Below are 57,671 nucleotides of genomic sequence, written 5' to 3' on the forward strand. Positions count from 1 at the left end.
TCTAATCCTGTTCTGTAAATTTTATTGCCAGCTTATTTACTTCTTTATTAAAAATGTTGGACTAAAATATTATGGGCGTTAAGGTCTGTTTGGCAGATTTGTCGATTATGGTAACTGGCGAAGTAATTCGGCATATTTGTTTATATGTAATACTTAAGCCGATTATAAATGAATTTTTTAAAAATGCTCTGCTCCTGAAGTATCAAGAGCAGAGCAAAGAGCGGTGCTTTTTCTACAAATTTTTATTTTTGATAGAAATACAACCCTTGGAATGGTTCAAGGGTAAGCTGGTTTACCACTTGTGGCTGGCTGGCTTGGATATGGCTGTTTTCAAGCAATGCCCATTTCTGATTTAGCAAATTCGCAGGAAGTTCAATTTGTTGTGGCTTACCCGTTAAATTGGCTAAAACTAACAATTTTTCCTCCGCACTTTCACGCAGATAAGCCCATACATCAGGTGAAGTTGGGTTGAGATCTTGATAGCTTCCCTCAATGAAAATCGGATATTGCTTACGCAAGGCGATGAGGCGTTGATAAGTGTAAAATACCGATTGTTCATCTGCCAGCGCTTGTTCCACATTAATCTCTGCACGTCCAACGCCAATCCAAGGCTCAACCTGGCTGAAACCGCAATAACGGCTGTTATCCCATTGCATTGGGGTACGGCTGTTGTCGCGCGATTTTTGTGCCAAAATTTTCATTAATAGATCTTCGTCCATTCCCTGTTCACGCAGTTCGGCGAACATATTTAGGCTTTCTACATCACGATATTGGCTGATTTCGGTGAAATTTGGATTGGTCATTCCGATTTCTTCGCCTTGATAAATATAAGGTGTGCCTTCCATTCCGTGTAGTACCATTGCGAGCATTTTAGCGGACTGCTGATGCCATTTGCCCTCATCACCAAAACGGGAAACAATGCGTGGCTGATCGTGGTTGCACCAAAAGAGCGCATTCCACGCTTTGCCGTGCATTCCTTGCTGCCAATAATTAAAAATTTGCTTTAACTCCACAAAATCTGGCTTGGCGTGCGTCCATTTTTCGCCATTTGGATAATCCACTTTTAGATGATGGAAATTAAAGGTCATTGATAATTCTGAACCTTGATTGTTGGCATATTGCTGACAATGTTCAAGGCTTGTGGAGGACATTTCGCCCACCGTCATCAGGTTACGCGGTTGGAACACTTCACGGCTTAATTCTTGCATAAATTCGTGAATGCGTGGGCCATCAGTATAGAAACGGCGGCCATCACCTTGATTATCACTAGGAAAATCTTGGTTTTTGGAAACCAGATTGATCACGTCTAAACGCAAGCCGTCCACGCCTTTGTCCGCCCAGAAATGACAAATTTTTTGTAATTCTGACCGCACTTGTGGATTTTCCCAATTCAGATCCGCCTGTTCCGTGGCGAAAAGGTGCAAATAATGTTTGCCAACACGCTCATTCCATTTCCACGCATTGCCGCCAAATTTAGAACGCCAATTATTCGGCGGCATCGTGGCATCATCACCACGCCAAATATAAAATTGATGATAAGGGCTTTGCGGATCTTGCGCTGCTTTGAACCATTGATGCTCCGTTGAAGTGTGGTTAAACACCATATCCATAATGATACGGATATTGCGCTGATGCGCTTGCTCAACCAGCTGTTCAAAATCTTGCATTGTGCCGTAAGTGGGATCAATGGCGCAATAATCGGCTACGTCATAGCCATTATCCACCTGTGGCGATACATAAATTGGCGTGATCCAAATGGCATCGATGCCCAGTTTTTGCAGATAATCTAAACGCTGAATAATGCCTTGCAAATCGCCAATGCCGTTGCCTGTGGTATCTTGGAAACTTTTCGGATAAATCTGATAAATTACCCCATTTTTCCACCATTGCGGACGAGATTGCGTAGGCGAAAGTGCGGTGTTTTTTTCTGTCATTTTTTCACCCTTATTCTGGAAGCGTGCCATTCGCTGCACGGCGTTTATACACGATCATTGTTAAAATCAATGGCACAACCACGGCCACCACCATCGCTAAAGCAAATACGCCCCAGAACGGTAATTGAATGGAAAGAATACCTGGCAAACCACCCACACCGATACTGTTTGCCAACACGCCATTTAAGCCGCAGATTAAGCCAGCAAAGGCAGAACCAATCATTGCACAAAGCATCGGGAAGCGGTATTTCAAGTTGATCCCATACATTGCCGGCTCGGTTACACCAAGATAAGCGGAAATGGTTGCAGGCACGGAAATTTCACGCTCATTGGCTTTTTTGCTCACAATCACAATGGCTAACACAGCTGAAGCTTGCGCGATGTTAGAAAGCGCGATCATCGGCCAAACAGGCGTACCGCCAATGTTTTGGATCATTTGCATATCAATCGCAAGGGTGGTTTGATGCACACCGGTGATCACCAATGGGGCATAAAGGAAGCCAAATAATGTCGCGCCAATCGGGGCGAAGCTACCGGTTAATCCTGCACGCACCACATAGGCCACGCCATTACCAATTTCACGACCAATCGGCCCGATAATAGAATGAGCAAGGAACACCGCGATGATTAATGAGGTGACAGGCACGATCACTAAATTTAATGACGCAGGCACAATGCGACGTAAGCGGGTTTCGATCCAACCTAAAGCAAGACCAGCCAAAATAGATGGAATCACCTGTGCTTGATAGCCCACTTTATCAATGCTAAACCAACCGAAATCCCACATTTCAGGAATTTTAGAGCCGAGATCATAAGAATTCATTAATTGTGGTGAAACAAGCGTAACGCCAAGGACGATCCCCAAAATTGGCGAACCACCCATTTTTTTCACTGTGGACCAACAAATTCCCACGGGTAAATAGAAGAAAATCGCCTCACCAATTAACCATAGGAAAGAATGGATTGTCGCCCACATCGGGTGGGTTTGCACCAAGGTTTTGCCGTCAAACATTGGAATATCACCAATCACATTGCGGAAACCTAAAATCAAACCACCACTAATTAAGGCAGGGAGAAGCGGAATGAAAATCTCGGCAAAATGCGAGATAAGTTGTTCATACCATTTCATATTTTGGCGTGCAGCCACTTTCGCTTGTTCTTTATTCGCTTCAGAAATTTGCGTTTGTTTCACTAATTCTTGGTAATAAAGATCCACTTCAGGCCCAATCACCACCTGAAACTGCCCCGCATTGGTAAAACAACCTTTTACCATCGGCAAGGATTCAATGCCTTTCACATCGGCAATTTCAGGCTGATTTAACACAAAACGCAAACGCGTAATACAATGCGTTGCTGTCGCAATATTCTCCTTCCCACCAATTAACTGGATTAATTGCGTGATATATTGAGGATTAATTTTCTTTGCCATAATTTTTCCTTTCTTCTGAAAAATGTTCGTGCGTATCTTACGCCTTTTTATTTTTTCCTCAATGGGAACGTTCCCAATCTGTGATCTAAATCACATATTTAGATGAAAAATAGGGCAGTGATAAGATAAAAGGAAAATCAAGCAAAAGTGCGGTGGGAAATTTGGGGATTTTTGTAGTGAATACTTGGCAAAAGTAGATAAAAGAATGATATAATACGCACCGTTTTTCGATTGATGAAGAATAAGATGATTTAGATTTTATCCGTTGTTCTGGTATAAGGGCAGGGGAGAATAAAGGAAGAAAATTGGTTAAATATTGCTCAATTCAGTACCTAGCTCTTCAACACATTGTCATTTTCTTGAAAGGTATTTCTAACCTATTGAGTCAAAAAGAAAAAATCATCATCCGCAGTCGAAAGACATTGCCCTGTACGAAAGGGATTAAGACTAGCGTCCGTAGTTTTTACCTGTGATGCTAATGCCAGTCGAAAGATATAGCCCTGTCTGAAAGGGATCGTCAAAAAAAGAATAGTCTTAGAATGGGATTTTAGGAATAGTTACCAAAAACACTAAACCAACCCACAATCAATACAACTCGCCTTAATTTCTCTGTTTTCTAACAAATCAAATAATTGTTTGACGGCTTGTTTGCCAGCGGTGGTGAAGCCGAGATCCACGCTTAGGGTTTGAGGGAAAAGGAATCGCAATAGAGGGGTGTTGCCGATGCCTGCAACGCTGATGTGAGTGATGTGATGTTCTTGCAGCCATTTTACCACGCCGATTGCTAAGGTGTCGGTGGCGCAGACAATGGCGGAAATTCGCGAAAAATCCACCGCACTTGCTAATTGGTAAGCGCTGTCGTAGCTCAGCTCACCCAGCATAGCATTTGGGGTAAGCTGATGATCTTGACAAAAGCGAAGATAGGCTTGATGACGCAAGTAACCTGTTGTCATATCGCTTTCTTGCACCCCCAGATAAGCAATTTTTTGATGACCTTGCTGTAGCAGTTTTTCTAGTAAGAGCGTTACGGCGCGTTGTTCATCATAATAGACGCAAGAAAATTGTGAATAATGGCGTGCAATAACCACTATTTTTTTTTCCCAACCTTGCAAATCTTGTTCTTCTAAGCCTGAAAAGGCAAATAAAATCACGCCATCAACACGGCGCTGTTGGAAGAACTTGAGATGTTCCTGCAAGCGGTGCATTTCCATTTGGCTTTCCACAATAATCGGCTCGCAATTTGCTGCGTAGAGTAGGGGGAGCATTGCAGAAAGGGCTTGGTTTTCCGCATTGGAACTTAAGCGCGTAACGATAATGCCAATCATTGGGTTGCCTTGTCCACGCATTGCCCGTGCAGATTGAGAAGGGGTGAAGTTATGGGCTTGAATAATGGCTTGAATTTTCTCGCGCGTTTCGGCACTCACCTTGCTATCTTGATTTAACACGCGGGAAACCGTGGATTTCCCCACGCCAGCCAAGGCAGCAATATCTTTAATCGTGAGTTTTTTTGCCATTATTCAATCCTGTGAATGGGGTAATATCCTAACTATTCAAGTGCGGTGCTTTTTTGCAAAATTTTCATTTCGTGATGATGAAACTGTTGCACTAAATCCGCCACGTTTTTGCCATCTGGCAAGGTTAAGTTAGGCGCAATATCATACAACGGCACGATCACAAATTCGCGATGTTGCATATCATAATGGGGGACGGTTAAGCGTTCAGACTGAATAATTTCATCACCGTAAAGCAGAATATCCAAATCCAAGGTGCGTTCGCCCCAACGGCGCAGCCGCACGCGTCCTTGTTCTTGCTCAATGCGTTGTAATTGATCGAGCAAATCCAATGGAGCTAATGCCGTGGTTAAGCAAGCAACTGCATTCACATAATCAGGTTGATCCTGTGGCCCAAGAGGCTTGCTTTGATAAAAATGGCTAACTGCCACCAGTTGCGAATGGGGCAGTTGTTGTAACGCTTGCAGTGCGTTTTCTAGCTGTTGCACAGGGGTAGCTAAATTGCTACCTAAAGCGATATAAACCTGTTTCATTGTGCGGTTGGCTCTTTCTGCGTTTTACGTTTTCTTGGGCGATAACGTTTTTTCTTTGGCGTAGGGTGAAGTTTTTGATGAGCTTTCACCAAGGCGTTACGCTGTTCTTCATTGCTAAATTGATATTCGTGCCACCAAGTGGCTAACTCAATGGCTTCGCCGCCTTCCACTTGTGCGCGCATTGCTAGCAAATCAAAGGCCGCGCGGAATTTCGGGTATGCCATTACACGCATTGGCGCGTTTCCATTGCGTTTTAGCAGCTGTAATTGTAAGAACCAAATATCACGAATTACCCCCGTATGGCGGCGTGGCGCAGCAAGGCTTGTGGCAAGCTGTTCAAGAATTTCATTGCTGGCTAAGGCGTAAGCATCGTGATTATTCAAGCCGCCTTCATTTTTCAGCACTTCCACTTTTTCTCTTAATGGATACCAGAAGAAGCAAGCAAACAAAAAGGCAGGATTAATGCGCAGTTTGTCCGCGATGCGTTCATCTGTTGAAGCGAGCGAAGTTAAAATCATTCGTTCAGCAAAGCTATCTTGTTTTTCCGTGAAATAAGGCATTAGCGTTGGGAAAAGCTGATCAAACAAGCCATATTGACGCAACAAATGATAGGTTTTCACGCCATTGCCTGTTTGCAATAATTTTTGTGCTTCATCATATAAGCGAGCAGGCGGAATATTGCGTAATAGATGCGCCATTTGCTTGATTGGCGCTTCCGTTGGCTTTTCCAAAAACATATCCAATTTTGCCATAAAGCGAATGGCACGCAGCATACGCACGGGATCTTCTTGATAACGAATAACAGGATCGCCAATTAAACGCAATTTACCCGCTTTAATGTCTTCAATGCCGTTATAGAAATCACGCAAGGTGTTATCTTGTGGATTGTAATAAAGGGCATTAACGCTGAAATCACGGCGTTCTGCATCTTGTTCAAGCGTGCCGTACACATTATCACGCAACAACATTCCTTCATCGCTTTGTTTCGATTGACGTTCGTTATGGTGAACGGCGTGGTTGGCACGAAACGTGGCAACTTCAATAATATCACGTCCAAACATCACGTGAGCTAAACGGAAACGGCGGCCGATCAAACGGCACTGACGTTGAAAAATAGCTTGAATTTGTTCAGGACGCGCATTGGTGGCAACATCAAAATCTTTCGGTTTTTTATCGAGTAACAAATCACGCAAACAGCCGCCCACCACATAGGCTTCGTAACCGTTACGTTGTAATTTTTGCACCACAGTTAAGGCATTTTTGCTGATCATTCTCGGTTGAATGCCATATTGTGAAGCTTGAATAAGGTGTTTTTGATAGCGATGAGAAGATTTGCCTTGTGCTTTGCTTTCTTTCGGCTCGACATATTCTACGAAAGGCGCAGCGGGTCTAGCCTTGCTACGGCTGGATTTGGTATTTTTTTTATTTGCTCGTTTAGGCGAAACCTTTTTGGTGTTGGTTTCTTGTGTTGCATTATCTGCTTTTTTCTTAAACAGATTTTTAATTAAGGTTAAAATAGCGAACCCCTTGCTTGAAAAGCGTAAATAAAATTAATGAAAAGTGCGGTCAAAAATCACCGCACTTTTTAATTTAAGCCTGTATTTTAACAGCAAGCTAATTAGCCTACCATTTGTTTTTCACGAATTTCAGATAAGGTTTTGCAATCAATGCAAAGATCAGCTGTTGGACGTGCTTCTAAGCGGCGAATACCAATTTCAATACCGCAAGAATCGCAATAGCCGAAATCACCTGTATCGATTTTTTTCAGTGTATGCTCGATTTTTTTCATTAACTTACGTTCACGATCACGGTTGCGTAACTCTAAGCTAAATTCTTCTTCCTGTGTCGCACGGTCTGCAGGATCGGGGAAGTTTGAAGCCTCATCTTGCATATAAGCCACAGTACGAGAGGTTTCTTCTTGAATTTGAGCACGCCAAGCTTCAAGGATTTTTTTGAAGTGTAGCAGTTGCTCATCATTCATATATTCTTCACCTTCTTTCGGTTGATAGGGTTCCACTCCCGCTAAGGCTAATAAACTTAAAGAGGATTGACTCATTGTTATCTCCTAATAGTAATTCATCCATTTTAACTTAGTATAACTGACCTTATTATCACCGTAGGAATAGCAAAATTCAGCTATATTTTTGACCGCACTTTTGCGTTAAGTTAAGACTTTTCGAGGCAAGCCTAATTCCATTTCAAAATTAGGCGCTTTTTAAAGAGCGGTATAAATATCAGAAGTTTGAGAAATTAGCAAATAAATTTACGCAAGATAAAAAATTTTTACACAATAAATCTCAATTTTGCGATCCAGCTAACAAAATCTGCCTCTGTAAAATGGCGTATTATGAGCAAAAATATAAAAAAGACTAGACAACCTTTGAGTTAGGCGAGTATCTTTTAAGAATCATTTTTTAAATAAAAAGAGGGGGCAAAAATGCAAAATTTTTCATTAATAAAAACAAAAGGTTATATTGATGGTGAATATGTAGAAAATGCAGATGGGAAAACTTTTTCGGTGTTGAATCCAGCAACGCAACAAGAAATTTGCCAAGTGGCAGATTTAGGCGTGGCAGAAACGGAGCAAGCCATTTTAGCGGCGGAACAAGCGCAGAAAAAATGGAAACAGGTATTACCGAAAGAGCGAGCTAATATTTTAACCCGTTGGTATGAACTGGTGTTACAACATCAAGAAGAGCTTGCGCAAATTATTAGCTTAGAACAAGGTAAGCCCATTACTGAAAGCCGTAGCGAAGTGCTTTATGGGGCGAGTTTTATTCAATGGTTTGCGGAAGAAGCGAAGCGGATACAAGGGGATATGTTGCCCTCAGATAAAAGCAATCATCGTTTAATGGCGATGAAACAGCCTGTTGGTGTGGTGGCTGCCATTACGCCTTGGAATTTCCCGAATGCGATGATTACGCGAAAATCTGCACCAGCTTTAGCGGCAGGCTGTGCGGTGGTGTTAAAACCTGCGCCAGAAACGCCATTATCCGCCTTAGCCTTGGCAGAATTGGCAAACCAAGCAGGATTGCCAAAAGGCTTGTTGAATGTGATACCTACCACACAAGCAGGGGAAGTGGGCAAAGTGCTAACAGAAAGCCCGATTATTCGTAAATTGACCTTTACTGGCTCAACTAAGGTGGGCAAATTATTAATGGCACAATCGGCGAGTACGGTGAAAAAATTATCCTTAGAACTAGGGGGCAATGCGCCAGCGTTGGTGTTTGATGATGCAGATTTAGACAGTGCCGTAGAAGGGGTGTTTGCCTCTAAATTCCGTAACGCAGGGCAGACTTGCATTTGCACCAATCGTATTTATGTGCAAGCAGGAATTTATGAAGCCTTTGTGCAAAAATTCTGTGAAAAAGTGCAACAAATTAAACTGGGCGAAGCCAATCAACCAAATGTAACAATGGGGCCTTTAATCCGCCAAAGTGCTGTGGAAAAAGTACAACGTCACATTGATGATGCGTTGCAAAAAGGCGCTAAACTGGTGCTTGGTGGTAAACCTGCAGATCTTGGCGGAACATTTTTCCAACCTACCGTTTTAAAAGATGTTAATCAAACAATGTTAGTCGCCAAAGAAGAAACTTTTGCGCCTTTAGCACCGATTTTTAAATTTGAAACGGAAGAACAAGCCATTGCAATGGCAAATGACACGGAATTCGGCTTGGCGGCTTATTTCTTCACGCAAAATATTAACCGTATTTGGCGCGTGTCAGAAGCCTTAGAATATGGCATTGTAGGAATTAACGAAGGCTTGGTGACCAACGAATTTGCCCCATTTGGCGGCGTGAAAGAATCTGGTATTGGGCGCGAAGGCTCACATTACGGCATTGATGAATTTTTAGAGCTGAAATACCTTTGTTTAGGCATAAAATAAATAGGCTAAAGATAAAATAAAAAATAAGGGGCTGTGTCGCCCCTTTTTTATACCATTAAATTTACAAATAATCGTTAAGTTTGTTATAGAACTGCATTATGTAGTTTTATTGGACATTGGTGAAAGTATATAAATAAACTGAGACGTTATCTATTTATAGTATGTTGAAATGAGTGTAATAGTTTGATTTAACATATTTTATTTATTTTTGTTGACAACCGTTTTTTTTTTTTAGAATAGGGAAGATTTTAGTTTATTTTCATCTGATAGGGATTTTATGACTCATTTCGGTTTTCCTCTCGAAACAATTCTTGTCTTTTTTGGTGTAATTGCACTGTCTGTTTATTTAGATTTATTTGCTCATCGTCATAGCAAGGAAATTAGCGTAAAAGACGCCGCACTTTGGTCCGTCTTTTGGATAGGATTAGCACTTTGCTTTTATGTTTATCTATGGTTACGCTTTGATGCAGAGTGGGCAGATTTATATCTTGCAGGTTATGTATTAGAAAAGAGTTTATCTGTTGATAATTTAATGGTCTTTGTCGCCATTTTTGCTTCTTTTGGTATTACAGGAAGACTTCAACATCGTATTCTTTATTGGGGCATTATCGGCGCATTAATTTTCCGTGCTATTTTTGTTGTAATCGGAACAGGGTTGTTTGCTGCTAGTCCTTGGGTAGGGTTTGGTTTTGCTGCTTTTGTGATTTGGAGTGGATGGAAAATGCTTAAAAGTGGCGGTGATGATGAGGAAGAGATTGAAGATTATTCAAATCACTGGAGTGTACGTTGGACAGGGAAGCTTATGCCAATTTATACCAAGCTTTTTAGCGATCGTTTTTTGCTTAATCACTCTGAAATGAGTACGGAACAGATTGCCTCAACAACCCGTAAGGGCACTAAATATTTAACTCCTGCTTTTCTCTGTTTGATTGCAATTGAAACTTCTGATGTGGCTTTTGCTTTTGACTCTGTACCAGCGGTAATTGCTGTAACGCAAGAGCCTTTATTGGTTTATGCAGCAATGATTTTTGCTATTCTTGGTTTGCGTAGCCTTTATTTTATTTTGGCAACGTTAACTAAATATCTTGTCCATCTTGAAAAAGCGATTATTGCGCTATTGTTCTTTATCGGTATCAAAATGGCTATTCAATCTTGGAATCATGCTGTGAGTGATACGGGTATTCATATTTCACCAAACGCTAGTTTATTTATCGTTCTAGGTACTTTAGCAATCGGTGTAATTGCCTCATTTATCTTCCCTGAGAAAGAAGAACAGGAGTAAAAAATGTTAGTAAAAAAACTCGTTTTAACAGTATGTAGTTTATTGGCTAGTGTTGCAATAGCAAACCAGCATTATACTGCGCCACCAATAAGTTCGACTTATGGACATGTGCCTGTTATTAGTGATGAACAAATGGAAAAATGCGTGGAAATTTATAATCAGGCTAAATGGTTAGGCGAAGAATTGCAAAATACTTATGTTAATCAGTATTCTCAAGCTTCTGTTGATAGTTATAACAATAAAGTTAGCCAACATCAGAATATGATTACTTGGTTTAATCAAAATTGCGCGGGTAAACAATCTCGTTCAGCTTGTGAAGCTGCACAAGAATTAAATCGCAAAAATGGTATTGAAACACAAAGTTGCTATTAGCTGATGAACCAGTTTTAAAAAATCAAAGTTCGATCAATCTAACTCTATTTCATTACAGAAATCTTAATTAGGAGAGAATTATGCGTCGTTTACCTGTTTATTTATTAGTAGATACCTCAGGCTCAATGATGGGAGAGGCAATTGAAGCAGTGCGCAATGGTTTGCAAATGTTGGTTTCCGCGTTGCGCCAAGATCCTTATGCATTGGAAACTGCTTATCTATCAGTGATTACTTTTGATACAAATGCGAAACAAGTTACACCGTTAACGGAATTAATGAGTTTTCAAATGCCCGATATTCAGGTTTCAGGGGTTACTGCAATGGGGGAGGCACTAAGCTTATTGGCAGATTGTATTAATAGAGAAGTTCAGAAAGGTTCAGCGGAAGTTAAGGGCGATTGGAAGCCAGTTGTATTCTTACTTTCAGATGGTTTGCCGACAGATGATTTACAAAAAGGGATCAATGCTATTCGCCAAGTTAAAACAGGAACGTTTGTGGCTTGTGCTGCTGGTGCTGGGGCTGATACTAATGTGTTAAAACAAATTACAGAAACAGTAGTTTCCCTTGATACCGCAGATGCAAATTCTATTAAAGCTTTCTTTAAATGGGTATCAGCCTCTATTTCTGTTTCAAGTCAAAAAGTGGATTTGAATAAGAAAGAGGTTAATGGCTTAAATGAATTGCCTCCACCGCCAGCAGAATTAAATATTGTACTATAAATTGAGTAGATGGAATTTCTCCGTCTAGTATCTATTACTCTAGCTTGTAAACGTTAAATTATGTCTAGACGACTTCTCACTTATATTTGTATTGACACGTCAGGTTCAATGAAAGGGGAGCCGATTGAAGCGGTAAATGTTGGTTTACAATCACTGTTATCGGCGTTGCGTCAAAATCCTTACGCACTGGATAGTGTTTATCTCTCGATTTTCACCTTTGATAGTGAAATCAAAAACGTGCTTCCTTTAACCGCGCTTGAAGATGTAACACTTCCAACTATAAGTACTCCAGACAGTGGCCCAACTTTCTTGGGGAGGATGTTAGAAGAACTTGTAAGTGCGGTGCAAAAAGAACAAATTTTAGGATCAACCGTTCAAAAAGGAGATTGGCGACCTATTTTAATTTTACTTACCGATGGTAAGCCTTCAGATGTGATGGCATACAATAATGCTATACCACAGATCAAATCCTTGAATTTCGGTAATATTGTTGCTTGTGCTGCAGGTCCCAAAGCTGATCCAAATGTACTTAAGAAACTCACCGATACAGTTGTTTCGCTAGATACGATGGATTCAAATAGCTTTGCTCAATTTTTCCAATGGGTTTCTGCTTCGGTTGCTCAAACTAGCGTGAGTGTTGGTGTATCAACAAGCAATACATTGCCACCTCCCCCAAATGAAATCAATATTGTTTTTTAAGGAATAGTTATGCGCCGTTTACCTGTTTATCTTGTGATTGATATTTCTGAAAGTATGGCGGGTGAAAATATTCGTCAAATGCAAGAGGGAATGAGTCGATTGGTTAGCCAATTAAGACGAGATCCTTATGCGTTAGAGTCTGTTTATATTTCTGTTATCGGTTTTGCTGGTGCTGCAGGTACGCTTGCACCACTCACGGAGTTGATAAATTTCTATTTGCCACGTCTACCTATTGGTTCTGGCACATCTATTGGTACAGCATTAAATCATGTAATGGATCGCATTGATAAAGAGGTTATTCCTAGTACAACTGAACAAAAAGGAGATTGGAAACCTTCGGTTTATTTTATGTCTGATGGCTCTAGCACAGATGACATAAGCAAAGCTATTCAGCGCTGGAAATCATTATTTAAACATCGTGCAAAATTAATCAATATAGGAATTGGTAAGTATTCGGATTTATCTACGCTTGATGAAGTGGCCGATCTTACATATCGTTTAGATGATGCAGATATTGAGCGTGTTTATCAAGCATTATGCGAAACTATTGCTACTTCAATTAGTAGTCAAAGCCGTTCACTTGGTATTGAAATCCCAGTGTTGCTTAGTAAAGAACTTTTGGAAAATAGTGCCATTTCATTAGCTAAAAATACTGAAGAATTAACCGCTCTTGATGAGAATTATGCCATTATTGCGGGTCTTTGCCGTAAAGTAAAATTGCCTTATTTAATGAAATGGGAGCGTTTTGGTGAAGTGATATTTGGTGATGCTGAATATCATTATATTGGTGCTTATCCTCTTGAGAAAGATTATGAAGATTGGTCAGATCCTCGTCCTAATAATCAAACAGTAAAATCTTCGCAACTGATTGGTGGAGGTGGTTGTCCTCATTGTGGCTCGCCATTTGCATTTGCAATGTGTGATTGCGGACAAGTTTTTTGTATTGATGGATTAGGTGAGGTAGTTTGTCCTAAATGTGGGCAAGAATGCTTTTTTTGTTTTGATTCTGAAGGCGATGATTTTGAAATTAATCGAGCAAGGGGATAGTGATGAGCGCATTGGAGCAAATTCAGAAAATTAAATCTTGGCTGGAGGAGATGGATGAAGAAAGCATAGATGCTTTTTCTACTCAGAATGCCACCTTAGTTAAGCTTGTTAGCGAAACCTTTATCAATTTTCGCCAAGGAATAGAAAACGTGAAAGTTATAATGCCAACAGAATCTACAGTCATACAAAAAATAATGCCAGTTATTCAACTTGTGAACGCCAAACAAGATGAGACCTATCTTTGCAAGCCAAATACAGATCTTTTAATTAAAGATGTTCATTTCTCACAAGAATGTGGTTTGCGTTGGAATGCTGAACAAAAAGTGATTGAAGGGATACCGAAAGTAAGTGGAGAAATTCAAGTTTCTTTCTTATTGGAAGATGGCTCTACCTCGTTGGGTGCACTTTGGATCAACCCAGACCCTAGAAAACTTTGGGATAACATTCCTAGTAACAAAAATGAACGTTTTTGGAAAGCGGATAGTGCAAGTGATGAGATCTCAACAAATTTTGGCAAATTATTAGCAGCAAGAATACGTGGACGTTCTCATGCACATAAAGGTATATGTTGCGATGATGATTTTACGATTGCTTTTCACGATAAAAGTGGTGTGCATTTTATTGCTGTTGCAGATGGAGCTGGCAGCGCAGAATTTTCTAGGTTAGGTTCAAAATTGGCGGTAGAAGCTGCAAAAGAAAAGGTGCTAGAGCAGCTGACGAACAATGATAAATATCAGGTAATATCCTATTCTTTTGAAATGGATAAGTTAAAAGGAATAGCAAATGGACTATTATTCCAAGCGGTGCAATCAGCTTTTCAAGCGCAACAAACTGAAGCGGAAAAAGAACAAATTCCATTAAAGTCGCTTTCTTGCACTTTGTTGCTAGCATTAACTTTACGTCTTAAAAATGGTCAATGGTTTACAGCTTGTTATTGGGTAGGTGATGGTGCTGCCGCTATTGTTGATTTAGGGACGCCAAAAGTGAAATTATTGGGGGAAGTTGATTCAGGTAACTATTCTGGGGAAACAGTCTTTTTAACGCATTCCGAGATTGAGGCGGAAAAATTGGTTTCTCGAATTCACACCGATTTGCAGGATTATCCACCGCTCTTGATGTTGATGACTGATGGTGTTTCTGATCCAAAGTTTAAAACGGATGCGAAATTGCAAACTATTGAGACATGGCAAGCATTATGGGAGGAATTAAAAATACCATTACAAGCTGAAAATCCTGCTAAAGCTTTAGAACAATGGTTAGATTTTTGGTCAAAAGGTGAACATGATGATCGAACGCTAGCAATGTTTATTTCACAAGATGAGTGGAATGGAATGATCAATCAACGTCAAAATGATCTTCCTAGCGAAGATTATCAAATTGCCTCATTCCCAAATAAGAATACACAAATAAGCGCCGAAGAAATAGCACAAAAAAATGTGGAAGATGATATTGGAGACAAAGTAGAGCGTACTATTAGTATGACCTCAAATGAGATTACAACAACTATTACGCTCATTAAAGCTAGCGATCAAAGAATGGATACTCAAGGAGTAAATCAATGAGTCAAATTATCCGTTTAACTGCGACCAATGGTCAAACGATAGAGTTTGTAGATGAAGTAAAAGCACAAGGTGGAATGAAAGATGTAATGTTTTCACCTAATCGAGATTATGTAGTGGCATTTTTTCGTGAAAAAGCGGATCAAGAAACCAAAGAACGCTTAGAAATGATCACGGAAACATACCGCAAACGTATTTTTGAACAAGAGGGCGGCGAATATTTGAAGAAATTATTTTGTTGGCCTACTGCGGTAGTGGAATATCAAGGTCGATTAGGGGTAGTGAGCCCTTTTTATCGAGATTGTTTTTTCTTTCAATATGGTAGTCGTAATAACGATATGTTGCAAATTAAAGGCAAAGATAAAGATGGTAAATGGTTTGCTTCAGCTTCTAATCGTAACAAATTTCTTGATCCTAAAGAACTGGGGGATTGGATGTTGCATCTGAAAGTCTGTTTGATGCTAGCTAGAGCAGTACGAAGAATGCATATGGCTGGATTAAGTCATAGTGATTTAGGTTATAAAAACTGTTTGATCGATCCGACAACAGGGCAGGCTTGTTTAATTGATATTGATGGCTTGGTTGTACCAGGTAAACATCCTCCAACAGTAGTGGGAACGCCAGATTTCATTGCGCCAGAGGTTGTTGCAACTCAGCATCTAGATAAGACAGATCCTAAACGTAGATTGCCAAGTCGCACAACAGATCTCCACGCATTAGCTGTATTGATTTATATGTATTTGCTTTATCGTCATCCTCTTCGTGGCGATAAGGTCTTTGATATGAATGATAGCCAACGGGATGAAGAGCTGGCAATGGGGGAAAAAGCGCTTTTTATTGAACATCCAACAGATAAAAGTAATCGTATTAAGGTGAAAAACCTTCGACCTACAGAATTGCCTTGGAAAGATACGGATAAGATTCCTTATAAAATTACTGGACCATATCTGAGTGCATTATTTGAGCGAGCCTTTATTTCTGATTTGCATAATCCAGCGGGAAGACCAACGGCTGATGAATGGGAACAAGCTTTGGTCAAGACTGTTGATTTATTGTAGCCATGTAGCAATCCGAAATGCGAGCAGAAATGGTATGCCTTTGATAATTCGACTAAACCGAAATGCCCATTTTGTGGCACATCACATCAGGGCGTATTACCTGTATTAAATCTCTATTCAGCAGCACCAAATGGCAGTTACCGTCCTGATAATCATCGTATTATGGTGTATGACGGGCAAGGACTTTACAAATGGCATGCGGATACGCGAGTTTTTCCAAATGAGAAACTTAAAGCATCAGATGCTCAAAGAATGGCTTATTTTCGTTTTTATCAGGGCGATTGGTGGTTGGTAAATGAACATTTTCCACAAATGATTAATATTAAAACTAAGCAACCTATTGCAATAGGTGAAAAAGTAAAATTGGAAGAAGGTGGGCAAATTTTATTGCAGCAAGGTGAAGGTGGACGTTTACTTGTCGTCCAAATAGCTGGAGCGTAAAGAGCGGTTATTTTTGAATAAATTTAATAAATAAAATAGGAGTAAACAATGGCAATTTCTTTAACAAAAGGACAAAACGTTTCATTAAGCAAAACCGATCCAAGTTTAAAAAATGTGTTGGTTGGTTTAGGCTGGGATGCTCGTTCTACTGATGGTCAGAATTTCGATTTAGATGCAAGTATTTTTATGACTAAAGAGAATGGTAAAGTCCCTTCAGATAGTTATTTTATTTTTTACAACCAAGTTCATTCACCTTGCGGTGGAGTTGAACACACGGGGGATAATCTAACGGGAGATGGTGATGGGGATGATGAAAGTATCATTGTGAAATTAGATCAAATTCAAAATGATATTAAATCTCTTTTTATCGCTGTGACTATTCACGAAGCAGAAGCTCGCCGACAAAATTTTGGACAAGTAAGTAATGCGTTTGTTCGCTTGGTTAATCACGATACAGATGAAGAAATCGTTCGTTTTGATTTATCAGAAGATTACAGTACAGAAACAGCGATGATTTTTGGTGAAATCTATCGCCATAACGGAGAATGGAAATTTCGTGCTATTGGTCAAGGTTATTCAGGTGGATTGTATGCGCTGTGTCAACAATATGGCGTAAATGTAGGATAAGGAAAGCAGAAATGGCAGTTTCATTGAGTAAAATTACTTTAGAAAAACGAGGCGATAGCCATAAAATTGATTTATCTAAATCTACGGATGAACAGATCACAATCAATCTAAATTGGTCACAACAGCAGAAAAAAGGCGGTTTCTTTTCTAGTTTATTTGGGGCTAATAAAGAAATTGATTTAGATCTAGGAATCTATTGGGAGCTAAAAGATGGTACAGCAGGAATGATTGATGGTTTACAATTTTCTAAAGGGCAAGGTGGTCCCCGTCATAAGCTAAGTCGGCAAGGCCGTTATACTGACTTTCCGTGGGTATGGCATTGTGGTGATGATCGTAGTGGTAGTAGTGAGAATGGTGAAACTATTTTGGTGAATCCAAAAGGCATTCAGGATTTACGACGCTTGGTTGTGTACTGTTTCATTTATGATGGCGTTGCTCAATGGGCTGAATCTGACGCTGTTGTTACAGTAAAAGTACCGAATCAGCCTGAAATTGTAGTTGAAATGGGTAAGCAAAGTGATCATCGTTCTTTTTGTGCTATCGCTAGCATTGATTTTATTGGCTCGCAAATGTCTGTCCGTAAAGAAATTAATTTCTTCAATGGACATGCAGATTGTAGCCAACATTATGATTGGGGATTCAAATTCTCTGCTGGCTCGAAATAGTTGTACGGTTCCCAAATTTTAAAGTAATAGATTAAATTACTGTTAATCTATTATTTTTATACAGGAAAATGGTTGCTAATAGATATCTATTAACAACCATTTTGTTTTGGTGGTACAGCTTTTTTGTATCAAGAATATCCTTAGGATTATCTGAGAATCCTTTATAAATCTTTGATCAAAATCTTAGATCGGCGCTGGTAATTATATTTTTCTCTTTTTTCTACGGGCAGATCTTCCACCTGAGCTAAATAAAATCCACGTTCTTGGAACCAATGTACTGTGCGTGTGGTGAGTACGAATAGCCGTCCAATGTGCTGTTCTTTGGCGCGTTTTTGAATGGCTTCTAATAAAATATCGCCGCGCGAAGAATTGCGGTAATCAGGGTGAACGGCAACGCAAGCCATTTCAGCCATATTTTCTTGTGGGTAAACATTTAAAGCTGCACAAGCAATGACCACGCCATCACGATCAATAATGGTGTAGTTGGAAATTTCCATTTCTAACTGCTCGCGAGAACGTTTGACCAAAATCCCTTGTTGTTCTAATGGGTAAATGAGTTCCAACAAGGCAGGAATGTCAGCCACATTTGCAAGACGAATGCTTTCTGAGCTTTCCATTGAAAGCTGCGTTCCCACGCCATCTCGGGTAAAGAGTTCTTGCAACAGCGATCCGTCTTCTTCATAACTTAACAAGTGGGAACGCTTCACGCCCGCACGACACACTTCAATAGCCGCCTGCAAGAAACGAGCTTGTGAGCTGTGATATTGATCTTGCGAAATAAAGCGGCTTAAATATTGCTCCGCATCTTGCGGTAGTAAATCGGCAATGGTTTCTTGCTGATCATTTAAAATCCCTTGCGTATCAGAAAAGGCAATGAGTTTTTCTGCCTTAAGTTTGATTGCCACCTGCGTTGCCACTTCTTCAAAAGGCAAATTAAAGGTTTCTCCCGTTACAGAGGGGGCGATGGGGCCGAGTAGCACTATCGACCCTTGATCTAATTGTTGCTGAATTTTCTCGCTATCAATACGGCGAATTTTGCCACTGAGCTGATAATCTACGCCGTCATCGACACCAATGGGTTGCGCCAAAATAAAATTGCTGCTCACCACATTGATTACCGCAGAATGGGGCAGACGCAAAGAAAGGCGCGCAGCAATATCATAATTTAATTTGCCCACCGCTTGTTTCACCACATCAAGGCTGTGGGGATCGGTAATGCGAATATTTTTATGATAAGTTGGCACGATGCCTTGCTGTTCAAGGAGCTGATTAATTTGCAATCTTGCGCCAAACACAATGGCTAATTTAATGCCAAGGCTATGGAGCAGGCTAATGTCATTGATAATATTAATAAAATTTGGGCTGGCAATGGTGTCGCCATCAAGCATAATCACAAAGGTTTTGCCTCTGTGCATATTCACATAGGGGGTGGATTGTCTAAACCACTGTACGAGTTCGGTGCTGCGCATAACTTCCTTTTCTTATAATTATTCACTTAAGGTGAATTTATATTCATTTTAAAAAATATGCAAGGAAAATTTTGCAGAGATAAAAAATGCGGTGAAATTTCACCGCACTTTGTATTTATGGAGATTAGTTTACTACGTTGAACTGCTCTTTCATTAACGCAGCGAAGTCGGTGTAACCGCCTACTGGTTTTTCATCAATGAAAATTTGTGGCACAGTTTCAACAGGTTTGCCTACTGAAGCAGATAAATCTGCTTTGCTGATGCCTTCTGCGATAATATCTACATAGCGGTAGTCAAAATCGCTTAAGGTTTCTTTTAATTTGTCAGCAAGCTCTTTTGCACGCACGCAATAAGGGCAACCAGGGCGACCAAAAATAACAACGAACATAATCATTTCCTTCTGTTAGGGCCAAGCTCATTGGCTAGATAAAAATGCAAATAGACAAAATGCTTAGCAAGATAAAAAATTGTGCAAATTGTACTGATTATGGCAAAAAGAATAAAGGAGTTTTTTAGCATTGTTGTAATTGGTGTAATATATCAAAATAACAGTTTGAGAGCCTTGTAGCCGAAGTAGGAAAAAATGAAATTATTAATGTTATGCCGCGAGCCGCGTCTTTATAGCTGCCAGCGTTTAAAAGAAGCCGCGGAAAGTTGCGGACACCAAATGGATATTCTCGACCCCAATCGTTTTGTGCTAAAACTCAGCGAAAAAGCACCGCACTTTGATTTGTATTATCAGCCAAATCGCGAAGCTGAGCCTTATTTATTGCCCGATTATGATGCCGTATTGCCGCGCTTTGGTTCGGCGAGTACACAAATAGGCTGTGCTGTATTGCAACATTTTCAGGCAAAAGGAGTGGCTTGTTTAAATGACGTTGAGCCTTTTCTTAAAGCGCGTGATAAATGGTGGAGCTTGCAGATTTTAGTTCAGCACGGTATTGCTGTTCCCCCTTCTTTACTGGCTGGCAGTGAAACGCGGGCGAAAGAAAGCCTTGAGTTGATTGGCTCGCCGACTATTTTGAAAACCTTGAGTGGATCGCAAGGTATTGGCGTGATCTTGGCAGAAAGCCAAAGTAGCGCCAGTAGCATTGTGGAAACCTTAAATCATTCTGGCGTGCCTGTGCTAATGCAGCAGTTTATTAGCGAAGCGCAAGGGGGCGATGTGCGCTGTTTTGTGGTGGGCGGAAAAGTGATTGCCACAATGGAGCGCAAAGGGCAAGCAGGCGAGTTTCGCGCCAATATTCACCGTGGAGGAACAGGCGAGCAAGTATGGCTCAGTGAGCAGGAAAAACAAATTGCACTTACCGCCACGCAAGCCTTAGGCTTAGATGTGGCTGGGGTAGATTTAATTCGCTCACATCAAGGCTTGTTGGTGTTAGAAGTCAATGCCAGCCCCGGTTTAGAGATGATTGAAAAAACCAGCGGTTTGGATATTGCGTTACAAATGATCTTGCATTTGGAGCGAAAAAGCCAAGCCAGATCAAAAAATAATGAATAAATAGCAAGTGCGGTAGAAAATTTGCGTATTTTTTGTTTTAATAAAGCCGTTTTCTCGCAAATCCTGCGGTTTCTAACGGCATTGCCCAATTCAAATAGGTGAGGTTTCCTATGATTATTTATTTACACGGTTTCGATTCCAACAGCCCCGGTAATCACGAAAAAATAATGCAGTTAAAATTTATTGATGACGATGTGCGATTCATCAATTACAGCACCTTGCACCCACGTTATGATATGCAATTTTTGCTCAATGAAGTGCATAAATTAGTGTCAGAAAGCAATGATAAAACGCCTCTTATTTGTGGTGTTGGACTTGGTGGCTATTGGGCGGAGCGCATTGGCTTTTTGTGCGGTATCAAGCAGGCAATTTTTAACCCGAATTTGTTCCCTTATGAAAATATGCAAGGCAGAATAGATCGCCCTGAAGAATATCAAGATATTGCCACCAAATGTGTTGAAAATTTCCGTTTAAAAAATAAGGGAAATTGCTTAGTTTTTCTTTCTACTCAAGATGAAGTGTTAGATGCTCAGCGCAGTGCAGAAACCCTTTCCCCTTTTTATGAGGTGATTTGGGACGAAAACGAAGGTCATAAATTCAAAAAAATTTCGCAACATTTACAACAAATTAAAGCCTTTAAAGCGGCATAAAAATAGGGTGGATTGAAATTATCCGCCCTTTTATTTGTTGTCTAAACCTCTTCCTGTGTTTGGCGATCAAGCTCAAATTGCGGTGGAAGTTGTGGTTTTAATTCATCTTCATCAATTTTTTCGACATCTGGCGTATCCAGTAAGCGTTCTGCTTTGCTGTGGGAGCTTTTTTCTTTGCCTAATAGCTGTGGCAAAATTTTACCGTAACTGCCTTTTGGTGATAAGGCACTGTTGATAAACGCACGGTTAAAATCATCGCCAAATTCCTTGTCTAGTACCGTGTCATTTAAAATAAAATAGCCTTTGTTTGGCAAGGCAATGTAACTCAATACATCTTTAGGCGAGAAATCGGGAAAGATGCTTTGGAGTTCATCTAGCCAATTATCCGTATCGCCTTCCACCTTAAGGGATTTCATTTCTTTGATTAAACTAATGGCGAAACTTTTGCCTTCCACGGGTTTATCAAAGTTGAATGAAAGCATTAAAGGGCATTGATTTTCTTGATAATTTCCCGTTTCTGAATAGAGGCTTAGGGTGTAAATTTGAAATGGCCCCCAGTTATAATCAGCATTGCCCACCATTTCCCAATCCGCCCAAAGTGCGGTGGAAAATAAGGCAGAAATTAAAAATGCGACAAGTTTTTTTTTCATTATTCTTCCTGATAAATTGCTTGTGGCGATTATAGCAAGTTTTTTATTTTCGACAGATTTAATTTGTACAAGTTGCTAAATTTCGCACAATTTGCTCAATTTGTTTTAAGCCATTTAAGCGCGTGCTGCTTAATCGTTGAGCAATGCCAAGTTCATCAAAATAAGCGGTTAAGTCAAAGGATTGCAGTTGCTCTGCGGTTTTACCGTTAATTTCTTGCAAAATCAGCCAAAGTAAGCCGTTAATAATGCGTGCTTCGCTAAAGGCATTAAACATAAAAGTGCGGTCGTTTTTTTCTTCAAATTTGAACCAAACCTTGGCTTCGCAACCTGAAATAGGCTGCATTTGAGCGAGCGTTTGTTCATCAGGGCGAGAGAGATTTTTTCCGCGTTGAATGATGAAGCGGTAGCGATCTTCCCAATTTTTGGCGTTTTTAATTTCTGTTCTCATTGCGTTAATCTAACAAGGCTAAGGCGTTATCCAACGCGTTAAAAAAGTGTTCAATATCTTGCTCATTATTGTAAGGGGCAAGGGAAAGGCGTAATGTACCACGTTGTCCGAGCCTTGCCAAATAAGGTTGAGCGCAATGTTCGCCAGCGCGCAGGGCAATATTTTGTTCGCTCAACAGGGTAGCAAGATCAGAAAGATCGATATGCTTAAATAAAAAGCTAATAATTGGGCTGCGATCGCCATAAGCAAAAAGCTGGCAGGCAGGGTATTGTTGCAAGCGTGCGATGATTTGTTCGCTTAATTGCGCGACATACTGATGTGCGGCATTGTTGTCCCATTTTTCCAACCATTCTAGCACCGCATTAAAACCGATTACGCCAGCAATATTCGGCGTGCCGGCTTCAAGTTTATAAGGTAATTCGGCAAATTCTGTTTGCTGTGCGCTGACTTTCTGTACCATTTTGCCACCAAATAATAAGGGCTGAAGTTGATTAAGTGCGGTCAATTTTCCAGCCAAAACACCAAGCCCTGTGGGGCCATAGATTTTGTGTGCGGAAAAGGTGAGAAAATCTACATCAAGTTGTTGTAAATCAAGGGAAAGATGATTAATGGCTTGTGCCGCATCGGCTAAGATGAATGCGTTACTTTGGTGGCGAATAATCGGGATTAAATCAGCCAACGGCTGCACCACACCCGTTACATTGGACATCATCGTCAAGGCAACAATTTTGCAGTTTTTTTGCACCGCACTTTTTAATGCACGATCATCAATAACGCCGTTAGTCTGCAATGGCAGAACGATCAATTTCGCCCCAGTTTTTTGGCTTAGCTGCTGCCAGCTGACAAAATTGGCGTGGTGTTCCGCTTCACTGATGATGATTTCATCTTGTGGCGTAAGCTGTGGCAGCAGGCCGTTCGCCACTAAATTAATGGCGTGCGTGGTGCCTGATGTCCAAATAATACTTTGTTCGCTTTGTGCGTTGAGCAGTTTTTTCACTCTTGCGCGCGCTTGTTCATAGCGTGTGGTTTGTTGTTCGTCATATTGGCTGCGATGTACCGATCCTGCGGATTGATAGAACGCAACGGTGGCATCAATCAAGGCTTGCGGTTTTAAGCTAGTAGCGGCGCTGTCTAAATAAACGGCTGCGTTAGGTTGTTGAAAATAAGGGAAGTTTTTCCGAAATTCTGTGGAGTTAAAAGCCATAGAATGATCCTTTTTCTTTTTGTTGGCGTTTTTGTTTACGCTGTTCGCTTTGCATTTTTCGCCATTGTTCAGGGTAAATCAGTTGTGGATCTTGCCATAAACCGACACGTTGTGCGCGTGCCTGTTGCTGTGCGTGAAAATAGCTTTGATCGTGCGCATAACGCTCATACACCCATGCCATTCCTAGTTTTACCATTGCAAGATTGACATTCTGCCCTTGTTGGTTATACACCGTGGCAAGCGTGCGTTGATAGCGATCATAGCCCACAATTTGCAGCTGAACCGCTTGCTTATGAATCAGGTTGGCTAAGGTTTGACGCGATTTATTACCAAAAGGCTGTTTCTTTTCTGGCGCATCAATGCTGTCTAAACGAACTTTGATTTGTTTGTTATTTTCAAGCAAACAGCTAAAGGTATCGCCATCAGAAATTGCCACAACGCGGCAAGGAATGATACGCACTGCTTCTGCTGTTTGAGGAAGCCAAAATATTGTTGTAATTGTTGTAATAAAGAACACGAAACGCTTTCGTAACATTCTGATCACATTGATTCTAAAAAAGTTTGAAATTTTTCTTATTGTAACGAAAAGCCATAACAAAACGAATAAAATAAGAGTAGAATTGTTGCGGTTTTAGTAAATTAACAAATTTATAGCGGTATGACACAGAAGATTTTTCAGTTATTACGTTCTTTTGCCATTCTTTTTTTAATGCTTTTTCTCGGTGAGCAAATCGCTCGTTTTATTCCTATTGGCATACCTGGTAGCATTTGGGGATTGCTTTTATTATTCACCTGCTTAATGTTACAAGTGATTAAAGTGCATTGGATTTTTGCAGGTGCAAGCCTATTAATGCGTTATATGGCGGTGCTGTTTGTGCCAGTAAGCGTGGGGATTATTCAATATTCTGACCTTTTGCTCAACCAAGCCAAAGTGCTGTTAATCCCTAATGTGGTGGCGACAATTTTGACATTGGTGCTCAGTGGCATTTTGGCGGATTATCTTTTTTCCCAACAGTCTTTTGCTGGATTACGCAAAAAAGTCTTGAAAAAACGGGCTAAGGAGAGCAAATGATTTACGCTTATACTTTGCTTACCCTCGCGGTTTTTATGGTTGCCTTGCAGATTAGTAAGCGGTTGAAATCAATCATTTTTAATAGCTTTATCCTTACCGTAGCAATGTTGATTGCCATTGTCGTGATGTTTAATGTGCCTTATCCCGATTATATGGCAGGGAATGCACCGTTAAATCATTTATTGGGGGTGAGTGTGGTTGCCCTCGCATTGCCGTTATACGAACAGTTTCGCCAAATTAAAGAATATTGGAAAACGATTTTATTTATCACCGCACTTTCTTCTTTATTCTCAATGGTAGTGGGGGCAGTACTCGCCTTATTGCTTGGGGCAGAACCTGAACTGGTTGCAACGATTTTACCAAAATCCGTTACCACGCCAATTGCGATGGAAATTGCTCAAAACATTGGTGGTATTCCCTCCGTTGCGGCAGCGGCGGTATTGATTGCTGGGTTGCAAGGGTCAATGTTTGGTTATTTAATTCTGAAAGCCATAAAAATAAAATATGCCGAATCCATTGGGCTTTCGGTGGGGGCTGTTTCGCACGTTTTAGGTACGGTAAGTTGTATGGAAGTTGATCCTAAAGCGGGGAATTATAGCTCAATCGCCTTGGTGCTTTGTGGTATCTTAAGTTCCATTTTTGCCCCTTTTGTATTCAAATTAATTTATTTTTGGGTGGTGTAGAATGAAAAATACAGTGAATAGCCTTTGGCACGAACGTTATATCCCTGATAATCCACGAGAAAAAGATCACCGCCCTCCATTTCGCCGTGATCGTGGGCGTATTTTGCACAGTGCGGCATTTCGCTGCCTGCAAGCTAAAACGCAAATTCACGCCGTGGGTGAAAATGATTTTTACCGCACGCGCTTAACCCATTCTTTGGAAGTGGCACAAATTGGTAGCAGCTTGGTGGCACAACTCAAATTCATCGAAGCATTTGCCCATTTAGCCGAACAATTAAAGACGGATAAAAGCCTTTTACAAAAACAGCTAAAACCCTTATTGCCCTCCAATGATCTGATTGAAAGCCTGTGCTTTGCCCACGATATTGGACACCCGCCTTTTGGGCACGGTGGGGAAGTGGCATTAAATTATATGATGCGCGATCACGGAGGCTTTGAAGGCAATGCACAAACTTTTCGCTTATTGACCAAGTTAGAGCCTTATACCGCCAATGCCGGAATGAATTTAACCCGCCGCACTTTGCTTGGCGTGGTGAAATATCCTGCCATTTTAGATTGTTCTTCACCACAATATGGCGAAATTTTACCACAAGGGAGTGAAAATCCCTTGTATGCCAAAATTGCAGATTGGAAACCGGGAAAAGGCATCTTTCGTGATGATTTGGAAATGTTTCACTGGCTATTGTTGCCATTAAGCGAAAAAGATCGTCAGCTTTTTCAGCAATTTAGCGAAGCCAGAGTTACGCCACAGCAAACGTTAAAAACTCGTTATAAATCTTTAGATTGCAGCATTATGGAGCTGGCGGACGATATTGCTTATGGCGTTCACGATTTAGAAGATGCTATTGTAGTTGGCGTGATTCATTTATATCAATGGCAAGAGGCGTTGCAGCAGCTTAAAAATAGCTCTTCTCAATGGATCAAGCTGAATATTGACAGTCTGAGCAAAAAATTGTTTTCAGCACATCATTATGAACGTAAAAATGCTATTGGTGCATTGGTAAATTATTTTATTACCAATGTGCGGTGGAAAATTAATCCTGAATTTGATGATCCTTTGCTACGCTATAATGCTGAATTGCCAGAAGATGTGATTAGCGTGCTAAACGTGTTTACTGATTTTGTGTGGCAATATGTCATTCGTGATGTTAATACGCAACGCATTGAGTATAAAGGACAACGAATGCTGACAGAAATGTTTCAAATTTTTGAGAGCGATCCTGAACGCCTGTTACCGCGTAACACAGCGGCGCGTTGGAAAAATGCAGAGCCGAATCAGAAAAAACGGATTATCTGTGACTACATTGCGGGAATGTCAGATGCTTACGCAATGAAAGTATATCAACAGCTTTGATCCAAGAATGGGGGCTAAATACAGCCTCCACAGCTTCCGCAACGCCAATCGTCTTTATTTACGGCTTGGTAAAACCAACGCATATAATTTTCTTCTAATGGAATATCGGCAGCAATAAATACATCACTTAGCCACTCAATGTTAGCGAGAATCCAATCATCTTCATCAAGCCCTTCTAAATAAAGTTCATCGGTAGGATCGATGAAATTATAAATTCCCTTTGTTCCCATATCGTGTTCACGTTTGTGTTCTGGAATATCAAGCAGATTGCCTTGATAAAAAATTTCCCAATGCCCTAAACACAGCGTGTTGCCTTGTGTACTCCAGCGAGCGGTGAATGGATTTTCCATAATGCGTATGAGTTGTTATTAATCATTGGTTAAATTATCGATCTAATTAAAATGAAGTCGAATACCCAATTCACCTTATTTTTTATAAGGGCATTATTTTAAAGTGCGGTGTAATTTTGAACGATTTTTAATTTTTAAAGTCTGAAGTTTTCCCTATAAAATTTTATAGAATAGTGTAAAATTAGTTGTTATTTCTATTTTAAGCGGTATTTTACCGTCATTTACGGTGGAAAATTTTATGGAAAAAAAATTACCTAAAGCCCTTGATGCCATTGATATAAAAATTCTGAATGAATTACAGCGTAATGGCAAAATTTCTAATATTGACCTTTCAAAGAAAGTCGGGTTATCGCCAACCCCTTGTTTGGAGCGTGTAAAACGCTTGGAAAAACAAGGAGTGATTATGGGTTACCGTGCCTTGCTTAACCCTGAATTGTTGGATTCGCCATTGCTCGTGATCGTAGAAATCACTCTTGTGCGCGGAAAACCTGATGTATTTGAAGAATTTAACGAAGCAGTGCAACAGCTTGATGAAATTCAAGAATGTCATTTGGTGTCGGGGGATTTTGACTATTTACTCAAAACCCGTGTGGCGGATATGGCGGCATACCGCAAATTGCTTGGCACAACCTTGCTACGTTTGCCTGGCGTGAACGATACTCGTACCTATGTGGTAATGGAAGAAGTGAAACAGACCAATTTTTTACAATTAAAATAAGATGATTAAACGAATTACAGCAAAACTAACACCAAAACAATATATGGCGGAATTGTGTTTAGGCACAATTTCCCTGTTTGGTTTGTATTTGATTATTGCTTGGTCAAGTTACAGCCCTTTTGATAACACTTGGGCGGTTTCGTCCTCGCAGCCTGAAACCATCAATAAAGCGGGAGCGTTGGGCGCTTGGCTTATAGGCTTATTTTTTACTTTCTTTGGACATATCGGCAATTTAATTCCTTTTATTTTATGTTTTGTGCCGATTTATTTATTCAAAACCAAAAAATTCACCCAGATCACTTGGATTAAAGCGGCTATTCGCACGCTAGGGGGGATCTTATTATTTAGCGGTTTAACCGCATTAGCTACTTTATTGCTTTCTAATACTAGCTCTTATCTTGCTGGTGGGGTGTTAGGTGGAAGCTTAGTGGTTTCCCTTTATCCTGTTTTAGGCAAAGCAGGAGTGATTTTGTGCGCATTATTGTCAGCTATTGCAGGCTTTATTTTGTGTTCAGGTAAGGCTTTAGTGCAGCTTTTTGTGAGATTTTATTACTGGCTCACAATGAATGAGGACAAAACTCTAGCAATGGCAATGCCCGCCGAGCCACGAGCAGACAGCGAGCCTGAGCCTTTAGAGGAAATTATTATCCAAAAGCCTGCGCCAATTTCGTCATTACAAAATGAAAATGCAGCGCAAAACGAAGCAAGCGAAGAGCAAAATAAAGATAACCAAACCTTTATTCAAATTAGTGGCTTACAAGAATTTGTTCAGTCAGAAACTCCACTTACACATAATGAAAGCCAAGCAGTTTCAAATAGCCAAGATCTTTTTGATCCACGCCAAATGGAATCCCTTTCCAATTATGGTGTAGGGCAAGAAGAACCATTGCCGAACGTGCGTATTCCTCAAACCAGCACGGTAACGAGCTCAGCCACGCAAATTGGCGTAACTACGGAACAGACAATGGTTAAGCCTGTTCAAGCCGTTGTTGAACAGAAGGATTTAACGGCACAGGCAGATTTACCCAATGAGGCAGACTTACCAAGTGCGGTGGATTTTTCTACAGAATTTTCTGCAATAGAACAAGCACCTGAATTAAAGGTATCCATTCCTGATTATTCGTTAGACAATTATTCTGAAACAGAAAATTTGCCAGAGCAAGATAATGAAATGGACGAATTGGTTCGTCAGTTCGCAGCGCAAGAAGCACAACGCTTGGCTGAAATGCAGCAGCGCGCAAAAGAAATCAATGCGGAAGATGCTTTAGCGGATATTCTGGCTGGGCAAAATCCAACGCAATCAACGGTAAATCAGCCAACTGAACCTCAGCCTGCGGTAAGCCAGCCAACTTACAAACCCTATGGCGATTCCTTAATTCACCCAGCCTTGCAAAAGCAGGTGAAAAAAGCGGAAAAACCTACCACACCATTGCCAAGTTTAGATTTATTGGATAAACGTGAAGTGGAAGAACAAAATATCACGCGCGAAGAAATCTTAGAAACCTCGCAACGTATTGAGCAACAATTACGTAATTTCAATGTAAAAGCGAGTGTAAAAGATGTGTTGGTAGGGCCTGTGGTAACGCGTTATGAATTGGAATTGCAACCTGGGGTGAAAGCGTCCAAAGTTACCAATATTGATACAGATTTAGCGCGCGCCTTGATGTTCCGCTCCATTCGTGTGGCAGAAGTGATCCCCGGCAAGCCTTATATTGGCATTGAAACGCCAAATTTACAGCGCCAAATGGTGCCGCTGCGTGATGTGCTAGACAGCCGAGAATTTCGTGAGTCAAAATCCTTGCTTTCAATGGCGCTAGGAAAAGACATTAGCGGCAATCCTGTGATCGTAGATCTAGCCAAAATGCCTCATTTGTTGGTGGCAGGCTCAACAGGTTCGGGGAAATCCGTTGGGGTGAATACGATGATTTTAAGTTTACTTTTCAGAGTGAAGCCTGAAGAAGTGAAATTTATTATGATCGACCCGAAAGTGGTGGAGCTTTCCATTTATAACGATATTCCGCACTTGCTCACCGAAGTGGTTACGGATATGAAAAAAGCTGCCAATGCACTGCGTTGGTGCGTGGACGAAATGGAGCGCCGCTACCAATTATTATCCGCCTTGCGTGTGCGTAATATTGAAGGCTATAACGAAAAAATTGATGAATATAACGCAATGGGAATGCCAATTCCAAACCCAATTTGGCGACCGGGCGACACAATGGACGCAATGCCACCTGCGCTGGAAAAACTCAGCTATATTGTGGTGATTGTCGATGAGTTTGCCGATTTGATGATGGTAGCAGGTAAGCAAATTGAAGAACTCATTGCGCGCCTTGCACAAAAAGCCCGTGCCATCGGTATTCACTTGATTTTGGCAACCCAGCGCCCTTCTGTGGACGTGATTACTGGCTTGATCAAGGCTAATATTCCAAGCCGTATTGCCTTTACCGTGGCGAGTAAAATTGACTCGCGCACCATTCTCGATCAAGGTGGTGCAGAAACCTTGTTAGGCCGTGGGGATATGCTTTATTCAGGGCAAGGCTCTTCCGATTTAATCCGTGTTCACGGCGCATTTATGAGTGATGACGAAGTGGCTCGTGTGGCTGATGACTGGCGTGCAAGAGGCAAACCAGATTATATTGATGGCATTTTAGACAGTGCCGATGATGAAGAGGGTGAAGTAGCACGAAGTGGTGATGACGGCGATCTTGATGATCTTTTTGATGAAGTGATGAATTTCGTGATCGAAACAGGCACAACGTCAGCCTCATCAATCCAACGCCGTTTCCGTGTCGGCTTTAACCGTGCCGCACGCATTATGGATCAGCTGGAAGAACAAGGCATTGTTTCACCGCTACAAAATGGTAAGCGTGAAATTTTAGCCCGCAGTTCGGATTATTAGTTTAATCTTTCAGCGAATTACAAAGCTAAGCATAAAGAAAATGCAACAAATGGGAAATTTTATTGTCTGACTAACACAATGGTTTCCCATTATTTTAGGATTAAAGGAAGATTTATGAAAAAAATGGCAGTAAAAATCACCGCACTTTTATGTTTAGGTTTAAGCCAAATGGCTTGGGCTGATGCGGTGAGTGAATTACAAACGCGCCTTAACAAAGTGGACGTGTTAAGCGCAGATTATGTGCAAAAAGTGAGTGATGCCAAAGGCAAAGAAATTCAACAAGGCAAAGGTAAACTTCGCATTAAACGCCCAAATTTATTCAGAATGGATAACCAATCTCCGCAAGAAAGCCAAATTGTGTCAGACGGCAAAACCCTGTGGTTTTACGATCCTTTCGTGCAGCAGGTTACGGCAAATTGGGTGTCTGAAGCGGTGAATAATACACCATTTGTGTTGCTTACCAGCAATGATCAAGCGCAATGGAAAAAATATACCGTCGCGCAATCAGCGGATACCTTTACCCTTAAACCAAAATCTGCGAAAAGCAATATTAAGCAATTCAATATTCGCATTGATTCTGATGGTGTGTTAAAAAACTTTAGCACCACAGAAAAAGACGGACAAACCAATTTATACTTATTGCGTAATATCACCAACCAACCGTTGGCAGATAATTTGTTTAAATTCAGCGTGCCGAAAGGTGCAGAGCTGGACGATCAGCGCAAGAAAAAGTAACGAAAAAATCACCGCACTTTAAGGCTAAATGGTTTACAATTTAGCCTTATTTTTTCCTGAAATTATCCACATACGAGAGAAAAAAATGCCTAATCTTGCTTTTGACTTTGCTGAAAATGATTTCCGCCCTTTAGCGGCGAGAATGCGTCCAACCCATTTAGACGAATATTATGGACAATGCCATTTGATTGGTGTAGGTAAACCATTACGCAAAGCCATTGAAGCGGGGCATATTCACTCAATGATTTTGTGGGGGCCGCCCGGCACAGGCAAAACCACCTTGGCAGAAATTATTGCGCAACGTATTAATGCGGAAGTGGAACGGATTTCAGCGGTAACAGGTGGGGTAAAGGAAATTCGTGAAGCCATTGAGCGCGCCAAACAAAATCGGCTTGCAGGGCAGCGTACCATTTTATTTGTGGACGAAGTCCATCGTTTCAACAAAAGCCAGCAAGATGCGTTTTTGCCTTATATTGAAGATGGCACGGTGATTTTTATTGGCGCAACCACTGAAAATCCTTCTTTTGAACTGAATAACGCCTTGCTTTCGCGTGCGCGCGTGTATGTGCTGAAATCCTTAACCGCACAAGAAATCGAACAAGTGTTACAGCGCGCCATTAATGACAAAGAAAAAGGGCTAGGCAACCTTGATTTAATCTTAGAAGACAATTTACTTGCAATGCTGGCGGAATATGTCAATGGCGATGCACGCCTTGCATTAAATAGCCTTGAATTAATGGCCGATATGGCGGAAGAGGGCAAAAATGGCAAATTTTTGCACCGCACTTTATTAACGGAAGTGTTGGGCGAACGGCAAGCCCGTTTTGATAAACAAGGCGATCGCTTCTATGATCTCATCTCAGCCTTGCATAAATCCGTGCGTGGCTCATCGCCAGATGCCGCTTTATATTGGTATGCGCGCATTTTAACCGCAGGCGGCGATCCCCTTTATGTGGCGCGCCGTTTATTGGCCATTGCCTCAGAAGATGTGGGCAATGCCGATCCGCGCGCAATGCAAGTGGCCATTGCCGCTTGGGATTGCTTCACGCGCGTGGGGGCAGCCGAAGGGGAGCGTGCCATTGCGCAAGCCATTGTTTATTTAGCTGTTGCACCGAAAAGCAATGCCGTGTATCAAGCTTTCAAGGCCGCGAAAAAGCACGCCTTAGAAAGCCCTGATTATGATGTGCCAGAGCATTTACGCAACGCGCCAACTCATTTGATGAAAGAACTAGGTTTCGGTGCAGAATATCGTTATGCACACAACGAAGAAAATGCTTATGCCGCAGGGGAAAATTATTTCCCAGAAGCGCTGAAAGATACCCAATATTATTTCCCTGTTGCTCGAGGAATGGAAATTCAAATTCGTGAAAAATTAGAAAAACTTCGCCAACTTGACGAGCAAAGTCCAAATATCCGTTATAAATCTGGCAAGTAGTTTAGGAGCGGTTGATCACTCAAATGCAAAATGAATGATCAACAGCCCTAGTTTATTTTTTTTATCCGATCTAAAATAGAACGGTTTTTTGAGCATATTTATTTTCTAAAGGTAACAAAATGATTGATGCAAATTTATTACGCAATAATCTTGCGGAAGTGGCAGAAAAATTAAAAGTAAGACGTGGCTTTGAGTTAGATGTAGCGCGTATCACAGAATTAGAAGAACAGCGCAAAGCCCTACAAGTTAAAACCGAAACCTTACAAGCAGAGCGTAATGCGCGCTCAAAAGCCATTGGTGCGGCAAAAGCACGCGGTGAGGACATTGAGCCATTATTGGCGGAAGTGGATAATATGGGCATTGAATTAAGTATGGCGAAAAGCCAACTTGATGATGTGCAAGCGGATCTGCAAGAAATTGCTCTTAGCATTCCAAATATTCCTGCCGATGAAGTGCCACTGGGCAACGATGAAAACGACAATGTGGAGATTTCTCGTTGGGGCGAGCCAAGAACCTTTGATTTTGAAGTGAAAGATCACGTTACCTTAGGCGAGCATTTGCAAGGGCTAGATTTTGCTGCAGGCGTGAAATTAAGCGGCGCGCGTTTTGTGGTAATGAAAGGACAAATTGCCAAAATGCACCGTGCGCTAGCGCAATTTATGCTCGATTTGCATACCGAACAACACGGTTATAGCGAAACCTATGTGCCTTATTTAGTTAATCACGCCACCCTTTATGGCACAGGGCAGCTACCAAAATTTGGCGAAGATTTATTCCATACCAAACCGCTAGAAGGAGAGCAACCTTACGCCTTAATTCCAACGGCGGAAGTGCCAGTTACCAACCTTGTGCGTGATGAAATTTTAGACCAAGCGGAACTGCCAATTAAAATGACCGCACATACCCCTTGTTTCCGTTCAGAAGCAGGATCTTACGGCCGTGATACCCGTGGTTTGATCCGCATGCACCAATTCGACAAAGTAGAAATGGTACAAATCGTAGAGCCAGAAAAATCAATGGAAGCTTTGGAAGAACTCACTGGCCACGCGGAAAAAGTGTTGCAGTTGTTAAATCTGCCTTATCGTAAAGTGTTACTATGTACTGGCGATATGGGCTTTGGCTCAGCTAAAACTTACGATTTAGAAGTTTGGGTGCCAGCACAAAATACCTACCGTGAAATTTCTTCTTGCTCAAATATGTGGGATTTCCAAGCGCGCCGTATGCAGGCTCGTTATCGTGTGAAAGGCGAGAAAAAACCACGCCTTGTTCACACCCTAAATGGCTCAGGCTTAGCCGTTGGCCGCACCCTTGTTGCCGTGCTTGAAAACTACCAAAACGCAGACGGCAGCATCACCGTGCCAGAGGTGTTGCGTCCATATATGGGCGGATTGGAAGTGATTGGGAAATAATCTCTCCCTAAAAGACGGTTGTACTAATCTGTATCTCAAATGCTGAGTTAAGCTCAAGAACTTGAGGTACAGATTTTTTTATATGTAAACAAAGCCAACGCTTAACTATTCAAATTATTAAGTGCGGTGTAAAATAAGCGAATTTTTCTTTGTGCATAAATACGCTGAACTTTGCTTACTGCTATAAATTTTTACCGAAATCGTGCTAGAATAAGCGCCGTTTTTTGTCAGTGGATTTTATAGGTCAACAAATGAAACCCTCTATTATCAGTAAATTAGATAGTTTAAATGAACGCCACGAAGAGCTAGAAGCCTTGCTTGGCGATGCCTCAGTCATTAGCGATCAAGAAAAATTTCGTGCTTATTCAAAAGAATATGCCCAACTTGAAGACGTCGTGAAATGCTTTGCACGCTGGAAACAGTTAAATAGCAATATGGAAGAAGCCGAATTATTGCTCGATGATCCAAGTATGCGTGAAATGGCACAAGAAGAAATTGAAGAATGCAAAGCCGAAATTGAGCAAGTAGAAGCGCAATTACAAATTTTATTACTGCCGAAAGATCCTAACGATGAATATAACTGCTATTTAGAAATCCGCGCAGGAACAGGCGGTGATGAAGCAGGGATCTTCGCGGGTGATTTATTCCGTATGTACAGCCGCTATGCGGAAAGTAAGCGTTGGCGTGTGGAAATGCTCAGCGCGAATGAAAGCGAGCAGGGCGGTTATAAAGAAGTGATCGTCAAAATCAGCGGCGAAAATGTATATGGTCAGTTAAAATTTGAATCAGGCGGACACCGAGTTCAACGCGTGCCAAAAACGGAATCGCAAGGACGAATTCATACTTCCGCTTGTACCGTGGCGGTAATGCCAGAATTGCCAGAAAGCGAATTGCCAGAAATTAACCCTGCAGATTTACGTATTGATACTTATCGCTCATCAGGCGCAGGCGGTCAGCACGTTAATACCACCGATTCAGCGGTACGAATCACCCATATTCCAACAGGCATTGTGGTGGAATGCCAAGAAGAGCGTTCACAACATAAAAACAAAGCCAAAGCAATGTCAGTGCTAGCTTCTCGAATTGTGCAAGCCGAACAAGAACGCCAAGCCGCGGAACAAGCAGACACGCGCCGCAATTTGCTTGGTTCGGGTGATCGTTCGGATAAAATCCGTACCTATAATTACCCACAAGGCCGTGTTACCGATCACCGCATCAACCTAACGATCTATCGCTTAGATGAAGTGATGAACGGCAAAATGGACGAACTAATCCAACCAATCATCACCGAATACCAAGCTGATCAGCTTGCGGCGTTGTCAGATCAAGGATAATTAGCCAGTTAATTCGCTAAGAAAAAAGAAAAGTGTGGTATAAAAACGAGAAAAAATACTGTAACTTAATATAATAAAAAAAGGCTTGATTTTCACATCAAGCCTTTTGTTTTACCTTAATTTTTATTGCACCAACAAATAAAAATTGGTTTTACCACGCAAAATATTTAATGCGATAGTAGAAGGTTTATCTTTGAGTGATTTACGCAGTTGGTCTAGGTTCTCAACTGGCGAGCGGTTTATGCCGATAATCACATCGCCGTCTTTTAAGCCTAGGCGTTGTGCGAGCGATTTATCCTTAATTTTGCTAATTTCAACGCCTTTTTGTCCTTTTGCATTATAGTTGCTTAACTCTGCGCCTTCTAAGGCTGGGAGAAGGTTTGTTGCGCTGGCTTTGGCTTCTTCATCTGGTTGCAAGGTAACGGAAGTGGTGTTGGATTTACCATCGCGTAAATAGGTTAATTCCACGTTTTTACCCGCACCAGTGGTGGCGATTTTGGCTCGCAATTCGGCGAAGCTGGATAGTTTTTGGCCGTTAATTGCCGTGATCACATCGCCTGCTTGTAAGCCCGCTTTTTCTGCGGCAGAATCTGGCAATACTTCACTTATGAATGCGCCTTGTTGTGCATCAATTTTGAGGGCTTTGGCTAAATCAGCATTGAGTTCAGCCCCTTTAATGCCTAATAATCCACGGCGAACTTCGCCAAATTCAAGGATTTGTTTCACAAGGCTGTTTGCCATATTGCTTGGAATAGCGAAAGCAATGCCCGCATTTCCTCCACTCGGTGAGATAATGGCGGTATTGATGCCGATTAATTCGCCATTAAGGTTAAGCAATGGGCCACCAGAATTGCCTTGGTTTACTGCGGCGTCAGTTTGAATGTAATTTTCATAGCTACCGCGTTCTGAGCCAGTTGAGCGTCCAAGAGCAGAAACAATCCCTGAGGTTACTGTTTGCCCTAGACCAAATGGGTTGCCGACTGCTACGGTGTAATCACCAACGCGTAGTTTATCGGAGTCAGCCATTTTGATTTCAGTAAGATTTTTCGGATCTTCTAGCTGAATTAAGGCAATATCAGAAAGCTCATCTGCGCCCACTAATTTAGCTTTAAATTCGCGTCCGTCTTGTAATTTCACGGTGATTTTATCTGCTTGATCAATAACGTGATTATTGGTTAGCACATAACCTTTTTCGGCATTGATAATCACACCAGAGCCGAGTCCTTTGAAGCTACGCGGAGCGTTGTTCTTAAAAATATCCGGCCCGAAGAAAAATTTGAATTCTTCAGGAATATCGTCATTTTGGAAGCGTGCTTTTTGTTTTCCTTCCACCGCAATGGAAACGACGCTAGGTAGAACTTGTTCTAGCATTGGCGCTAAAGTAGGCGTGCCAGAAAGCGTGCTTGGTGGGGGCAATGTTGCCGTTGCGTTCACCGAAGTGCCAAGCACAGTTAAGCCAAGAGCGATACTCGTTAATAAAAAATGTTTTCTTTTCACTTCATTTCTCCATTTCGTTACTAAGTGTCATTTTAAAATAAGAACAGATCTCAATTTTTAAAGGGATCTATCGCTATTTTCTTTCATTGCTGAAAGCGTGTTTGTTGTTTTGCCTAAGACAAAGAAAATAAAAAATTGTTCGTGAAAATTGTATGGTTTTTGAGAAATTACAAAAAAAGAGGTAAATGACTGGAGCTTTTTAAATTAGCCCACATTTTTATTAAATTTTAACTTTTCGTGAAAAACAAAGTGCGGTGGAAATTTTCTGTGATTTTTCTCACATTTTTAAAAATTTAGTGTTTTAGATTTTGGTTAGATCGGTTATTTTTTATTTATCGAAACGTTTCGATAAAATTTTTATAAGGTTTTGATATGGTTTTTAGGGAGGCAATATGAAGAAAACAGGAATTTTGAATGCGCCGCTGTCATTACAGATAGCGCAGCTAGGGCATACGGATTTTTTAACGATTTGTGATGCAGGCTTACCAATTCCAGTGGGAATGGAAACCGTAGATCTTGCCTTGAGTGCGGGGATTCCAAGTTTTTTATCGGTTTTTGATGCTGTAGTGGGTGAATGTTTTGTGGAGCGAGTGATTTTAGCCAAAGAAATTGAATACCAAAATCCGAGCATTCATCAAGCGTTATTGCAGAAACTTGAACAATTAGTGCGACAACAAAACAACGAAATTACAGTGGATTATGTATCCCACGAAGAATTTAAAGCCTTGAGCCAAGAGAGCAAAGCTATAGTACGTTCGGGCGAATGTACGCCTTATGCCAATATCATTCTTGTTTCAGGTGTACCATTTTAAGGGGGCGTGATGAAACCCATTTTAAGATTAGACAACATTTGTAAATCCTTCCCCGGCGTGCGTGCATTGCATAATGCAAGCTTGTCCGTTTATGCGGGGCGAGTGATGGCATTAATGGGCGAAAATGGCGCAGGCAAATCAACCTTGATGAAAATTCTCACCGGGATTTATCAGCAAGATAGCGGAGAGATTTATTTTCACGGAGAGAAAGTGCGGTATAAAAATCCGAAATTTTCTCAGTTAGCGGGAATCAGTATTATTCATCAAGAACTCAATATTATTCCTAATTTAACCATTGCCGAAAATATTTTCTTAGGGCGAGAGTTTACCCATAAATTTGGCGGTATTGATTGGGCTAAAATGACGGAAGAATCCGCAAAACTGCTGCAACGTTTGAAAGTCAAACATCACCCTTCAACACCTGTCGCAAAACTTTCCTTAGGTGAGTTGCAAATGATTGAAATCGCCAAAGCATTAAGTTTTGATGCCAAGGTGATTATTATGGACGAGCCAACCGATGCCTTAACCGATTCTGAAACTCAAGCCCTGTTTGACGTCATTCGAGAATTGAAAGCGGAAGGTTGTGGGATCGTATTTATCTCTCACCGTATGCAAGATATTTTTACCATTTGTGATGATGTAACTATTTTACGCGATGGTGAGTTTATTGCAGAAAGTGAGCTTTCCGCCATTAATGAAGAACAGCTTATTGAACTGATGGTGGGCAGAAAGCTGGAAGAACAATATCCCCATCTTGATAGCCCTATTGGTGAGCCAGTATTACGCGTGCAAAATTTGACGGGGCAGGGCGTTAATAACGTGTCTTTTCAGTTAAATCGCGGTGAAATTCTTGGCGTGTCAGGTTTAATGGGGGCAGGCAGAACGGAACTGATGAAACTCATTTATGGCGCGTTACCGAAAAAGCGCGGTGAGATTTTTCTACATAATCGTGCTTTGACGATTCGTTCCCCGCAAGATGGCTTAAATAATGGCATTGTGTATATTTCTGAAGATCGTAAAGGCGATGGTTTGGTGTTGGGAATGTCAATTAAAGAAAATATGACGCTCACCACATTAAAACAGCTCACTAAAAATTGGACGATTGATCACCGTGCTGAAAAAATGACCGTCAATGATTTTATTCTACTCTTTAATGTGAAAACCCCTTCAATGGATCAAACGATCGGTTTGTTATCAGGCGGTAATCAGCAAAAAGTGGCGATTGCCAAAGGGTTGATGACACGGCCTGATGTCTTAATTTTAGATGAGCCAACTCGTGGTATTGATGTGGGAGCAAAAAAGGAAATTTATCAGTTAATCAATAAATTTAAAGAAGAAGGAATGAGCATTATCGTGGTTTCTTCCGATATGCCAGAAATTATTGGTATGAGTGATCGTGTTTTGGTGATGAATAATGGCGAAATTAGTGGTGAATTCTTGCGTGAAGAAGTGAGCCAAGAAAAGCTCTTAACGGCCGCTATCACGCAACAGCATTAAAAGGATAAATTATGACAACAACAAAATTAAAAAATTTCCTGATTGAGCAACGTTCAATTTTGGCTTTAATTGTCTTGATTGTAATTGTTTCTAGCATTAATCCGAATTTTTTCACAATGGATAATTTGCTAAATATTTTGCGTCAAACCTCAGTCAATGCCATTATCGCAGTGGGAATGACCTTTGTGATTTTAACTGCAGGGATCGATCTTTCAGTGGGATCGGTATTGGCATTAACTGGCGCGATTGCCGCCTCACTGGTGAACCTTGATTTATCTATTTTCATTGTAATTCCCCTTGTTTTATTCTGTGGCACATTATTAGGTGGCATCAGCGGAGTGATTATCGCGAAAGGTAAAGTTCAGGCTTTCATCGCTACCTTGGTAACAATGACCTTATTGCGTGGCGTAACAATGGTTTATACCGACGGGCGACCAATCAGCCTTGGCTTTTCTGATGTAGCAGAGCAATTTTCTTTCCTTGGAACAGGGTATTTATTCAATATTCCTTTCCCAATTTGGTTAATGGCAATTATTTTTCTTGTTGCTTGGTATATCTTAAAACATACCCCAATGGGACGTTATATTTATGCCCTAGGTGGCAATGAATCGGCAACCCGTTTATCAGGCATTAATGTGGATAAAGTAAAAATATTCGTGTACGCAGTAAGCGGATTTTTAGCCACCGTTGCAGGATTGATTGTGACTTCAAGATTATCTTCTGCACAGCCAACCGCGGGTGTCTCCTATGAGCTTGATGCGATTGCCGCAGTTGTTGTCGGTGGTACAAGTTTAATGGGCGGAAAAGGGCGTATCTTTGGCACGTTAATTGGTGCGCTGATTATTGGATTCTTAAATAATGCCTTGAATTTATTGGATATTTCTTCTTATTATCAAATGATTGCAAAATCAATCGTTATTTTGGCAGCTGTACTTACCGATCATTTTTTCAGTCGAAAAAATGCTTAACTTAAACTCACCTAATGAAAGGAGATGTGTATGAAAAAATTAACGTTACTGGCGTCCGCAGTGATTCTTGGTTCGGCTGTTAGCCAAGCGGTGGTAGCAAAAGAGACCATTGCATTAGCCGTTTCAACTTTAGATAATCCGTTTTTCGTTACCCTAAAAGAAGGGGCGGAAAAAGAAGCAGATAAATTGGGCTATAACCTTGTAGTCTTAGATTCACAAAATGATCCAGCGAAAGAGCTGGCGAATGTTGAAGATGTTACCGTACGCGGTGCAAAAGTATTACTGATTAACCCAACGGATTCTACCGCAGTAGCGAGTGCGGTGCGAATGGCAAATCAAAAAAATATTCCTGTGATTACCTTAGACCGTGGTGCAGCACAAGGCAAAGTGGTGAGTCATATTGCTTCTGATAATGTGGCTGGTGGCAAAATGGCAGGGGATTTCATCGCAGAAAAATTGGGAGATAATGCGAAAGTCATTCAATTAGAAGGCATTGCTGGAACGTCTGCTGCACGTGAACGTGGTGAAGGCTTTAAGCAAGCGGTAGAAGCACATAAATTTGACGTATTAGCCAGTCAGCCTGCAGATTTTGATCGTACCAAAGGCTTAAATGTAATGGAAAACTTACTCACTGCGCAACCAAATGTACAAGCCGTATTTGCTCAAAATGATGAAATGGCGCTCGGTGCAATTCGAGCTGTTCAAGCGGCGAATAAATCGGTGTTAATCGTTGGATTTGATGGTACAGATGATGGCGTAAAAGCAGTAAAAAGTGGCAAGTTGGCTGCGACTATTGCCCAACAACCAGCGTTGATCGGTGCATTAGGCGTGCAGACGGCTGACAAGGTGATTAAAGGCGAAGATGTTGAAGCACAAATCCCTGTGCCGTTAAAAGTGATCAGTCAATAATCCTTTAATGATTCAAGGCGGATTTAGTATTCGCCTTGAATTTCACTTTTGTGTATTGGGTATATTGCCAAATATTTTTCGCGTGTCATCACGTTTTTATCAATGTATTTCGCAATATGCACAAAATATAAGTGCGGTGCTTTTTTTCGTGATTTTTATTAAGGAATAACTATGCGCAATTCAACCCTAACCATTCTCGGTAGTATTAACGCCGATCATCTTATTCAAGTGTCACATTTTCCACAGCCGGGGGAAACCTTGTCGGGACGTAATTATCAAGTGGTGTACGGCGGAAAGGGGGCAAATCAAGCGGTGGCGGCGGCACGCTTGGGAGCGACGGTGAATTTTATCGCTTGTGTAGGAAATGACGATATTGGGCAGGAGATGAAAAAATCTTTCGCACAATCAGGAATGAATACGGCGGCCATTTATGAAGTTACACAGGCTCGCACAGGGATCGCAATGATTCAAGTGGCAGATAGCGGAGAAAATAGCATTGTGATTTCCGCGGGGGCGAATGCGTGTTTGAATGCTGATAGGGTGCAGTCTTTCGCCCATATTATTGAGCAGAGCGATGCCTTGCTGATGCAATTAGAAACCCCCTTGGACGGCGTGTTGTGTGCGGCGAAATTAGCGAAACGAGCGGGTAAGCAGGTGGTGCTAAATCCCGCACCTGCACAGCCTCTGCCTGATGAATTGTTGGCTCAGCTAACAATGATTACGCCAAATGAAACAGAAGCGGAAATTCTTACAGGCGTGAAAGTGGTGGATTACCAAAGTGCGGTGCAATCTGCACAAGTTTTTCATCGAAAAGGGGTGGAAACTGTCTTGATCACCTTAGGTGCGAAAGGCGTTTTTGTTAGCCATCAAAACCAACAGGAAATTGTACAAGGTTTTGTGGTGCAGGCAACGGATACCACCGCCGCTGGGGATACCTTTAATGGAGCGTTGATGACGGCATTATTAGAAGGTAAATCATTAAATCAAGCCATTCATTTTGCCCAAGCCGCCGCAGCGATAAGTGTTACCCGTTTAGGCGCACAAACCTCCATTCCTACTCGGCAAGAAACCCTCGATTTTTTGGCTCAGCATCATTAGAATGACAAGCATTTAGTGATCAACATTTGAGAAGTCATTATGGCAACAATGAAAGATATTGCACGCATCGCACAGGTTTCGACCTCCACCGTGTCGCACGTGATTAATAACACGGGCTATGTGAGCGATGCAATGCGAGAACGCATAATGAAGGTTGTCAAAGAACTGAATTATCGCCCTTCCGTCTTGGCGAGAAGTTTGAAAATCAAGCAAACCAAAACCTTAGGTATGCTGGTTACCGCAACCAACAACCCTTTTTTTGCGGAAGTGGTGAGTGGTGTTGAGCAATATTGTAATCAGCACGATTATAATCTGATTATTTCAAGTCTAGATGGCAATGAAGATCGCTTAGAGCAAAATATTCAAACGCTGATTCAAAAACAGGTGGACGGCTTGTTGTTAATGTATTCTGATAGTCGTCATTCCTTTCTTAAACAGCTTGATGTTGCCTTGCCAATGGTGATTATGGACTGGTGGCCAACGGCATTAAGTGCGGATAAAATTTATGAAAATTCTGAACTTGGTGCATATCTTGCGACAAAATGCTTAATTGAGCAAGGGCATAAAGCGATTGCGATTATCACCGGAAATCTGAATAAATCCCTCGCACAAAATCGTTTACAAGGCTATAAAAAAGCCTTAAACGAACATCAGTTAGCCATTCGTGATGAATGGATTATCGAAAGCCATTTTGATTTTGAAGGTGGCGTGGAAGGAATGAAAAAGTTGTTACAAGCGGGCAAACGGCCTACGGCTGTGTTTGCGTGCAGCGACACGATTGCGGTGGGCGTTTATCAAGTGGCGTGGCAAAATGGTTTGCGTATTCCGCAAGATCTTTCTGTGATTGGCTATGATGATATTACCCTTTCCCAATATCTCGCCCCGCCGCTCACCACCATTCACCAACCTAAAGCCGAATTAGGTAAACTTGCGGTGGAAACCCTGCTAGAACGCATTAAAAATCCCGATAAAAGCGAACAATCTATTTTGCTAGAACCTAAATTAATTTGGCGGGATTCTGTGCGGGTTTTAAGAAAATAAATATACCTCTTTTTTATTAGTATTAAGATTTACTTAGCCAAAAAGCACGCCTATAATCAAAAGGATTTTATCATCTGTATTCAGGAGGAAACTATGGCAGAACTTGAAACGCCAAGACGAAATTGGCTACAAAAAATTGAATATATCGGCAATAAATTACCCGACATTACAATGTTGTTTATTTATGCGCTAATTGTATGTTGGTTACTTTCTTGGGGACTTTCTTATTTCCATTTTGATTATATCCACCCCATTCAAAAAACACCGATTCAAATCACTAATCTTTTCCAATCTTCTGAAATTGCGACCTTTTTCTCATCACTCACCAAAAATTTTGTTAATTTCCCACCACTCGGCATTACCATTGTTGCCACGCTCGGGATTGGGATTGCGGAAGCCAGCGGCTTTATTAATGTGGGATTAAGCCGCGCTTTAGCGGTGATACCTAGAAAAATGGTAACGCCTGCGGTGATTTTAATTTCAATCTTTGCTCATATTGCTTCTGATTCTTCTTATGTAATTTTAATGCCAATTGCGGCGCTGATTTTCTATTCCGTGGGCAAACACCCCTTATCGGGAATCGCAGCGTCATTTGCGGGCTTAGCGGGAGGTTTTTCCGCCAGTTTTACGCCTTCGATTATTGATCCTATTATGCAGAGTTTCACGCAAAGTGCCGCGCGTATTTTAGATCCGAGCTATGATGTGAATGTGCTGTGTAATTACTTTGTGAGTTTAGGTAGTACTGTTTTTGTGATTCTAACTTGCTGGTATATTACAGATAAAATTATCGATCCGCATTTAAAACGCACAATGCCTATTGATAAGGATTTAGATAGCAAAGACACCACGATTAATCCACCAACTGCGCAAGATCTAAAAGCTTTTCGTTGGGCATCGTTGGTGCTGTTGTTAATGGTGGTGGGATTGTTTTTATTGGCGTATCCTGAAAACTCGTTATTGAGAGCGCCTGATGGCTCATTAACCAGTCCAAAATCGCCCATTATGCAAATGATTGTGCCGTTATTGCTGATTTTCTTTGCTGTACCTTCTTTGGTTCACGGCATTATTGCAGGCACATTTAAAGATACGCGCACAGTTACCAAAGCAATGGAAAAAATCACTTATACCCTTGTGCCATTTATTGTGTTTTCCTTTTTCTGCGCGCAATTTTTGTATTCTTTTAACCGTTCAGGAATCGGCACATTGATTGCCTTATCAGGCGCTGAATTTTTGAAAGCCTTGCAAATGCCTGCGGGTATCACCGTGTTTGGTGTGTTGGTATTAACCTTATTGCTAAATATTATTATCACGTCCGCCACATCAAAATGGGCAATTTTGTCGCCAATTCTCGTGCCAATGCTGATGTCAGTGAATATTTCACCCGAATTAACCCAAGCGGCATTTAGAATTAGTGATTCGGTAATGAATGTTTCAACGCCAATGTTTGCCTTTTATCCATTATTGATTTCTTATTGTCAGCGTTATTGTAAAAATACTGGCGTCGGAACGCTTTGTTCAATGATGATTCCATATACCATCGGCTTATTTATTGTGCTAACCCTTGTGTTATATTTATTCTGGGGCTTAGGCATTCCGCTCGGTTTTGATAGCGGCTACACATATCCAAAAGCATAGCGAAAAGAGGGAGGCATTATGCAACAACAATTAATTGATCGTTTTTTTCGTTATCTTGCAATTAGCAGTCAAAGTGATGCAAGTAATCCCACCGTGCCGAGTAGTCAAGGACAATGGGAAATGGCAAAGCTACTGGCGAAAGAATTGCAAGAATTAGGCGTACAAGATGTTGAAATTGACCAACACGCCAATGTAACAGGGGTGCTCAAAGGCACTAAAGCGAATGTCACCGCCATCGGTTTTTGCGCCCATATGGATACCGTAGATGTTGCGCTATCGCCTCACATCTCACCGCAAATCCAAACCTTTAATGGACAGGATTTACAACTTAATGCAGAGCAAAATATTTGGCTAAAAGTTGCTGAACACCCTGAAATTTTGCCTTACCAAGGACAACAGATTATTTTTAGTGATGGCACGAGTGTATTGGGAGCAGATAACAAAGCGGCAATTGCAAATATTATGACCGCACTTTCAATAATTAAGCAAAATAACATTGCCACAGGGGATATTTATATTGCTTTTGTGCCAGACGAAGAAATCGGCTTGCGTGGCGCGAAGTTATTAGATCTCAACAAATTTAAACCGCAGTTTGCCTACACCATTGATTGCTGCGAGCTAGGCGAAGTAGTGTATGAAAACTTTAACGCCGCTTCTGCCAGCATAACCATTCAAGGCGTTAGTGCGCACCCAATGTCGGCAAAGAATGTGCTGATTAATCCTATTTTAGTCGCGCAAGATTTCATCGCCTTGTTTGATCGCAGCCAAACCCCAGAATGTACAGAAAACAAAGAAGGTTACTGGTGGTTTAATCATTTTGAAGCAAACCAAAGCCAAGCCGAGCTTAGCATTGCGATTCGAGATTTTGATAAAGTTCAATTTGAGCAACGCAAAGCTTTCATCGAACAAGCGGTACAGCAAATTCAACAGCGCTACCCAAGAACGGTGATAAATTGCAAAATTTCTGATATTTATGGCAATATCGCAAATAGTTTAGGTGAAGATCGCCGATCCATTGATTTATTATTTAATGCAATGGAACAGATCAATGTAGAGCCCAAAGTGATCCCTATGCGTGGCGGTACAGATGGGGCTGCTCTCTCTGTAAAAGGCATCACCACCCCTAATTATTTCACTGGCGCACATAACTTTCATTCCCGCTTTGAATTTCTGCCCGTTAATTCTTTCGTGAAATCTTGTGAATTGACATTGAAGTTGATTGAGTTGGCAGCGGAGTAAACGAAAAAGAGCAGGGGAAACCTGCTCTTTTTTCTCATATACATTAAATCAATGTATCCACTTTCGCTCTAGCTTGTTCTTGCGATTTTGCCGCGACTTCTGCGCCCGAACCTACGCCTTCCACATAAACAAAATCAACATCATCAATGCCGATAAAGCCAAGGAACGTTTTTAGATAAGGGGTGATAACATCTGTGGCTTGTCCTTGATGCACGCCACCGAAAGAGGCTAAAACAATCGCTTTTTTGCCTTTCACTAAGCCTTCAGGGCCGTTTTCTGTGTATTGGAACGTAACACGCGGACGAGCAATGAAATCAATGTAGCTTTTTAATTGAGTTGGAATATTAAAGTTGTACATTGGCGCATTGATGATAATGGTATCTGCATCTTTCAATTCCGCCACTAACTCATCAGAAAGGGTGAGCAATGCTTTATCCTGTTCTGTTTTTGGCTCACCACGCAAGGCATTAGCTGCGATGCCGTCAAAGTGTGGCAATGGATTTGCGCCTAGATCACGCACAACCACGTCTGTTCCTGCGGGTAATTTTGATACAAGATAGTCCGCAAGTTGATTGGTTTGTGAATAATCGCCGAGAATACTCGATTTTAAAACAAGAACTTTTGACATAATAAATCCTTAAATATTGTTTATCATAAAGTGCGGTCATTATAGAGCGGATTTTTTGTAGAACAATGGTAGAAAAGGAAAAAGATTTTTTCTTAATCGTAAATAATCAGCGGAAAATTGCACTTTGCCAGAAATGCTTTATGATCGCATTTTGATTTTTATTTAACAAAAAAGGACAGCTTATGTGGTCAGAATTAGCAATGGGCTATGGCTTATTTATTCTAGAAATTCTTACGGTGTTATTGGTTATCGCAGGGATTGTTGCGATGATTATGGCGTTTAAACAGAAAAAATCTCACCAAGCAGGGGAGTTGGTGATCACCGATTTATCGCAAGAATATGAAGAAAACACCAAGCGTTTAGCGGAGTTTCATCTTTCTGAAGATGCGTTAAAACAAGCGGAGAAAGCGCGTAAAAAAGAAGAAAAACAAAAAGCCAAAGCAGAAAAAGAAAAGCGCAAAAAAGGCGAGAATCCAGAAAACGAACGCAAGCCTCATTTATTTGTGTTGAGTTTTAAAGGCGATATTTCTGCCTCAGAAACTACCGCACTTCGTGAAGAAGTGAGTGCCATTATTGCTGTCGCTAAACCAGAAGATGAAGTGTTGCTGCGTTTAGAAAGCCCTGGTGGCGTGGTACACGGCTATGGCTTGGCGGCTTCTCAGTTAGCGCGCTTGAAACAGCATCAAATAAAATTAACCGTAGCCGTGGATAAAGTGGCAGCCAGTGGTGGCTATATGATGGCGTGCGTGGCGGATAAAATTATTGCCGCGCCTTTTGCCATTATTGGTTCAGTTGGTGTGGTGGCGCAAGTGCCGAATATTCATCGCTTACTGAAAAAACACGATGTTGATGTGGACGTGATGACAGCTGGCGAATATAAACGCACCGTAACCTTACTCGGCGAAAACACCGAAAAAGGCAAAGAAAAATTCCAGCAAGAGTTAAATGAAACCCATCAATTATTTAAACAATTTGTCGCTCAACACCGCCCACAAATTGATATGGAGCAAATCGCTACAGGGGAACATTGGTTTGGTCAGCAGGCATTAGGATTAAACTTAGTTGATGAAATTGCTACCAGCGATGATTTGATCTTACAAGCCATTAAAGACAAACTCGTGCTTTCAGTGAAATACACAATGAAAAAATCCCTTGTGCAGAAATTAGGAAAACAAGCTGAAGAAAGTGCCGATAATCTGTTGTTGGGCTGGTTGAAGCGTAATGAGCGGACATTATTTTAAGAACTTGAATGTTCTTTACAAAAGATGACAAAAATCTTGGGATTTCACCGCTGTTTATGGACTTTATTAATTTACTTTATGGCGGATTGCCATTAGTATATCGGGCGTTAGATATAGATCTCTTTTAGAGATATTCTAAGAGTTTAGCTTTATAGAAATTAATCAATAAAATCATTTATTAAGGTACACAAAATGAAACTATCACATATTTTGTTTTCTGCAATTGCTGCCACAACCTTAGCAGCCTGTGGAAATTTAAGTAAGGTCAATGATGACGGTACATCAGACAATCTTGTTTGGCCGAAAGTTGAGGATTCAACATTTAATCACAATGGTAGCCAGTATGGCTCTTGGCCAAATTGGGATAACGTACGAATGATTGAGCGTGGTATGAATAAAGATCAAATTTATAACTTGATCGATCGTCCACATTTCGCAGAAGGATTATTCGGTGTGCGTGAATGGGATTATGTGTTTAACTACCGTGAAAATGGAGAACACAAAATCTGTCAATACAAAATTTTATTTGACAAAGATATGAACGCCCAAAGTTTCTTTTGGTATCCAAATGGTTGTAATGGCAGCTTATCTTTCAGTTTAACCGGTGATGTGTTATTTAACTTTGATAAAGATGAGCTTTCACCAAAAGGTTTAGAGGTGATTGACAATGTTGCTGCACAGCTTAAATCAGCAGGCGCAAAAGAAGTAAAAGTTTCAGGGCATACAGACCGTTTAGGTTCAGCAGAATATAATTTACAACTTTCTAAACGCCGCGCGGAGCGTGTTAAAGCACGTTTGATTGAGCAAGGAGTTCAAGCTAATATCGAAGCTATCGGTTATGGTAAGGAATACCAAGTTAAATCTTGTGATAAAGTAACAGGTCAGGCGTTAAGAAATTGTTTGCGCGATAACCGTCGTGTAGAAATTTCTTCATCGGGTAAATTGTTGAAACAGCAAAAAACAACGGAAAAAGGCGGCCCTATTGGTCCAGCTCCGCTTTATGCAAAATAATCTGTTGTTTTAGATGTTGAAATGAAAAAGCTGATTTCAAATGTGAAATCAGCTTTTTTGTATTATATTTTTGCCTTATTTGTCATTCGGCTTAATCGCTAATAAATTGCAATTTAATTTACTGATAACGTGTTCAGCGGTGTTTCCTAGGAAAGCGGCGGAAAGTCCTGTTCTGCCTATTGTGCCTAGTACTACCATTTCTGCCCCTAATTCTTTTGCTACTTCAGGGATAACATCTTCAGGGAAACCCTCTCTAACGTGAGTGTGATCTTCATCAATATTAAATTTTTGGCGTAAAGCTTTCATATTGATCAAATATTGTCCGCGGATACTATTGCTATAATCTGCGGTGCTAAATTCCGGTAAATCTATTGCCATATTGATCGGTGTTGGCGGATAGGCTGTAACAAGGTGTACATTTCCACGTTCCAAACTATCTGCTAAATCAATGCCGAGTGTAACTAATTCATTATTGAGTAGGCTATGATGATCTTCATCATCTGACACATTAACGGCAACCAAAATACGGCGTTGATGTTTCCAATCTCCATCTTTCACGATCATTATTGGCGCAGGGCATTTGCGTAATAGCTGCCAATCCATCGGGGTGAAAATTAGCGAAGTAATGCTTTCTTCTTCCTGTGTATATTTCACCACAAGATCGTAGCTATTTTTTTCAACTTCTTCAGCGATGGCTTCGGCCTCATTGCTATTCCAAACCACCGTTGAATGAAATTCAATATTTGGATCAGCGTATTTGTCCAAATAAGGTTTGATTGCTTTTTGGCGTTGCTCAATAACACCTTGGTGCATATTTTCACGTTCTTCCGAAGAAAGTAGCGCAGACATTTCATAAGATAAATCATAAACCGTCATAAAGGTGGTGATTTTTACCTTGCTTTCACTTTTTTGTTCTTTTACTAAACGCACCGCACGAGCAAGGGCATATTGCTTTTCATTTTCAGGATTTAACACAACCAAGATATTTTTAAATTTCATAACAACCTCCAAATGATGGTTAAGTGTCTTATAGCATAGAAGAGATTGGCAAGAATAACAAGTTAGAGTGGGAAAAAACGTGATCTAGTGCAACATATTGTTGCACTAGAAAGAGCGGAAAAGTAAATTAACTCACCATTTGAATGCGTGTTTTGGTTACCCCCGCAAGTTGTGATAATTCTGCCATATTATTTATGGTGATATATTTACCCTGCACAGATAACATACCCGATTTTTGGAAACGCCCTAGCAAACGGCTAATGGTTTCAACGGTTAAGCCTAAATAATTGCCAATATCGCCGCGAGTCATTGTTAAACGAAACTCCCGCGCTGAGAAACCTCGAGCGGAGTAACGGCGAGAAAGATTATGGATAAATGCGGCTAAGCGTTCTTCTGCATTCATTTTAGATAATAAGAGTATCATTTCTTGATCGCTTTTAATTTCACTACTCATTAAGCGCATAATTTGTTGGCGCAGTTTTGGCATTTTGCCTGATAAATCATCTAAAATATCAAAAGGGATTTCACACACCATTGCGGTTTCTAGGGCTTGTGCAAAACTTGGGTGCTGCATATTGGTAATTGCGTCAAAGCCAACGAGATCACCGGGCAAATGGAAGGACGTAATTTGTTCTTCGCCAGTTTCACTAATAGTGTAAGATTTGATCGTGCCGGAACGGATAGCATACAGAGAAGTAAGAGGATCACCAGCTTGGAATAAGACTTGAGATTTTTGAATAGGTTTTTTGCGTTCAATAATGTTATCAAGCTGATCTAGTTCGTGTTCATTTAATGTGAAAGGAATACAGAGTTGGCTGATACTACAATCTTGGCAGTGAATGGCACAGCCGCCGGATTGAACACGACGCCCAATTTTACTGTCATTAGCTAAAATCTTCATTTAATCCTCAAATAACTCGGTAAAGCAGAAAAAATCATATAAAATTGATCTAACGCAAGAAATGATACCACTAAATGGTAAAATTAAGAAGTTTTAAATAGTTAAATAATTGTTAAGGAAATAATAATGGCAACAGAAAAGCTCACCAAAAAACGTTTAATCCAAATTATTTTAATGCTCTGCGTACTACTTTCCGCATTTTTCTACCGCACTTGCCATTATGAAAAAATCCAAAGTGCGGTGGAAAATCAGCAAATTTCAGACAAAGAAAAAGCCAGCGAGTAGCTGGCTTTCTAGTAATAACCAATGACAACTAACCGTGATTCACAGCAAGTTTTGCAAGGTCTTTATCTACTAAGAATAATCCTTTGCCGTCATCGCCAAGAAGATTTAGTTTATCTAAAATGCCGCTGAATAATTTTTCTTCTTCGTGCTGTTCTGCTACATACCATTGTAAGAAATTGAAGGCTGAGAAGTCTTTTTCTTCAAAGGTTCTGCCGACTAATTCATTGATTTTGCTGGTGATCAGCTTTTCGTGTTGGTAAGTGGTTTCAATCACTTGTTTTAATGAGCTAAATTCGTGCGGCGGCGCTTCAATTTCGCTAATGATTGGCAATGCGCCTGTTTCAGTTAAATAGGTAAACAATTTACGCATATGTTGCATTTCTTCTGCGGCGTGAGCAGATAAAAATTGTGCCGCTCCTTCAAAACCTTGCTGTTCGCACCAAGCGCTCATTTGTAAATATAAGTTTGAAGAATAAAATTCCAAATTCATTTGATCGTTTAATAATTTAATCACGTTGTTTGATAACATTTTTCTCTCCTTTATTCTGATTATTCTAATGTGGCTAAATCGCGGTCAATGTAGTAAAGGGAACGTCCGTCCTCGCCGACTAAATTGAATTTATCAATAATGCTGCTGAACAATTTTTCTTCTTCATGCTGTTCTGCCACATACCATTGTAAGAAATTGAAGGTAGAGTAGTCTTTGTGTTCAAAGGTAACTTCTACCAATTCATTGATTTTTGCGGTAACAAATTTTTCGTGTTCAAGGGTGATTTCAAATACTTCTTTTAAGGATTTGTAATCATTTTTTGGTGCTTCAATTTTGCCTAATAATGGCATACCTGTGGTTTCATTCACATAGGTGAATAATTTTTGCATATGCATCATTTCTTCATCGGCGTGGCGGAGCAAAAAGGCTGCTGCACCTTCATAGCCGTTTGCTGAGCACCAAGCACTCATTTGTAAATACACATTGGAAGAATAAAATTCCAAATTAATTTGTTCGTTTAGTTTTTTAATAATAGCGTCTTGTAACATAGCCACTCCTTTCCTTAATGGTCAATAAAATATAGTGGGCATAGTTTAACCAGTTTTTTCTTTTTTGCAACTAAAAATATTTGTAAGTTATTAATTTTTAAAGGGAATTTTAATAATAATTATTCTATTTGAGAGAATCGTTCTTATTGCCAAATGATAATAAGTAAAGTGCGGTGAGAATTTGATGAATTTTTTCAGCCTGTATCACAACATACAGGCTGTAAGTGAACGTTTAAGCAAGGGGAATGCTTGAGAAAAATACTAGTAAAATAGGCGGTACGATATTGGTTACAAAGCCAAAACTAATGGCCAGCGGCACAACTTCAATGCTGCCAGAACGTTGAATAATTGGCAAGGTGCAATCTAATGCGGTTGCGCCTGCCATTCCAACGGCGGTAGAGCGATAATTAAACATAAAAAAGGGAATAATGAACAAGCTGACAATTTCCCGTGAAAGATCGTTAAAAAATGCAATGCTGCCAAAAACAGGCCCCCACGCATCATTAATCACCACGCTGGAAAGGGAATACCAGCCAAAGCCCGAAGCAATGGCTAGGCCTTGTGTAACAGGTAAATCCAGTACATAAGCAGAAATAATCCCACCTAACAATGAAGTGAGAATAAAAACCAGGCCTGTATAAAGCCCACGCTTATTGAAGATGACTTCACGCAATGCAATGCCGTTATTACGCAGCTGAATGCCGACAAAAAAGATCAGCAGCACTAAGGTATAAGTGCTTGTACTAAAAGGAAAAGCAAGCCATTCTTTGGTTAAAATACCCACCATAAAACCGATCAACACCATTGAGCAAAGTTTGGCGCTGTCTAATAATAATCGCCCGCGCGAAGGTAAATCTTTGCCTAAATGTTTAAGTGGCTGTGGGCGTAGTTTGTCATACAGTATTAAGCCGAGAATATTGCAGCCTTGAATAATTAAAGCAAAAGTGAAAGCAGAAATACCAATTAACGGTAAGGTGTTGGCAAGATCGTCCAAATGCCCTAAAGATACGCCCATAATGAATAAAATCACATAGAGCAGCAGCATCACAATTTGATTTATACGCTGCAAAAGTGCGGTGTTTTTTGTCTTAAAAAAATACCCTAAACACATTGGGCCAAGGACGATAAGTAACCCTTCAAACACAGTTTTTTCCTTAAAATGATGAAATTATTGTGCTATTTTACGCAAGTGAACTGAAAATACCAAGTAAACCAAGGATAGAAGGAACGGTGATGTATTTGCGTCAATTAGATATTGTAGGATTTCGTGGCATAAACCGCCTTTCATTTACCTTGCAACCGAATATGGTGTTGATTGGTGAAAATGCCTGGGGGAAATCCAGTTTATTGGCGGCGTTGAGCTTAATTTTTAATGATGAGAAGCGCCTTTATCAATTCCAATCAACGGATTTTTATCAGGACGAAAATAATGCCTTTACGGTGAAAGAAATCACTCTTTTCTTTACCTTTAGTGTTCATCGTGAAGCTAAATCCTTAACGCATTTTCCTTATAACCAATTGGCTATTTTTGATGATGAAACCTATGCTAAAATTTATTTTCAGATTACAGGGGAAATGCAAGGGGCAGAGATTCTCACCACCTATCATTTTTTAGATGGCGAAGGGAATGTGCTTGAGTTGGAAAATCCTGAGCAAATGGCAATGGCGTTAATTGCACAGCACCCTGTTTATCGTTTTCGTGATGCAAGGTTGAATTCATCGGGCAAGCATCAACATTTTTCAGCGTTGCCCTTATTAGATGATCCGAAAGTCAATCGTGAAATTCAATCCACACTGCACTTGCTGCAACATTATTTTCTCAATCGTGCGATGGCGGCAGAATTAATGCAAGATACCACCGCACTTTGGAACGATGTGAAATCTCTTTGTCTGAAATTGCGTGAAAAACAGCATCATTCATTACGCCATATTTTATTCCAACAATTAACCCAATTATTTGTTTCTGCTGATGAATTACGCGATTTTCACAGCTTGCGGCCGATTATTTTATTTGAAGATCCCGATTCCCGCTTGCACCCAAGAATGGTGGCGATTATTTGGGAGTTGGTCAGTTATTTGCCGATCCAACGTATCACTACCACGAATTCCGTCGAATTGCTTTCACAAATCCCTTTGCAGTCCATTTGCCGTTTAGTAAGAAACGCAGAGCGTACCCAAGCCTTTCAGCTTGCACATCAATTAGATAAAGAAGAATTACGCCGTTTGAGTTTTCATATTCGGCATAATCGTAGCCTTGCATTATTTTCTCGAATGTGGCTGTTGGTAGAGGGCGAAACGGAAGTTTGGATTTTAACTGAATTGGCAGAATTGCTTGGTATTGATCTTGCGATGGAAGGCATCAGGATCGTAGAATTTGCCCAGTGTGGCTTGCGCCCTTTAATTCATTATGCCAAAGCGATGGGGATTGAGTGGTATGTGCTGACTGATGGCGATGAAGCTGGCAAAAAATATTCTGCAACGGCGAAAAGTCTGCTCAATGATAAGGAACAGCCAGCAATGCGGCTCACTTATTTGCCGAAAAAAGACATTGAGCATTTTTTCTATTATGCTGGTTTTGAACAAACTTTTATTCGATTAGCACGCTGGCAAGATCATTCGCAGAAATATTTGGTTCATCGCATCATTCAACGTGCTATACAACGCACATCAAAGCCCGATCTTGCGGTGGCGTTATCCAATGAGATAAAACAGCGTGGGGTTGCGTCCATTCCACGTTTGTTTAAACAGCTTTTCACGCGCGTGTTAATTTTAGCGCGTTCATCTTAAGAAATCGTCTAAGCTCGAACAAACGAAGCGATAGAGAAAAAAATGACAGAAAAAATAAGCGGCAATTAATGCCGCTTTGTTTCGCTGATTTAGGTTAAGCGGGGATTTTAATTTCCCGAATCTTCATTGTGAAGCCGTCAATGAGCAATAATCGTCCACATAAATTCTCACCAATTTTCAACCGCACTTTGATCGCTTCAAGGGCTTGCATTGAGCCGACAATGCCCACCATTGGCGCAAGCACCCCTGTTTCCACACAGCTTAATGGCGCATTGCCGAAAAGCTGGCTAAGCTGGCGGTAAGTGGGCGTGTTTTCTTCATAAGTGAACACAGAAATTTGCCCTTCCATACGGATAGCAGCACCAGAAACCAGCGGCGTTTTGCTTTGTTCACAACAACGATCTAGCTGATTGCGCGTTTCCACATTATCGGTACAATCTAGCACCACATCAACGCCTTGCAATAATGCGAGTAGGGCATCATCATCTAATTGTTGGTTGATGGCTTCAAGCTTAACGTGCGGATTTAAACGCTGTAAACTGAGCTTGGCGGATTCCACTTTGGGCATTGTCAGACGGCTATCATCGTGCAACACTTGGCGCTGTAAGTTAGACAAAGAAACAGTATCAAAATCCACTAAAATCAATTTGCCAACGCCTGCCACGGCTAAATATTGGCTCGCCGCACAGCCTAAACCGCCCAAGCCCATTATCAGCATTGTGCTGTCTTTCAGCGTTTCTTGCCCGTCAAAATCAATGGCTTTCAGCACAATTTGGCGGTTGTAGCGCAGTTCTTCTTCAGCAGTGAGTTCGATCATAATCAGCCTAATAATTAATTAACCCAATAATTCATTGAAAGGTTCAATAGTAACCATTTCACCCGCTTGCACGTTGCCACGTTCTGCTTCTAATACAATAAAGCAGTTGCTTTCAATGAAAGCACTAAAGAGATGAGAACCTTGGAAACCCACAGCTCTCACTTCAAGTTGTCCTTGCGCATTGACCCAATAAAAACCGCGTTGGAAATCTTTGCGACCCACGCCTTTTTTCAGGTTTTCACTTGCGATTGCCTTAAGCTGTTGTGGCGCTTGCCATTGGCTGTAACCACTGAGCTTAGCAATGGCAGGCTGCACTAATTGATAAAAGGTAACCAAGGCGGACACAGGGTTGCCCGGCAAGCCGCAGAACCACGCCTTTTCTAATTTACCAAACGCGAAAGGTTTCCCCGGTTTCATCGCAATTTTCCAGAAATTAACCGTCCCCAGTTTTTCTAAAATCGTCTTGGTGAAATCCGCTTCACCCACTGACACGCCACCGCTGGTGATCACTAAATCCGCCTGTTCTTGCGCTTGCAAAAAGGCTTTTTCAAATAGCGCTTCATCATCAGGCAGAATGCCGAAGTCTAAAATTTCGCAAGGCAATTTTTCCAGTAATAATTTCACGGTAAAGCGATTGGTATCGTAAATTTTACCGCTGCTCAATGGCTCGCCAACGGGAACTAATTCATCACCAGTGGATAAAATCGCCACTTTCAAACGTGGAAATACAGGCACTTCAGCAATGCCTAAGGAAGCAAGCAATGGCAAGGAAAGTGCGGTGAGTTTTTCACCTGTTTTTAGCACCACGTCCCCTTGTTTCACATCTTCACCGGCTCGGCGAATATTTTGCCCCAATTTTGGTATTTCGTTGAAAGTAACCGTGCCGTCTTCGTTAAGTTGCACATTTTCTTGCATCACCACCGCGTCTGCGCCAGCTGGGATCATCGCACCAGTCATAATTCGCACCGCACTTTGTGGCAACCATTCGCCATTAAAAGGATTGCCGGCAAAGGCTTTGCCTGCCACGCTGAGTGTGCGTGATTGGGCAAGATCCGCAAGACGCACCGCATAACCGTCCATCGCAGAATTATCAAAAGATGGCACGTTTATCGGGGAGATAATATCCGCCGCACAAATACGCTGGCTCGCTTGCGAAAGCGGCAAGGTTTCCGTTTTCTGCGGCACAGGCAGCTGTGCCAACATTTCACTCAAAGCTTGTTCAATACTTAACATAAATTGTCCTTTTTCAACCAAGAATTGCATTCTATTCTACAAGAAAGTGCGGTGATTTTTATAGAAATTTTCATACTGAACCGCTATCTTTCTCATTTTATTATTGTTTTATTGTCTGATAGAATAGCCCAATTTGAAATTTGGAGAGTAGTGAATGAACAAGATTTCCCCAGAGGCGGAGAAAGTCCGTCAGGCATTGGTGAGTAAAGGGATTGAAACCCCAATGGTGGATACGCAACTGACAAAATCACAGCGCCGTGAAGGCATTGAGCAGCATATGCGTGAAGTGATGAAATTGATCGGTCTGGATTTGCGTGATGATAGCCTTGAGGAAACGCCAGTTCGTTTGGCGAAAATGT

General features: G+C 41.0%; 55 protein-coding genes and 1 pseudogene (1 of these 56 running past the window's edge). 34 read left to right on the forward strand and 22 right to left on the reverse strand.

Annotation, left to right across the window (positions count from 1 at the left end):
• Positions 1-242: 242 nt before the first annotated feature.
• From treC to dksA, 6 genes are all read right to left on the reverse strand, one after another.
• The gene (gene treC / locus ACLS0A_RS01555) at positions 243-1,934 is read right to left on the reverse strand and encodes an alpha,alpha-phosphotrehalase (RefSeq protein ID WP_416082135.1); all 1,692 of its coding nucleotides are present in this window, start codon (positions 1,932-1,934) and stop codon (positions 243-245) included.
• Between the two features lie 10 nt (positions 1,935-1,944).
• On the reverse strand, positions 1,945-3,363 hold the full coding sequence (treB, locus tag ACLS0A_RS01560) for a PTS trehalose transporter subunit IIBC (protein WP_416082136.1): 1,419 nt from the start codon (positions 3,361-3,363) through the stop codon (positions 1,945-1,947).
• 569 nt (positions 3,364-3,932) lie between these two features.
• A complete protein-coding gene (gene treR, locus ACLS0A_RS01565; protein WP_416082137.1) occupies positions 3,933-4,877 on the reverse strand; it encodes a trehalose operon repressor TreR in 945 nt (314 codons plus the stop codon).
• 32 nt (positions 4,878-4,909) lie between these two features.
• Positions 4,910-5,407 (reverse strand): 2-amino-4-hydroxy-6-hydroxymethyldihydropteridine diphosphokinase, encoded by a 498-nt coding sequence (gene folK, locus ACLS0A_RS01570; RefSeq protein ID WP_416082138.1) that lies wholly within the window; start codon positions 5,405-5,407, stop codon positions 4,910-4,912.
• Complete coding sequence (gene pcnB, locus ACLS0A_RS01575) at positions 5,404-6,711, reverse strand: polynucleotide adenylyltransferase PcnB (RefSeq protein WP_416082208.1); 1,308 nt, start codon at positions 6,709-6,711, stop codon at positions 5,404-5,406. Before pcnB ends, folK begins: the two co-directional genes overlap by 4 nt.
• 314 nt (positions 6,712-7,025) lie before the next feature.
• Entirely contained in the window at positions 7,026-7,463 is a 438-nt protein-coding gene (dksA, locus tag ACLS0A_RS01580) for an RNA polymerase-binding protein DksA (RefSeq protein WP_416082139.1), read from the reverse strand.
• A gap of 381 nt (positions 7,464-7,844) precedes the next feature.
• Between dksA and ACLS0A_RS01585 the strand changes: the two genes are divergently transcribed.
• From ACLS0A_RS01585 to ACLS0A_RS01630, 10 genes and pseudogenes are all read left to right on the forward strand, one after another.
• The gene (locus tag ACLS0A_RS01585; protein WP_416082140.1) at positions 7,845-9,293 is read left to right on the forward strand and encodes an NAD-dependent succinate-semialdehyde dehydrogenase; all 1,449 of its coding nucleotides are present in this window, start codon (positions 7,845-7,847) and stop codon (positions 9,291-9,293) included.
• 277 nt (positions 9,294-9,570) lie between these two features.
• Positions 9,571-10,575 (forward strand): TerC family protein, encoded by a 1,005-nt coding sequence (locus ACLS0A_RS01590; protein WP_416082141.1) that lies wholly within the window; start codon positions 9,571-9,573, stop codon positions 10,573-10,575.
• 3 nt (positions 10,576-10,578) lie between these two features.
• Complete coding sequence (locus ACLS0A_RS01595) at positions 10,579-10,947, forward strand: hypothetical protein (protein WP_416082142.1); 369 nt, start codon at positions 10,579-10,581, stop codon at positions 10,945-10,947.
• An 80-nt stretch (positions 10,948-11,027) separates the two neighbouring features.
• The gene (locus ACLS0A_RS01600; RefSeq protein ID WP_416082143.1) at positions 11,028-11,666 is read left to right on the forward strand and encodes a vWA domain-containing protein; all 639 of its coding nucleotides are present in this window, start codon (positions 11,028-11,030) and stop codon (positions 11,664-11,666) included.
• Between the two features lie 60 nt (positions 11,667-11,726).
• Entirely contained in the window at positions 11,727-12,365 is a 639-nt protein-coding gene (locus tag ACLS0A_RS01605; protein ID WP_416082144.1) for a vWA domain-containing protein, read from the forward strand.
• A 9-nt stretch (positions 12,366-12,374) separates the two neighbouring features.
• Positions 12,375-13,412: a TerY-C metal binding domain-containing protein gene (locus ACLS0A_RS01610; protein WP_416082145.1), complete on the forward strand. Its 1,038-nt coding sequence runs from the start codon at positions 12,375-12,377 to the stop codon at positions 13,410-13,412.
• A gap of 2 nt (positions 13,413-13,414) precedes the next feature.
• Entirely contained in the window at positions 13,415-14,974 is a 1,560-nt protein-coding gene (locus tag ACLS0A_RS01615) for a PP2C family serine/threonine-protein phosphatase (RefSeq protein WP_416082146.1), read from the forward strand.
• Positions 14,971-16,470: pseudogene (locus ACLS0A_RS01620) on the forward strand (helix-hairpin-helix domain-containing protein). The gene ACLS0A_RS01615 and the pseudogene ACLS0A_RS01620 overlap by 4 nt, the downstream one beginning before the upstream one ends.
• A gap of 48 nt (positions 16,471-16,518) precedes the next feature.
• Positions 16,519-17,097 carry a TerD family protein gene (locus tag ACLS0A_RS01625; RefSeq protein ID WP_039146853.1) on the forward strand — a complete coding sequence of 193 codons (579 nt, stop codon included), beginning with the start codon at positions 16,519-16,521 and terminating at the stop codon, positions 17,095-17,097.
• An 11-nt stretch (positions 17,098-17,108) separates the two neighbouring features.
• Positions 17,109-17,762 carry a stress protein gene (locus ACLS0A_RS01630; protein WP_416082147.1) on the forward strand — a complete coding sequence of 218 codons (654 nt, stop codon included), beginning with the start codon at positions 17,109-17,111 and terminating at the stop codon, positions 17,760-17,762.
• A 161-nt stretch (positions 17,763-17,923) separates the two neighbouring features.
• On the opposite strand, the gene argA is transcribed toward ACLS0A_RS01630, so the two are convergent.
• Both argA and ACLS0A_RS01640 read right to left on the reverse strand, forming a co-directional pair.
• The gene (gene argA / locus ACLS0A_RS01635; RefSeq protein ID WP_416082148.1) at positions 17,924-19,231 is read right to left on the reverse strand and encodes an amino-acid N-acetyltransferase; all 1,308 of its coding nucleotides are present in this window, start codon (positions 19,229-19,231) and stop codon (positions 17,924-17,926) included.
• Between the two features lie 124 nt (positions 19,232-19,355).
• On the reverse strand, positions 19,356-19,619 hold the full coding sequence (locus ACLS0A_RS01640; protein ID WP_103852784.1) for a GrxA family glutaredoxin: 264 nt from the start codon (positions 19,617-19,619) through the stop codon (positions 19,356-19,358).
• A 195-nt stretch (positions 19,620-19,814) separates the two neighbouring features.
• Between ACLS0A_RS01640 and ACLS0A_RS01645 the strand changes: the two genes are divergently transcribed.
• Positions 19,815-20,732, forward strand: coding sequence for an ATP-grasp domain-containing protein (locus ACLS0A_RS01645; RefSeq protein ID WP_416082149.1), 918 nt, complete (start codon positions 19,815-19,817; stop codon positions 20,730-20,732).
• Positions 20,733-20,842: 110 nt separating this feature from the next.
• Complete coding sequence (gene ycfP, locus ACLS0A_RS01650; protein WP_416080912.1) at positions 20,843-21,382, forward strand: alpha/beta hydrolase YcfP; 540 nt, start codon at positions 20,843-20,845, stop codon at positions 21,380-21,382.
• A 41-nt stretch (positions 21,383-21,423) separates the two neighbouring features.
• Here ycfP and ACLS0A_RS01655 read toward each other — a convergent pair whose 3' ends face one another.
• Genes ACLS0A_RS01655 through ACLS0A_RS01670 form a run of 4 tightly spaced genes read right to left on the reverse strand, consistent with a single transcriptional unit; the run spans position 21,424 to position 24,219 of the window.
• A complete protein-coding gene (locus ACLS0A_RS01655; RefSeq protein WP_416082150.1) occupies positions 21,424-22,032 on the reverse strand; it encodes a hypothetical protein in 609 nt (202 codons plus the stop codon).
• Positions 22,033-22,090: 58 nt separating this feature from the next.
• Positions 22,091-22,480 (reverse strand): SufE family protein, encoded by a 390-nt coding sequence (locus ACLS0A_RS01660; protein WP_416082151.1) that lies wholly within the window; start codon positions 22,478-22,480, stop codon positions 22,091-22,093.
• A gap of 4 nt (positions 22,481-22,484) precedes the next feature.
• On the reverse strand, positions 22,485-23,684 hold the full coding sequence (locus tag ACLS0A_RS01665; protein ID WP_416082152.1) for an aminotransferase class V-fold PLP-dependent enzyme: 1,200 nt from the start codon (positions 23,682-23,684) through the stop codon (positions 22,485-22,487).
• Positions 23,674-24,219, reverse strand: coding sequence for a thermonuclease family protein (locus ACLS0A_RS01670; RefSeq protein WP_416082153.1), 546 nt, complete (start codon positions 24,217-24,219; stop codon positions 23,674-23,676). Before ACLS0A_RS01670 ends, ACLS0A_RS01665 begins: the two co-directional genes overlap by 11 nt.
• A 123-nt stretch (positions 24,220-24,342) precedes the next feature.
• On the opposite strand from ACLS0A_RS01670, the gene ACLS0A_RS01675 reads away from it, so the two are divergent.
• From ACLS0A_RS01675 to ACLS0A_RS01685, 3 genes are read left to right on the forward strand one after another with little or no spacing between them, the layout of a single operon-like run.
• Complete coding sequence (locus ACLS0A_RS01675) at positions 24,343-24,756, forward strand: CidA/LrgA family protein (protein WP_103852791.1); 414 nt, start codon at positions 24,343-24,345, stop codon at positions 24,754-24,756.
• The gene (locus tag ACLS0A_RS01680) at positions 24,753-25,439 is read left to right on the forward strand and encodes a CidB/LrgB family autolysis modulator (RefSeq protein WP_103852792.1); all 687 of its coding nucleotides are present in this window, start codon (positions 24,753-24,755) and stop codon (positions 25,437-25,439) included. Before ACLS0A_RS01675 ends, ACLS0A_RS01680 begins: the two co-directional genes overlap by 4 nt.
• Before the next feature lies 1 nt (position 25,440).
• Entirely contained in the window at positions 25,441-26,793 is a 1,353-nt protein-coding gene (locus tag ACLS0A_RS01685) for an anti-phage deoxyguanosine triphosphatase (protein WP_416082154.1), read from the forward strand.
• Between the two features lie 14 nt (positions 26,794-26,807).
• Here ACLS0A_RS01685 and ACLS0A_RS01690 read toward each other — a convergent pair whose 3' ends face one another.
• Positions 26,808-27,143: a hypothetical protein gene (locus ACLS0A_RS01690; protein ID WP_416082155.1), complete on the reverse strand. Its 336-nt coding sequence runs from the start codon at positions 27,141-27,143 to the stop codon at positions 26,808-26,810.
• A gap of 238 nt (positions 27,144-27,381) precedes the next feature.
• On the opposite strand from ACLS0A_RS01690, the gene lrp reads away from it, so the two are divergent.
• The 6 genes from lrp to prfA all read left to right on the forward strand — a co-directional run bounded on the left by lrp (position 27,382) and on the right by prfA (position 35,676).
• On the forward strand, positions 27,382-27,861 hold the full coding sequence (gene lrp / locus ACLS0A_RS01695; protein WP_103852795.1) for a leucine-responsive transcriptional regulator Lrp: 480 nt from the start codon (positions 27,382-27,384) through the stop codon (positions 27,859-27,861).
• Between the two features lies 1 nt (position 27,862).
• Positions 27,863-30,763 (forward strand): DNA translocase FtsK, encoded by a 2,901-nt coding sequence (locus tag ACLS0A_RS01700; RefSeq protein WP_416082156.1) that lies wholly within the window; start codon positions 27,863-27,865, stop codon positions 30,761-30,763.
• Between the two features lie 114 nt (positions 30,764-30,877).
• Positions 30,878-31,498 carry an outer membrane lipoprotein chaperone LolA gene (gene lolA, locus ACLS0A_RS01705; RefSeq protein ID WP_416082157.1) on the forward strand — a complete coding sequence of 207 codons (621 nt, stop codon included), beginning with the start codon at positions 30,878-30,880 and terminating at the stop codon, positions 31,496-31,498.
• Between the two features lie 85 nt (positions 31,499-31,583).
• Positions 31,584-32,933 carry a replication-associated recombination protein A gene (locus ACLS0A_RS01710; protein ID WP_416082158.1) on the forward strand — a complete coding sequence of 450 codons (1,350 nt, stop codon included), beginning with the start codon at positions 31,584-31,586 and terminating at the stop codon, positions 32,931-32,933.
• 119 nt (positions 32,934-33,052) lie between these two features.
• Entirely contained in the window at positions 33,053-34,342 is a 1,290-nt protein-coding gene (serS, locus tag ACLS0A_RS01715; protein ID WP_126372408.1) for a serine--tRNA ligase, read from the forward strand.
• A gap of 251 nt (positions 34,343-34,593) precedes the next feature.
• Positions 34,594-35,676 carry a peptide chain release factor 1 gene (gene prfA / locus ACLS0A_RS01720; protein WP_194750759.1) on the forward strand — a complete coding sequence of 361 codons (1,083 nt, stop codon included), beginning with the start codon at positions 34,594-34,596 and terminating at the stop codon, positions 35,674-35,676.
• Positions 35,677-35,799: 123 nt separating this feature from the next.
• On the opposite strand, the gene ACLS0A_RS01725 is transcribed toward prfA, so the two are convergent.
• Positions 35,800-37,173: a Do family serine endopeptidase gene (locus ACLS0A_RS01725; protein ID WP_416082159.1), complete on the reverse strand. Its 1,374-nt coding sequence runs from the start codon at positions 37,171-37,173 to the stop codon at positions 35,800-35,802.
• 392 nt (positions 37,174-37,565) lie between these two features.
• On the opposite strand from ACLS0A_RS01725, the gene rbsD reads away from it, so the two are divergent.
• From rbsD to pepT, 8 genes are all read left to right on the forward strand, one after another.
• Positions 37,566-37,985, forward strand: a complete 420-nt coding sequence (rbsD, locus tag ACLS0A_RS01730; protein WP_416082160.1) for a D-ribose pyranase — start codon at positions 37,566-37,568, stop codon at positions 37,983-37,985.
• Between the two features lie 9 nt (positions 37,986-37,994).
• Positions 37,995-39,482, forward strand: a complete 1,488-nt coding sequence (rbsA, locus tag ACLS0A_RS01735; RefSeq protein ID WP_416082161.1) for a ribose ABC transporter ATP-binding protein RbsA — start codon at positions 37,995-37,997, stop codon at positions 39,480-39,482.
• 11 nt (positions 39,483-39,493) lie between these two features.
• The gene (rbsC, locus tag ACLS0A_RS01740) at positions 39,494-40,450 is read left to right on the forward strand and encodes a ribose ABC transporter permease (protein ID WP_416082162.1); all 957 of its coding nucleotides are present in this window, start codon (positions 39,494-39,496) and stop codon (positions 40,448-40,450) included.
• A gap of 30 nt (positions 40,451-40,480) precedes the next feature.
• Positions 40,481-41,359: a ribose ABC transporter substrate-binding protein RbsB gene (gene rbsB / locus ACLS0A_RS01745; RefSeq protein ID WP_416082163.1), complete on the forward strand. Its 879-nt coding sequence runs from the start codon at positions 40,481-40,483 to the stop codon at positions 41,357-41,359.
• A 171-nt stretch (positions 41,360-41,530) separates the two neighbouring features.
• A complete protein-coding gene (gene rbsK / locus ACLS0A_RS01750; RefSeq protein ID WP_416082164.1) occupies positions 41,531-42,457 on the forward strand; it encodes a ribokinase in 927 nt (308 codons plus the stop codon).
• 39 nt (positions 42,458-42,496) lie between these two features.
• Positions 42,497-43,498, forward strand: coding sequence for a substrate-binding domain-containing protein (locus ACLS0A_RS01755; RefSeq protein WP_416082165.1), 1,002 nt, complete (start codon positions 42,497-42,499; stop codon positions 43,496-43,498).
• 93 nt (positions 43,499-43,591) lie between these two features.
• The gene (locus tag ACLS0A_RS01760) at positions 43,592-45,133 is read left to right on the forward strand and encodes an AbgT family transporter (protein WP_416082166.1); all 1,542 of its coding nucleotides are present in this window, start codon (positions 43,592-43,594) and stop codon (positions 45,131-45,133) included.
• A gap of 18 nt (positions 45,134-45,151) precedes the next feature.
• The gene (pepT, locus tag ACLS0A_RS01765) at positions 45,152-46,372 is read left to right on the forward strand and encodes a peptidase T (protein ID WP_416082167.1); all 1,221 of its coding nucleotides are present in this window, start codon (positions 45,152-45,154) and stop codon (positions 46,370-46,372) included.
• A gap of 43 nt (positions 46,373-46,415) precedes the next feature.
• On the opposite strand, the gene ACLS0A_RS01770 is transcribed toward pepT, so the two are convergent.
• Complete coding sequence (locus ACLS0A_RS01770) at positions 46,416-47,000, reverse strand: FMN-dependent NADH-azoreductase (RefSeq protein ID WP_416082168.1); 585 nt, start codon at positions 46,998-47,000, stop codon at positions 46,416-46,418.
• Positions 47,001-47,182: 182 nt separating this feature from the next.
• Between ACLS0A_RS01770 and sohB the strand changes: the two genes are divergently transcribed.
• Both sohB and ACLS0A_RS01780 read left to right on the forward strand, forming a co-directional pair.
• The gene (sohB, locus tag ACLS0A_RS01775) at positions 47,183-48,241 is read left to right on the forward strand and encodes a protease SohB (RefSeq protein ID WP_416082169.1); all 1,059 of its coding nucleotides are present in this window, start codon (positions 47,183-47,185) and stop codon (positions 48,239-48,241) included.
• A gap of 192 nt (positions 48,242-48,433) precedes the next feature.
• Positions 48,434-49,252 (forward strand): OmpA family protein, encoded by an 819-nt coding sequence (locus tag ACLS0A_RS01780; RefSeq protein WP_416082170.1) that lies wholly within the window; start codon positions 48,434-48,436, stop codon positions 49,250-49,252.
• A 75-nt stretch (positions 49,253-49,327) separates the two neighbouring features.
• Here ACLS0A_RS01780 and uspE read toward each other — a convergent pair whose 3' ends face one another.
• Together uspE and ACLS0A_RS01790 are read right to left on the reverse strand one after the other, a co-directional pair.
• Positions 49,328-50,251, reverse strand: a complete 924-nt coding sequence (gene uspE / locus ACLS0A_RS01785) for a universal stress protein UspE (RefSeq protein WP_103855329.1) — start codon at positions 50,249-50,251, stop codon at positions 49,328-49,330.
• 127 nt (positions 50,252-50,378) lie between these two features.
• Positions 50,379-51,152 (reverse strand): FNR family transcription factor, encoded by a 774-nt coding sequence (locus tag ACLS0A_RS01790; protein WP_103852498.1) that lies wholly within the window; start codon positions 51,150-51,152, stop codon positions 50,379-50,381.
• Positions 51,153-51,278: 126 nt separating this feature from the next.
• Between ACLS0A_RS01790 and ACLS0A_RS01795 the strand changes: the two genes are divergently transcribed.
• Positions 51,279-51,437, forward strand: coding sequence for a hypothetical protein (locus tag ACLS0A_RS01795; protein ID WP_165779928.1), 159 nt, complete (start codon positions 51,279-51,281; stop codon positions 51,435-51,437).
• Between the two features lie 28 nt (positions 51,438-51,465).
• On the opposite strand, the gene ftnA (ACLS0A_RS01800) is transcribed toward ACLS0A_RS01795, so the two are convergent.
• The 3 genes from ftnA (ACLS0A_RS01800) to ACLS0A_RS01810 form a co-directional block, all read right to left on the reverse strand.
• Entirely contained in the window at positions 51,466-51,966 is a 501-nt protein-coding gene (ftnA, locus tag ACLS0A_RS01800) for a non-heme ferritin (protein WP_103855330.1), read from the reverse strand.
• 20 nt (positions 51,967-51,986) lie between these two features.
• Complete coding sequence (gene ftnA, locus ACLS0A_RS01805) at positions 51,987-52,475, reverse strand: non-heme ferritin (RefSeq protein ID WP_115249686.1); 489 nt, start codon at positions 52,473-52,475, stop codon at positions 51,987-51,989.
• Between the two features lie 232 nt (positions 52,476-52,707).
• The gene (locus ACLS0A_RS01810; protein ID WP_416082171.1) at positions 52,708-53,619 is read right to left on the reverse strand and encodes a lysine exporter LysO family protein; all 912 of its coding nucleotides are present in this window, start codon (positions 53,617-53,619) and stop codon (positions 52,708-52,710) included.
• 89 nt (positions 53,620-53,708) lie between these two features.
• Here ACLS0A_RS01810 and ACLS0A_RS01815 point away from each other — a divergent pair, with 89 nt between their 5' ends.
• A complete protein-coding gene (locus tag ACLS0A_RS01815; protein WP_416082172.1) occupies positions 53,709-55,262 on the forward strand; it encodes a DUF2813 domain-containing protein in 1,554 nt (517 codons plus the stop codon).
• A gap of 94 nt (positions 55,263-55,356) precedes the next feature.
• Here the strand turns inward: ACLS0A_RS01815 and moeB are convergent, their stop codons facing one another.
• The gene (gene moeB, locus ACLS0A_RS01820; RefSeq protein WP_416082173.1) at positions 55,357-56,079 is read right to left on the reverse strand and encodes a molybdopterin-synthase adenylyltransferase MoeB; all 723 of its coding nucleotides are present in this window, start codon (positions 56,077-56,079) and stop codon (positions 55,357-55,359) included.
• An 18-nt stretch (positions 56,080-56,097) separates the two neighbouring features.
• Positions 56,098-57,312, reverse strand: a complete 1,215-nt coding sequence (gene moeA, locus ACLS0A_RS01825) for a molybdopterin molybdotransferase MoeA (RefSeq protein ID WP_416082174.1) — start codon at positions 57,310-57,312, stop codon at positions 56,098-56,100.
• A gap of 154 nt (positions 57,313-57,466) precedes the next feature.
• Here moeA and folE point away from each other — a divergent pair, with 154 nt between their 5' ends.
• Positions 57,467-57,671, forward strand: partial view of a GTP cyclohydrolase I FolE gene (folE, locus tag ACLS0A_RS01830; RefSeq protein ID WP_416082175.1) — the 5' portion only. Its footprint extends 452 nt past the window's final position; only the first 205 of its 657 coding nucleotides appear in the window; the start codon lies at positions 57,467-57,469; the stop codon falls past the right edge of the window.

The sequence above is a fragment of the Avibacterium volantium genome, from assembly GCF_049366555.1.
In the GTDB taxonomy this organism is placed as follows: Bacteria; Pseudomonadota; Gammaproteobacteria; order Enterobacterales; family Pasteurellaceae; genus Avibacterium; species Avibacterium volantium_A.

Coding starts and splice junctions, on each gene's coding strand:
- ACLS0A_RS01790 (WP_103852498.1), bottom strand. CDS start 51,152: ATGAAGATTTTAGCTAATGACAGTAAAATTGGGCGTCGTGTTCAATCC.
- ACLS0A_RS01630 (WP_416082147.1), top strand. CDS start 17,109: ATGGCAGTTTCATTGAGTAAAATTACTTTAGAAAAACGAGGCGATAGC.
- ACLS0A_RS01605 (WP_416082144.1), top strand. CDS start 11,727: ATGTCTAGACGACTTCTCACTTATATTTGTATTGACACGTCAGGTTCA.
- ACLS0A_RS01600 (WP_416082143.1), top strand. CDS start 11,028: ATGCGTCGTTTACCTGTTTATTTATTAGTAGATACCTCAGGCTCAATG.
- sohB (WP_416082169.1), top strand. CDS start 47,183: ATGTGGTCAGAATTAGCAATGGGCTATGGCTTATTTATTCTAGAAATT.
- treR (WP_416082137.1), bottom strand. CDS start 4,877: ATGGCAAAAAAACTCACGATTAAAGATATTGCTGCCTTGGCTGGCGTG.
- lrp (WP_103852795.1), top strand. CDS start 27,382: ATGGAAAAAAAATTACCTAAAGCCCTTGATGCCATTGATATAAAAATT.
- rbsB (WP_416082163.1), top strand. CDS start 40,481: ATGAAAAAATTAACGTTACTGGCGTCCGCAGTGATTCTTGGTTCGGCT.
- ACLS0A_RS01770 (WP_416082168.1), bottom strand. CDS start 47,000: ATGTCAAAAGTTCTTGTTTTAAAATCGAGTATTCTCGGCGATTATTCA.
- rbsC (WP_416082162.1), top strand. CDS start 39,494: ATGACAACAACAAAATTAAAAAATTTCCTGATTGAGCAACGTTCAATT.
- ACLS0A_RS01780 (WP_416082170.1), top strand. CDS start 48,434: ATGAAACTATCACATATTTTGTTTTCTGCAATTGCTGCCACAACCTTA.
- rbsK (WP_416082164.1), top strand. CDS start 41,531: ATGCGCAATTCAACCCTAACCATTCTCGGTAGTATTAACGCCGATCAT.
- ACLS0A_RS01590 (WP_416082141.1), top strand. CDS start 9,571: ATGACTCATTTCGGTTTTCCTCTCGAAACAATTCTTGTCTTTTTTGGT.
- lolA (WP_416082157.1), top strand. CDS start 30,878: ATGAAAAAAATGGCAGTAAAAATCACCGCACTTTTATGTTTAGGTTTA.
- moeA (WP_416082174.1), bottom strand. CDS start 57,312: ATGTTAAGTATTGAACAAGCTTTGAGTGAAATGTTGGCACAGCTGCCT.
- serS (WP_126372408.1), top strand. CDS start 33,053: ATGATTGATGCAAATTTATTACGCAATAATCTTGCGGAAGTGGCAGAA.
- ftnA (WP_115249686.1), bottom strand. CDS start 52,475: ATGTTACAAGACGCTATTATTAAAAAACTAAACGAACAAATTAATTTG.
- ftnA (WP_103855330.1), bottom strand. CDS start 51,966: ATGTTATCAAACAACGTGATTAAATTATTAAACGATCAAATGAATTTG.
- ACLS0A_RS01700 (WP_416082156.1), top strand. CDS start 27,863: ATGATTAAACGAATTACAGCAAAACTAACACCAAAACAATATATGGCG.
- ACLS0A_RS01665 (WP_416082152.1), bottom strand. CDS start 23,684: ATGGCTTTTAACTCCACAGAATTTCGGAAAAACTTCCCTTATTTTCAA.
- dksA (WP_416082139.1), bottom strand. CDS start 7,463: ATGAGTCAATCCTCTTTAAGTTTATTAGCCTTAGCGGGAGTGGAACCC.
- ACLS0A_RS01685 (WP_416082154.1), top strand. CDS start 25,441: ATGAAAAATACAGTGAATAGCCTTTGGCACGAACGTTATATCCCTGAT.
- pepT (WP_416082167.1), top strand. CDS start 45,152: ATGCAACAACAATTAATTGATCGTTTTTTTCGTTATCTTGCAATTAGC.
- treB (WP_416082136.1), bottom strand. CDS start 3,363: ATGGCAAAGAAAATTAATCCTCAATATATCACGCAATTAATCCAGTTA.
- ACLS0A_RS01625 (WP_039146853.1), top strand. CDS start 16,519: ATGGCAATTTCTTTAACAAAAGGACAAAACGTTTCATTAAGCAAAACC.
- folK (WP_416082138.1), bottom strand. CDS start 5,407: ATGAAACAGGTTTATATCGCTTTAGGTAGCAATTTAGCTACCCCTGTG.
- ACLS0A_RS01615 (WP_416082146.1), top strand. CDS start 13,415: ATGAGCGCATTGGAGCAAATTCAGAAAATTAAATCTTGGCTGGAGGAG.
- ACLS0A_RS01755 (WP_416082165.1), top strand. CDS start 42,497: ATGGCAACAATGAAAGATATTGCACGCATCGCACAGGTTTCGACCTCC.
- ACLS0A_RS01690 (WP_416082155.1), bottom strand. CDS start 27,143: ATGGAAAATCCATTCACCGCTCGCTGGAGTACACAAGGCAACACGCTG.
- ACLS0A_RS01640 (WP_103852784.1), bottom strand. CDS start 19,619: ATGTTCGTTGTTATTTTTGGTCGCCCTGGTTGCCCTTATTGCGTGCGT.
- moeB (WP_416082173.1), bottom strand. CDS start 56,079: ATGATCGAACTCACTGCTGAAGAAGAACTGCGCTACAACCGCCAAATT.
- uspE (WP_103855329.1), bottom strand. CDS start 50,251: ATGAAATTTAAAAATATCTTGGTTGTGTTAAATCCTGAAAATGAAAAG.
- treC (WP_416082135.1), bottom strand. CDS start 1,934: ATGACAGAAAAAAACACCGCACTTTCGCCTACGCAATCTCGTCCGCAA.
- argA (WP_416082148.1), bottom strand. CDS start 19,231: ATGCGCAGCACCGAACTCGTACAGTGGTTTAGACAATCCACCCCCTAT.
- ycfP (WP_416080912.1), top strand. CDS start 20,843: ATGATTATTTATTTACACGGTTTCGATTCCAACAGCCCCGGTAATCAC.
- ACLS0A_RS01655 (WP_416082150.1), bottom strand. CDS start 22,032: ATGAAAAAAAAACTTGTCGCATTTTTAATTTCTGCCTTATTTTCCACC.
- ACLS0A_RS01610 (WP_416082145.1), top strand. CDS start 12,375: ATGCGCCGTTTACCTGTTTATCTTGTGATTGATATTTCTGAAAGTATG.
- prfA (WP_194750759.1), top strand. CDS start 34,594: ATGAAACCCTCTATTATCAGTAAATTAGATAGTTTAAATGAACGCCAC.
- ACLS0A_RS01670 (WP_416082153.1), bottom strand. CDS start 24,219: ATGTTACGAAAGCGTTTCGTGTTCTTTATTACAACAATTACAACAATA.
- ACLS0A_RS01680 (WP_103852792.1), top strand. CDS start 24,753: ATGATTTACGCTTATACTTTGCTTACCCTCGCGGTTTTTATGGTTGCC.
- ACLS0A_RS01585 (WP_416082140.1), top strand. CDS start 7,845: ATGCAAAATTTTTCATTAATAAAAACAAAAGGTTATATTGATGGTGAA.
- ACLS0A_RS01795 (WP_165779928.1), top strand. CDS start 51,279: ATGGCAACAGAAAAGCTCACCAAAAAACGTTTAATCCAAATTATTTTA.
- ACLS0A_RS01660 (WP_416082151.1), bottom strand. CDS start 22,480: ATGAGAACAGAAATTAAAAACGCCAAAAATTGGGAAGATCGCTACCGC.
- ACLS0A_RS01595 (WP_416082142.1), top strand. CDS start 10,579: ATGTTAGTAAAAAAACTCGTTTTAACAGTATGTAGTTTATTGGCTAGT.
- ACLS0A_RS01760 (WP_416082166.1), top strand. CDS start 43,592: ATGGCAGAACTTGAAACGCCAAGACGAAATTGGCTACAAAAAATTGAA.
- rbsA (WP_416082161.1), top strand. CDS start 37,995: ATGAAACCCATTTTAAGATTAGACAACATTTGTAAATCCTTCCCCGGC.
- ACLS0A_RS01710 (WP_416082158.1), top strand. CDS start 31,584: ATGCCTAATCTTGCTTTTGACTTTGCTGAAAATGATTTCCGCCCTTTA.
- ACLS0A_RS01645 (WP_416082149.1), top strand. CDS start 19,815: ATGAAATTATTAATGTTATGCCGCGAGCCGCGTCTTTATAGCTGCCAG.
- rbsD (WP_416082160.1), top strand. CDS start 37,566: ATGAAGAAAACAGGAATTTTGAATGCGCCGCTGTCATTACAGATAGCG.
- ACLS0A_RS01815 (WP_416082172.1), top strand. CDS start 53,709: ATGTATTTGCGTCAATTAGATATTGTAGGATTTCGTGGCATAAACCGC.
- ACLS0A_RS01675 (WP_103852791.1), top strand. CDS start 24,343: ATGACACAGAAGATTTTTCAGTTATTACGTTCTTTTGCCATTCTTTTT.